Source organism: Halococcus salsus (assembly GCF_009900715.1).
GTDB classification, from domain to species: domain Archaea; phylum Halobacteriota; class Halobacteria; order Halobacteriales; family Halococcaceae; genus Halococcus; species Halococcus salsus.
Genome location: NZ_JAAAJC010000002.1, coordinates 110,821 through 164,382 on the forward strand (window position 1 = coordinate 110,821; position 53,562 = coordinate 164,382).

At 67.6% G+C, this 53,562-nt stretch carries 66 protein-coding genes and 1 tRNA gene (1 of these 67 only partly in view); 30 read left to right on the plus strand and 37 right to left on the minus strand.

The window, feature by feature from the left end:
• Positions 1–57 precede the first annotated feature (57 nt).
• From GT355_RS07675 to GT355_RS07690, 4 genes are read left to right on the plus strand one after another with little or no spacing between them, the layout of a single operon-like run.
• Positions 58–1,005 (plus strand): glycine betaine ABC transporter substrate-binding protein, encoded by a 948-nt coding sequence (locus tag GT355_RS07675; protein WP_160134121.1) that lies wholly within the window; start codon positions 58–60, stop codon positions 1,003–1,005.
• On the plus strand, positions 1,002–1,745 hold the full coding sequence (locus GT355_RS07680) for an ABC transporter permease (RefSeq protein ID WP_160134122.1): 744 nt from the start codon (positions 1,002–1,004) through the stop codon (positions 1,743–1,745). The genes GT355_RS07675 and GT355_RS07680 overlap by 4 nt, the downstream gene beginning before the upstream one ends.
• A complete protein-coding gene (locus GT355_RS07685; RefSeq protein WP_160134123.1) occupies positions 1,742–2,740 on the plus strand; it encodes an ABC transporter ATP-binding protein in 999 nt (332 codons plus the stop codon). The genes GT355_RS07680 and GT355_RS07685 overlap by 4 nt, the downstream gene beginning before the upstream one ends.
• Positions 2,740–3,417 carry an ABC transporter permease gene (locus GT355_RS07690; RefSeq protein ID WP_160134124.1) on the plus strand — a complete coding sequence of 226 codons (678 nt, stop codon included), beginning with the start codon at positions 2,740–2,742 and terminating at the stop codon, positions 3,415–3,417. The genes GT355_RS07685 and GT355_RS07690 overlap by 1 nt, the downstream gene beginning before the upstream one ends.
• A gap of 2 nt (positions 3,418–3,419) precedes the next feature.
• Here the strand turns inward: GT355_RS07690 and GT355_RS18460 are convergent, their stop codons facing one another.
• From GT355_RS18460 to GT355_RS07700, 3 genes are read right to left on the minus strand one after another with little or no spacing between them, the layout of a single operon-like run.
• Positions 3,420–3,542 carry a hypothetical protein gene (locus GT355_RS18460; protein WP_255409221.1) on the minus strand — a complete coding sequence of 41 codons (123 nt, stop codon included), beginning with the start codon at positions 3,540–3,542 and terminating at the stop codon, positions 3,420–3,422.
• Positions 3,539–5,410: a 2-succinyl-5-enolpyruvyl-6-hydroxy-3-cyclohexene-1-carboxylic-acid synthase gene (gene menD, locus GT355_RS07695; RefSeq protein WP_240145756.1), complete on the minus strand. Its 1,872-nt coding sequence runs from the start codon at positions 5,408–5,410 to the stop codon at positions 3,539–3,541. The genes GT355_RS18460 and menD overlap by 4 nt, the downstream gene beginning before the upstream one ends.
• Entirely contained in the window at positions 5,407–6,747 is a 1,341-nt protein-coding gene (locus tag GT355_RS07700) for an isochorismate synthase (RefSeq protein WP_160134125.1), read from the minus strand. The genes menD and GT355_RS07700 overlap by 4 nt, the downstream gene beginning before the upstream one ends.
• A 240-nt stretch (positions 6,748–6,987) precedes the next feature.
• Here GT355_RS07700 and GT355_RS07705 point away from each other — a divergent pair, with 240 nt between their 5' ends.
• Positions 6,988–7,203 carry a DUF7120 family protein gene (locus GT355_RS07705; RefSeq protein ID WP_007695659.1) on the plus strand — a complete coding sequence of 72 codons (216 nt, stop codon included), beginning with the start codon at positions 6,988–6,990 and terminating at the stop codon, positions 7,201–7,203.
• Between the two features lie 85 nt (positions 7,204–7,288).
• Positions 7,289–7,567 (plus strand): UPF0058 family protein, encoded by a 279-nt coding sequence (locus tag GT355_RS07710; RefSeq protein ID WP_160134126.1) that lies wholly within the window; start codon positions 7,289–7,291, stop codon positions 7,565–7,567.
• Positions 7,568–7,861: 294 nt separating this feature from the next.
• Here GT355_RS07710 and GT355_RS07715 read toward each other — a convergent pair whose 3' ends face one another.
• From GT355_RS07715 to GT355_RS07740, 6 genes are read right to left on the minus strand one after another with little or no spacing between them, the layout of a single operon-like run.
• Positions 7,862–9,337: an NADH-quinone oxidoreductase subunit N gene (locus GT355_RS07715; protein ID WP_160134127.1), complete on the minus strand. Its 1,476-nt coding sequence runs from the start codon at positions 9,335–9,337 to the stop codon at positions 7,862–7,864.
• On the minus strand, positions 9,338–10,858 hold the full coding sequence (locus GT355_RS07720) for a complex I subunit 4 family protein (protein ID WP_160134128.1): 1,521 nt from the start codon (positions 10,856–10,858) through the stop codon (positions 9,338–9,340).
• Entirely contained in the window at positions 10,859–12,856 is a 1,998-nt protein-coding gene (nuoL, locus tag GT355_RS07725) for an NADH-quinone oxidoreductase subunit L (protein WP_160134129.1), read from the minus strand. It abuts the gene before it with no gap.
• Between the two features lie 2 nt (positions 12,857–12,858).
• Positions 12,859–13,161, minus strand: a complete 303-nt coding sequence (nuoK, locus tag GT355_RS07730) for an NADH-quinone oxidoreductase subunit NuoK (protein ID WP_160134130.1) — start codon at positions 13,159–13,161, stop codon at positions 12,859–12,861.
• The gene (locus tag GT355_RS07735; protein ID WP_160134131.1) at positions 13,161–13,556 is read right to left on the minus strand and encodes an NADH-quinone oxidoreductase subunit J; all 396 of its coding nucleotides are present in this window, start codon (positions 13,554–13,556) and stop codon (positions 13,161–13,163) included. Before GT355_RS07735 ends, nuoK begins: the two co-directional genes overlap by 1 nt.
• Positions 13,553–13,816, minus strand: coding sequence for an NADH-quinone oxidoreductase subunit J (locus tag GT355_RS07740; protein WP_029601951.1), 264 nt, complete (start codon positions 13,814–13,816; stop codon positions 13,553–13,555). Before GT355_RS07740 ends, GT355_RS07735 begins: the two co-directional genes overlap by 4 nt.
• A gap of 141 nt (positions 13,817–13,957) precedes the next feature.
• Here GT355_RS07740 and GT355_RS07745 point away from each other — a divergent pair, with 141 nt between their 5' ends.
• Together GT355_RS07745 and GT355_RS07750 are read left to right on the plus strand one after the other, a co-directional pair.
• Complete coding sequence (locus GT355_RS07745; protein WP_160134132.1) at positions 13,958–14,755, plus strand: RIO1 family regulatory kinase/ATPase domain-containing protein; 798 nt, start codon at positions 13,958–13,960, stop codon at positions 14,753–14,755.
• An 894-nt stretch (positions 14,756–15,649) separates the two neighbouring features.
• Positions 15,650–17,182, plus strand: coding sequence for an aldehyde dehydrogenase family protein (locus GT355_RS07750; protein ID WP_160134133.1), 1,533 nt, complete (start codon positions 15,650–15,652; stop codon positions 17,180–17,182).
• A 190-nt stretch (positions 17,183–17,372) separates the two neighbouring features.
• On the opposite strand, the gene GT355_RS07755 is transcribed toward GT355_RS07750, so the two are convergent.
• The 3 genes from GT355_RS07755 to GT355_RS07765 form a co-directional block, all read right to left on the minus strand.
• The gene (locus tag GT355_RS07755; protein ID WP_120074587.1) at positions 17,373–17,801 is read right to left on the minus strand and encodes an SRPBCC family protein; all 429 of its coding nucleotides are present in this window, start codon (positions 17,799–17,801) and stop codon (positions 17,373–17,375) included.
• A gap of 72 nt (positions 17,802–17,873) precedes the next feature.
• Positions 17,874–18,098: a DUF7123 family protein gene (locus GT355_RS07760; RefSeq protein ID WP_160134134.1), complete on the minus strand. Its 225-nt coding sequence runs from the start codon at positions 18,096–18,098 to the stop codon at positions 17,874–17,876.
• Positions 18,099–18,142: 44 nt separating this feature from the next.
• Complete coding sequence (locus GT355_RS07765; protein WP_120074583.1) at positions 18,143–18,334, minus strand: DUF7525 family protein; 192 nt, start codon at positions 18,332–18,334, stop codon at positions 18,143–18,145.
• Between the two features lie 81 nt (positions 18,335–18,415).
• Here GT355_RS07765 and GT355_RS07770 point away from each other — a divergent pair, with 81 nt between their 5' ends.
• Together GT355_RS07770 and GT355_RS07775 are read left to right on the plus strand one after the other, a co-directional pair.
• Positions 18,416–19,429, plus strand: coding sequence for an LEA/WHy family protein (locus GT355_RS07770; protein ID WP_160134135.1), 1,014 nt, complete (start codon positions 18,416–18,418; stop codon positions 19,427–19,429).
• Positions 19,426–20,136, plus strand: a complete 711-nt coding sequence (locus GT355_RS07775; protein WP_160134136.1) for a lamin tail domain-containing protein — start codon at positions 19,426–19,428, stop codon at positions 20,134–20,136. The genes GT355_RS07770 and GT355_RS07775 overlap by 4 nt, the downstream gene beginning before the upstream one ends.
• Positions 20,137–20,187: 51 nt before the next feature.
• On the opposite strand, the gene GT355_RS07780 is transcribed toward GT355_RS07775, so the two are convergent.
• The 6 genes from GT355_RS07780 to GT355_RS07805 form a co-directional block, all read right to left on the minus strand.
• Positions 20,188–21,222 (minus strand): phosphate uptake regulator PhoU, encoded by a 1,035-nt coding sequence (locus GT355_RS07780; protein ID WP_120074577.1) that lies wholly within the window; start codon positions 21,220–21,222, stop codon positions 20,188–20,190.
• A gap of 164 nt (positions 21,223–21,386) precedes the next feature.
• Positions 21,387–21,809, minus strand: a complete 423-nt coding sequence (locus GT355_RS07785; RefSeq protein WP_160134137.1) for a universal stress protein — start codon at positions 21,807–21,809, stop codon at positions 21,387–21,389.
• Positions 21,810–21,857: 48 nt separating this feature from the next.
• A complete protein-coding gene (locus GT355_RS07790; RefSeq protein WP_160134138.1) occupies positions 21,858–22,298 on the minus strand; it encodes a MaoC/PaaZ C-terminal domain-containing protein in 441 nt (146 codons plus the stop codon).
• Positions 22,295–22,747 (minus strand): PaaI family thioesterase, encoded by a 453-nt coding sequence (locus GT355_RS07795; protein ID WP_160134139.1) that lies wholly within the window; start codon positions 22,745–22,747, stop codon positions 22,295–22,297. Before GT355_RS07795 ends, GT355_RS07790 begins: the two co-directional genes overlap by 4 nt.
• A complete protein-coding gene (locus GT355_RS07800; RefSeq protein ID WP_160134140.1) occupies positions 22,744–23,943 on the minus strand; it encodes a 3-hydroxyacyl-CoA dehydrogenase in 1,200 nt (399 codons plus the stop codon). The genes GT355_RS07795 and GT355_RS07800 overlap by 4 nt, the downstream gene beginning before the upstream one ends.
• 74 nt (positions 23,944–24,017) lie before the next feature.
• Positions 24,018–25,085: a phosphotransferase family protein gene (locus GT355_RS07805; protein ID WP_160134141.1), complete on the minus strand. Its 1,068-nt coding sequence runs from the start codon at positions 25,083–25,085 to the stop codon at positions 24,018–24,020.
• A 151-nt stretch (positions 25,086–25,236) separates the two neighbouring features.
• On the opposite strand from GT355_RS07805, the gene GT355_RS07810 reads away from it, so the two are divergent.
• The 3 genes from GT355_RS07810 to GT355_RS07820 all read left to right on the plus strand — a co-directional run bounded on the left by GT355_RS07810 (position 25,237) and on the right by GT355_RS07820 (position 27,764).
• Entirely contained in the window at positions 25,237–26,457 is a 1,221-nt protein-coding gene (locus GT355_RS07810) for an acyl-CoA dehydrogenase family protein (protein ID WP_160134142.1), read from the plus strand.
• A 130-nt stretch (positions 26,458–26,587) separates the two neighbouring features.
• On the plus strand, positions 26,588–26,902 hold the full coding sequence (locus tag GT355_RS07815; RefSeq protein WP_205250436.1) for a hypothetical protein: 315 nt from the start codon (positions 26,588–26,590) through the stop codon (positions 26,900–26,902).
• 76 nt (positions 26,903–26,978) lie between these two features.
• Entirely contained in the window at positions 26,979–27,764 is a 786-nt protein-coding gene (locus tag GT355_RS07820) for an SIR2 family NAD-dependent protein deacylase (RefSeq protein WP_160134144.1), read from the plus strand.
• A 19-nt stretch (positions 27,765–27,783) separates the two neighbouring features.
• Here GT355_RS07820 and GT355_RS07825 read toward each other — a convergent pair whose 3' ends face one another.
• The gene (locus GT355_RS07825; RefSeq protein ID WP_160134145.1) at positions 27,784–28,266 is read right to left on the minus strand and encodes an amphi-Trp domain-containing protein; all 483 of its coding nucleotides are present in this window, start codon (positions 28,264–28,266) and stop codon (positions 27,784–27,786) included.
• A gap of 58 nt (positions 28,267–28,324) precedes the next feature.
• Positions 28,325–28,570 carry a glutaredoxin family protein gene (locus tag GT355_RS07830; protein WP_160134146.1) on the minus strand — a complete coding sequence of 82 codons (246 nt, stop codon included), beginning with the start codon at positions 28,568–28,570 and terminating at the stop codon, positions 28,325–28,327.
• A 74-nt stretch (positions 28,571–28,644) separates the two neighbouring features.
• Between GT355_RS07830 and GT355_RS07835 the strand changes: the two genes are divergently transcribed.
• A complete protein-coding gene (locus GT355_RS07835) occupies positions 28,645–29,814 on the plus strand; it encodes a CaiB/BaiF CoA transferase family protein (protein WP_160134147.1) in 1,170 nt (389 codons plus the stop codon).
• A 9-nt stretch (positions 29,815–29,823) separates the two neighbouring features.
• On the opposite strand, the gene GT355_RS07840 is transcribed toward GT355_RS07835, so the two are convergent.
• Entirely contained in the window at positions 29,824–31,014 is a 1,191-nt protein-coding gene (locus GT355_RS07840) for an alpha-hydroxy-acid oxidizing protein (protein ID WP_160134148.1), read from the minus strand.
• A 40-nt stretch (positions 31,015–31,054) separates the two neighbouring features.
• Positions 31,055–31,753, minus strand: a complete 699-nt coding sequence (locus GT355_RS07845) for an HAD family hydrolase (protein ID WP_160134149.1) — start codon at positions 31,751–31,753, stop codon at positions 31,055–31,057.
• Between the two features lie 77 nt (positions 31,754–31,830).
• On the opposite strand from GT355_RS07845, the gene GT355_RS07850 reads away from it, so the two are divergent.
• Positions 31,831–32,283 (plus strand): DUF5804 family protein, encoded by a 453-nt coding sequence (locus GT355_RS07850; protein WP_160134150.1) that lies wholly within the window; start codon positions 31,831–31,833, stop codon positions 32,281–32,283.
• Positions 32,284–32,288: 5 nt separating this feature from the next.
• Here the strand turns inward: GT355_RS07850 and GT355_RS07855 are convergent, their stop codons facing one another.
• From GT355_RS07855 to GT355_RS07865, 3 genes are all read right to left on the minus strand, one after another.
• Entirely contained in the window at positions 32,289–32,921 is a 633-nt protein-coding gene (locus tag GT355_RS07855) for an SDR family oxidoreductase (RefSeq protein ID WP_160134151.1), read from the minus strand.
• A gap of 482 nt (positions 32,922–33,403) precedes the next feature.
• Positions 33,404–33,670, minus strand: coding sequence for an HAH_0734 family protein (locus tag GT355_RS07860; protein ID WP_160134152.1), 267 nt, complete (start codon positions 33,668–33,670; stop codon positions 33,404–33,406).
• A gap of 67 nt (positions 33,671–33,737) precedes the next feature.
• On the minus strand, positions 33,738–33,845 hold the full coding sequence (locus tag GT355_RS07865; protein ID WP_079255085.1) for a C2H2-type zinc finger protein: 108 nt from the start codon (positions 33,843–33,845) through the stop codon (positions 33,738–33,740).
• Between the two features lie 159 nt (positions 33,846–34,004).
• Between GT355_RS07865 and GT355_RS07870 the strand changes: the two genes are divergently transcribed.
• The 5 genes from GT355_RS07870 to GT355_RS07890 are packed head-to-tail and all read left to right on the plus strand — an operon-like array spanning position 34,005 to position 36,235.
• Positions 34,005–34,286, plus strand: a complete 282-nt coding sequence (locus tag GT355_RS07870; RefSeq protein WP_007695729.1) for a 50S ribosomal protein L44e — start codon at positions 34,005–34,007, stop codon at positions 34,284–34,286.
• A 3-nt stretch (positions 34,287–34,289) separates the two neighbouring features.
• Positions 34,290–34,493, plus strand: coding sequence for a 30S ribosomal protein S27e (locus GT355_RS07875; protein ID WP_120074548.1), 204 nt, complete (start codon positions 34,290–34,292; stop codon positions 34,491–34,493).
• Positions 34,493–35,293 (plus strand): translation initiation factor IF-2 subunit alpha, encoded by an 801-nt coding sequence (locus GT355_RS07880; protein WP_160134153.1) that lies wholly within the window; start codon positions 34,493–34,495, stop codon positions 35,291–35,293. Before GT355_RS07875 ends, GT355_RS07880 begins: the two co-directional genes overlap by 1 nt.
• 6 nt (positions 35,294–35,299) lie before the next feature.
• On the plus strand, positions 35,300–35,482 hold the full coding sequence (locus tag GT355_RS07885; RefSeq protein ID WP_160134154.1) for an RNA-protein complex protein Nop10: 183 nt from the start codon (positions 35,300–35,302) through the stop codon (positions 35,480–35,482).
• 3 nt (positions 35,483–35,485) lie between these two features.
• The gene (locus tag GT355_RS07890) at positions 35,486–36,235 is read left to right on the plus strand and encodes a proteasome assembly chaperone family protein (protein WP_160134155.1); all 750 of its coding nucleotides are present in this window, start codon (positions 35,486–35,488) and stop codon (positions 36,233–36,235) included.
• A gap of 330 nt (positions 36,236–36,565) precedes the next feature.
• Here the strand turns inward: GT355_RS07890 and GT355_RS07895 are convergent, their stop codons facing one another.
• Together GT355_RS07895 and GT355_RS07900 are read right to left on the minus strand one after the other, a co-directional pair.
• Positions 36,566–38,821 (minus strand): NADP-dependent malic enzyme, encoded by a 2,256-nt coding sequence (locus GT355_RS07895; protein WP_160134156.1) that lies wholly within the window; start codon positions 38,819–38,821, stop codon positions 36,566–36,568.
• 62 nt (positions 38,822–38,883) lie between these two features.
• Positions 38,884–39,960 (minus strand): M24 family metallopeptidase, encoded by a 1,077-nt coding sequence (locus tag GT355_RS07900; protein WP_160134157.1) that lies wholly within the window; start codon positions 39,958–39,960, stop codon positions 38,884–38,886.
• A 96-nt stretch (positions 39,961–40,056) separates the two neighbouring features.
• On the opposite strand from GT355_RS07900, the gene GT355_RS07905 reads away from it, so the two are divergent.
• On the plus strand, positions 40,057–40,536 hold the full coding sequence (locus GT355_RS07905; protein WP_160134158.1) for a COX15/CtaA family protein: 480 nt from the start codon (positions 40,057–40,059) through the stop codon (positions 40,534–40,536).
• A gap of 309 nt (positions 40,537–40,845) precedes the next feature.
• Here GT355_RS07905 and GT355_RS07910 read toward each other — a convergent pair whose 3' ends face one another.
• The 7 genes from GT355_RS07910 to GT355_RS07940 form a co-directional block, all read right to left on the minus strand.
• Complete coding sequence (locus tag GT355_RS07910; protein WP_160134159.1) at positions 40,846–42,087, minus strand: tripartite tricarboxylate transporter permease; 1,242 nt, start codon at positions 42,085–42,087, stop codon at positions 40,846–40,848.
• Between the two features lie 87 nt (positions 42,088–42,174).
• Positions 42,175–42,510: a 50S ribosomal protein P1 gene (gene rpl12p / locus GT355_RS07915; RefSeq protein WP_160134160.1), complete on the minus strand. Its 336-nt coding sequence runs from the start codon at positions 42,508–42,510 to the stop codon at positions 42,175–42,177.
• Positions 42,511–42,534: 24 nt separating this feature from the next.
• Complete coding sequence (locus GT355_RS07920; RefSeq protein WP_160134161.1) at positions 42,535–43,590, minus strand: 50S ribosomal protein L10; 1,056 nt, start codon at positions 43,588–43,590, stop codon at positions 42,535–42,537.
• A gap of 1 nt (position 43,591) precedes the next feature.
• Entirely contained in the window at positions 43,592–44,233 is a 642-nt protein-coding gene (locus GT355_RS07925) for a 50S ribosomal protein L1 (protein ID WP_120074529.1), read from the minus strand.
• A 124-nt stretch (positions 44,234–44,357) separates the two neighbouring features.
• Positions 44,358–44,789, minus strand: a complete 432-nt coding sequence (locus GT355_RS07930; RefSeq protein ID WP_160134162.1) for an HVO_A0114 family putative DNA-binding protein — start codon at positions 44,787–44,789, stop codon at positions 44,358–44,360.
• Entirely contained in the window at positions 44,770–45,090 is a 321-nt protein-coding gene (locus tag GT355_RS07935) for a toxin-antitoxin system TumE family protein (protein WP_160134163.1), read from the minus strand. Before GT355_RS07935 ends, GT355_RS07930 begins: the two co-directional genes overlap by 20 nt.
• A 135-nt stretch (positions 45,091–45,225) precedes the next feature.
• Positions 45,226–45,714, minus strand: coding sequence for a 50S ribosomal protein L11 (locus tag GT355_RS07940; RefSeq protein ID WP_160134164.1), 489 nt, complete (start codon positions 45,712–45,714; stop codon positions 45,226–45,228).
• 91 nt (positions 45,715–45,805) lie between these two features.
• On the opposite strand from GT355_RS07940, the gene GT355_RS07945 reads away from it, so the two are divergent.
• The 6 genes from GT355_RS07945 (at position 45,806) to GT355_RS07970 (ending at position 50,815) form a co-directional block, all read left to right on the plus strand.
• Positions 45,806–46,915 (plus strand): OBG GTPase family GTP-binding protein, encoded by a 1,110-nt coding sequence (locus tag GT355_RS07945; RefSeq protein ID WP_160134165.1) that lies wholly within the window; start codon positions 45,806–45,808, stop codon positions 46,913–46,915.
• On the plus strand, positions 46,912–47,376 hold the full coding sequence (locus tag GT355_RS07950; RefSeq protein WP_160134166.1) for a DUF8050 family protein: 465 nt from the start codon (positions 46,912–46,914) through the stop codon (positions 47,374–47,376). The genes GT355_RS07945 and GT355_RS07950 overlap by 4 nt, the downstream gene beginning before the upstream one ends.
• 72 nt (positions 47,377–47,448) lie before the next feature.
• Entirely contained in the window at positions 47,449–48,216 is a 768-nt protein-coding gene (locus GT355_RS07955) for a VOC family protein (RefSeq protein ID WP_160134167.1), read from the plus strand.
• 429 nt (positions 48,217–48,645) lie between these two features.
• Positions 48,646–49,758 carry a glutamate--cysteine ligase gene (locus tag GT355_RS07960; protein WP_160134168.1) on the plus strand — a complete coding sequence of 371 codons (1,113 nt, stop codon included), beginning with the start codon at positions 48,646–48,648 and terminating at the stop codon, positions 49,756–49,758.
• Positions 49,759–49,794: 36 nt separating this feature from the next.
• Entirely contained in the window at positions 49,795–50,286 is a 492-nt protein-coding gene (locus GT355_RS07965) for a winged helix-turn-helix domain-containing protein (protein WP_160134169.1), read from the plus strand.
• Between the two features lie 40 nt (positions 50,287–50,326).
• Positions 50,327–50,815 carry a phosphopantetheine adenylyltransferase gene (locus GT355_RS07970; RefSeq protein WP_160134170.1) on the plus strand — a complete coding sequence of 163 codons (489 nt, stop codon included), beginning with the start codon at positions 50,327–50,329 and terminating at the stop codon, positions 50,813–50,815.
• Positions 50,816–50,824: 9 nt separating this feature from the next.
• Here the strand turns inward: GT355_RS07970 and GT355_RS07975 are convergent, their stop codons facing one another.
• Positions 50,825–51,133, minus strand: a complete 309-nt coding sequence (locus tag GT355_RS07975) for a hypothetical protein (protein ID WP_007691748.1) — start codon at positions 51,131–51,133, stop codon at positions 50,825–50,827.
• 70 nt (positions 51,134–51,203) lie between these two features.
• Here GT355_RS07975 and GT355_RS07980 point away from each other — a divergent pair, with 70 nt between their 5' ends.
• Both GT355_RS07980 and GT355_RS07985 read left to right on the plus strand, forming a co-directional pair.
• A complete protein-coding gene (locus tag GT355_RS07980) occupies positions 51,204–51,719 on the plus strand; it encodes an MOSC domain-containing protein (RefSeq protein ID WP_160134171.1) in 516 nt (171 codons plus the stop codon).
• A gap of 41 nt (positions 51,720–51,760) precedes the next feature.
• Positions 51,761–51,844 (plus strand) — tRNA-Leu (locus tag GT355_RS07985).
• Between the two features lie 224 nt (positions 51,845–52,068).
• Here the strand turns inward: GT355_RS07985 and GT355_RS07990 are convergent.
• Together GT355_RS07990 and GT355_RS07995 are read right to left on the minus strand one after the other, a co-directional pair.
• On the minus strand, positions 52,069–53,166 hold the full coding sequence (locus GT355_RS07990; protein WP_160134172.1) for a Gfo/Idh/MocA family protein: 1,098 nt from the start codon (positions 53,164–53,166) through the stop codon (positions 52,069–52,071).
• Between the two features lie 38 nt (positions 53,167–53,204).
• A complete protein-coding gene (locus tag GT355_RS07995; RefSeq protein ID WP_160134173.1) occupies positions 53,205–53,375 on the minus strand; it encodes a twin-arginine translocation signal domain-containing protein in 171 nt (56 codons plus the stop codon).
• Between the two features lie 165 nt (positions 53,376–53,540).
• On the opposite strand from GT355_RS07995, the gene dacZ reads away from it, so the two are divergent.
• Positions 53,541–53,562: the 5' portion of a diadenylate cyclase DacZ gene (gene dacZ / locus GT355_RS08000; RefSeq protein WP_120074615.1), read on the plus strand. The gene runs 791 nt beyond the window's last position; 22 of the gene's 813 nt are visible here — the first part of the coding sequence; it begins with the start codon at positions 53,541–53,543; its stop codon lies off the right edge, out of view.

Genomic DNA, 53,562 nt, shown 5'->3' on the forward strand with positions numbered 1-53,562 from the left:
AGTCCATCCGACCGCCGTCCGTCGGACGTGACAGCCCCCGGACCGCAAGAATCACCCGTGAAAACCACCCGACGTAACCTCCTTCGATACGGGGGCGCGACCGCGGCGACGCTCGGGACGACCGGGCTCGCGGGCTGTGCCGGCGTGCTGGGTGCCACTCAGGCGGGCACCGTGAAGGTGAGCTCGGCGCGGTTTCCCGAGAGCATCCTGTTGAGCTACATGGCGATCGAGTCGTTGCGGGCGAACACCGACCTCACGGTACTCGACGAGACGGCGCTCGGCGGCACCCCGATGAACTTTCGAGCGGTCAACAGCGGCGAGGTGTCGATGTTCTGGCTCTACACCGGCGGCGGGTGGACTACGATCCCGCCGATCAAAGACCGGGTGATCGCCGACCCGGGGAAACTCTACACGGCGGTGAAACGCCAGATGAAGCGCGAACACGGGCTCGCGTTCCTCCGTCGGGCCCCCTTCAACAACACCTACATCCTGATCGCGAGCTCCGAGTGGGCCAAGAGAACTGGTGTGAAGACGATGAGCGACTTCGCGAAGTACGTCTCCAACGGCAACACCGGTTTCGGGGTCGTGATGGGACCGCAGTTCCAGTCCCGCCCCGACGGCTGGCCCGGCTTGGTCGAGCACTACGGCTTCGCGGACGCCGCCTCCTCGCTCAACGTCCGGAACGTCGGCAACTCCCTGACCTACCAGGTCATCGGCCGTGGCGGGGCCGACGTCGGCGTGGGCTTCAGCACGAACCCCAACATCCGGAAGTTCAACCTCGCGACGATCGACGACGACGAGGGGTTCTTCCCGGCGTACAACCCCGCGCCGCTGGTCAACGGCGAGGCGATCGAGGCCAACCCCGAGATGCGAAAGCCGTTGAACCAGATCGGTCCGACCCTCACCACCGACGAGATCATGCGCCTCAACGGGCGGGTCTCGCTCCAGAACGAGGACCCCCAGCGGGTCGCACGTGACTACCTCCAGTCGGAGGGACTGCTGTGATCCCCGACCCGACGGTTGCCGATCCGGTGTTCGCCGACCCGCTCTTTCTCGGTCCGTTCGTCGACTACGCGGTGGACAACGCGGGACGGCTGTTGCGGCTCACCTACGAGCACGTCGTGCTCACCCTGATCACGCTCGCGATCGCGTTGCCGATCGCGATCGGGTTCGGTGTCCTCAGCAGCTACTACGACCGGCTGGCGACGGTCGTGCTCTGGGCCGCGAGCATCCTGCTGACGCTCCCGGCGATCGCGCTGTTCGGCATGCTGGTTCCGGTGCTCGGGATCGGCAACCCGCCGACGATCGCCGCACTCGTGGTCTACGCCCAGCTCCCGATCATCCGGAACACCTACGTCGGGCTGACCGAGGTCGACGCCGCCGCGATCGAGTCCGGAACCGGGCTCGGGATGACGCGCTTCGAGCGCCTGCGGCGCATCCGGCTGCCGGTGGCGCTGCCCGTCGTGATGACGGGCATCAGGAACGCCGTCGTGATCCTCGTCGGGCTGCTCGCCATCGGGGCGTTCATCGGGGCGGGCGGGCTCGGTGGCCGGATCTTCTACGGCATCTCCCAGACCGACACCCCGATGATCGTGGTCGCCACGGTGCTCGTCTCGCTGCTCGCGCTGGCGTTCGACTACGCCTTCGGGGTCATCGAGGAGGGCCTCCGGCTCCGCAACGGCGAGGAGATAGAGCCGACGATCGTCACACGAACACTCACCGCGGTCCGCACACGACTCACATGATCCGATTCGACAACGTACACAAACAGTATCCCGACGGAACGCGCGCGGTGGACGGCCACGACTTCGAGGTCGAGGAGGGCACCACCACGGTGCTGGTCGGCCCCTCCGGCTGTGGGAAGACCACCACGATGCGGCTGGTCAACCGCCTCGAAGAACCCACCGAGGGCACGATATATTACGACGGCACCGACATCGAGGACCTCGAAGCCACCGACCTCCGGCGGGAGATCGGCTACGTGATCCAGGACATCGGGCTGTTCGACCACATGACCGTCGGCGAGAACGTCGCCACGGTGCCCGATCTCAAGGGCTGGGAAACCGACCGCACCGCCGACCGGGTCGACGAACTCCTCGAACTCATGGGGCTGCCCCCGGAGGAGTTCCGCGACAGCTATCCCGGCGAGCTCTCGGGCGGCCAGCAACAGCGCGTCGGCGTCGCCCGCGCGCTCGCGGCGGGTCCCGACGTCATGCTGATGGACGAACCCTTCGGCGCGCTCGACCCGATCACCCGCGAGGAGCTCCAGGACGAGTTCCTCGACATCCAAAAGGAGATCGACACCACGATCGTCTTCGTGACCCACGACATCAACGAGGCGCTGAAGATGGGCGACAAGATCGCGGTGATGAACGAGGGCAAGGTCGTCCAGTACGACACCCCGACGGCGCTGCTCGACAACCCGAAGACGAAGTTCGTCGAGGAGTTCATCGGCCCGGATCGAACCCTCAAGCGGCTCCGCGTGCTCCGGGTCGAGGAGGTCATGGCGGCCGAGATACCCGACGAACACGCGGCGGTGGTCGACGCCTTCCAGTCGGACGACGCCGTGATGGCCGACGGCGGTGAGATCATCCCGGTCTCGCCGAGCGACACCGCACAGGTCGCGCTCTCGCGCTGTATCCAGGCCGGCGTCGAGGCGCTGCCGGTCGTCGAGGACGCCGACGTCGTCGGTATCGTCACCGAGGCCGCCATCAGGGACCGCCAGACGGGGCCCGCCTGATGGGGGTGCTCGACGTTCTCGTGGCCACGTGGACGTTCTTCGTGACCAACTGGGACGCGTTCGTCGGTCTCTTCACCAGACACGTCGAACTCGTGTTCGTCTCGGAGGCCGTGGCGATCCTCATCGCCGTGCCGTTCGGGATCCTCGCGGCGCGCAACGACCGGGTCAAACGCGTGGTCGAACCGGTCGGCAACGTCGCCCAGACGGTCCCCACGCTCGCGATCATCGCCTTAATGTTGCCGATCCTCGGGATCGGCTTCGTGCCCGCGGTCGTGGGGCTATTCATCTACGCGCTGCTCCCGATCCTCACGAACACCATCGCGGGGATCGAGAACGTCGACGAGAACACCGTCGACGCCGCCCGCGGGATGGGGATGACCGACTGGGAGATCCTCCGCAAGGTCCAGCTCCCGCTCGCGCTGCCCGTGATCTTCGGCGGGATCCGGACGAGTACCGTTCTCAACGTGGGGACGGCCTACCTCGCGTACTTCATCAGCGGCGGCGGGCTCGGGGTCTGGGCCATCGGCGGTATCCAGCTCTTCGACACCCCGCGCATCCTCGCGGGGGCGTTCGCGGGCGCGGCGCTCGCCATCGCGCTCGACGGCGCGCTCGCGCTGGTCGAACGACGGCTCGGGAACGACTCGGGGGCCGGCCAGTCGGCCGCCGCGGCGGCCTGAGCTCAGTTCGCCCGCTCGAAGACGGTGTTGCCGCAGTTGCCACAGGACGAGGGGTTCCGGTAGTACTCCGTCCCACAGGCCTGACACCGCCAGTTCGCACCGAGGAGTTTCGAGAGCAGGCTCATGGACGCTCTACGGAGCCCGGACGCGAAGCCTTGTCGGTGTCGAGCGCCACACCCGACGGGTTCACTCCCCCGAAGGCGTCGCAGACCCGGTCGTGGACCGTCTCCCGGAAGCGGTGGCTGTCCTCGGCATCGAAGCGAACCTCGACGACCTGGGTTCCCGGACTTCCGAGCGAGGCGCGGTAGGCGTCCCGGAACGCCTCGCGGTCGTCGGTCCGGACGAACTCGACGCCGTAGAGGTCGGCCGTCGGCGCGAAGTCCAGTCCGTGTGGGGTTCGGAACTGGTCGGTGAACGGCGGTTCGAAGTCGGCGATCGGGAGCATCCGGAAGATCCCGCCACCGTCGTTGTTCACGAGCACGACGGTGGCGTCGACGCCACACCGCGAGAGCGCCAGCAGCCCGTTCATGTCGTGGTAGTAGGCCAGATCCCCCAGCACGCAGACCAGCGGGTCGTCGGTCGCACTCCCGGCCCCGAGCGCCGACGAGACGATGCCGTCGATGCCGCTCGCGCCGCGATTCCCGAGCACCGTGAGGTCGGCGTCGCGTGGTTCGGCGAAGCGGTCGGCGTCGCGAACCGTCATCGAGTTCGAGACGAACACCGTCGCGGGGGCCGGCGCGTCGGCGAGCGCGTCCCGGAGCACCGTGCCCTCGAAGAACCGCTCGTCGTGGGCCGTATCGACGAGTTCCCAGTACTCCCGTTCGGCCGCGGCGAAGCGCTCGCGCCACCGCTCGCTCCCCGTCGTCTCGACCAGCGACGCGAGGTCGCGCGCGAGCCGGTTCGGGTCGGTCACGAGGAGGTGGTCCGCGGTGAAGGTCGCCTCGCGCCACTCACCGGCGGGGTCGACGACGAACTGGCGGGTTCCCGACTCGCGGACCGCCTCCCGGAGGAACCCACGGAGCACCTTCGAGGTCGGCGACGCGCCCAACCGGACCACGACCTCGGGGGCCGGCCAGTTCGGTGCGTCGAGGTACGAGTCGTAGCCGCCACAGATGGGCACGTCGCGATCCGCGAGCTGTGCGTCGAATCGGAGCCCCGAGAGCGGGTCCGCGAGCACCGGGAACCCCGTTGCGGTGGCGAACTCCGTCACTGCATCGGCGTCGAGGGTCGTGCTCGGCCCCGCGACGACGAGCCCGCGCTCGACCGCAAGCGCGTCGGCTACCCGTTCGAGGGAGCCGTCGTCGAGCGCTGGCCGGCCCGCCTCGACCCCGACGAACGGTCCGTCGCGGCCGGTCGCGGCGAGCGGCTCGTCGCGCTCGAAGCCGTCGGGCACGTCGTCGGGAACGGAGACCGGTTCGAGTGGTTTCTCGAAGGGGACGTTGAGGTGGACCGGACCGGGTGGAGTCCCCCGGCTCGTCGCGAACGCGCGCGCGACCGCCACCCGAACCGAGCGGAGCTTTCGGCCGTCGGCCTCGGGTTCGGGGAGTTCATGGTACCACCGGACCGCCCCGCCGTAGAGTTTGACCTGGTCCACGGTCTGGTTCGCGCCGCTCTCGCGGAGTTCGGGCGGGCGGTCGGCGGTCAGCACGACCAGTGGGACTCGGGCCTGGTTCGCCTCGACGACGGCGGGGTGGAAGTTCGCGGTCGCGGTGCCCGAGGTCGAGAGCACGGGCGTGGGCTCGCCGGTGCGCTTCGCCCGGCCGAGCGCGAAGAAAGCCGCCGAGCGCTCGTCGAGGTGACTGAAGACCTCGATGCCGGGGTGGTCGGCGAACGCCACCGTCAGTGGTGTCGAGCGACTGCCGGGCGCGATACAGACCGCGGACACGCCCTCTTTCGCGAACTCGTCGGCGACAGCGTGGCCCCAGAGCGTGTTACGGTTCGGCCACGGCGGTCCACGGGGTGAGCCGTCCCCACCATCATCGTCGCGGCTCATCGTTCGAGTTCGTCGAGCACGGGCCGGAACTTCGGGCCGAGCTCGGCCCACTCCGCGTCGGGGTCCGAATCCGCGACGATGCCGTCGCCCGCGAAGAGGGTGGCGCGACGCCCGCCCGCGACCGCCGACCGAAGCCCGACCGCGAACTCGCCGTCGCCCGCGGCGTCGAACCAGCCGACCGGCGCTGCGTACCAACCGCGGTCGAAGGTCTCGGTCTCGTCGATCACCTCGCGCGCGCGCTCCAGCGGCAACCCACCGACGGCGGGGGTCGGGTGGAGCGCCTCGACCACGTCGAGGACGTGGGTCTCCTCGTGGAGCTCGGCGGTGATCGGCGTCCGGAGGTGCTGGATGTTCGCGAACGCCGCGACCCGGCGCTCGCCGACCGTGACGTCGCCCAGCGGCGCGAGCCGGTCGGCGATCGCCTCGGCGACCAGGGCCTGCTCGTGGACGGTCTTCGCGTCGGTTTCGAGCCCCGCCGCGAGGTCGGCGTCGTCTTCGGGGGTGTCGCCGCGCTCGGCGGACCCCGCGAGCGCCTCGGTCTCGACCCGGGAGCCGGTCATCCGGACGAGCCGCTCGGGTGGCGGACCGAAGAAACCGGCGTCGGCGGTCGGCTGAACGAGGAACCGATAACACTCGGGGTAGGTCCGCCGGAACCGTTCGAGCACCGCGGGGAGGTCGATCTCGGTTTCGAGGTCGGCCGCCAGCGCGGTGGCGAGCACCACCTTCCGGAGGTCGCCGGTTCGGATCCGCTCGACGGCGCGTTCGACGCCGGCGGTCCACTCGGCTTTCGTGGTCGTCCGGCGCGTGGCGGCGACGCCGGGCGGACCGCCGCTCGGCGACATCATCGGGAGGTCGGCGACCGATCCCGCCCGTTCGTCGAGGCGTTCCTCGACCGCCTCGGGGGTGGCGTCGGGCCCGTACTCGGTGACGCTCAACCACGTCCGGCCGTCGGCCCTCGTGAGTTGCACTTCGGGGAGAAAGAACTCCGCCGCGGGGAAGCCCTCCCACGGCGGGGCGGGAGCGTGGTCCGCGTCGAACGCGATGCCGCCGACGACGCGCGGGCGGGCCGCGGGCGGCCCCGTCGCGTCGACGGTCTCGAACAGCCGTGCCGCGTCCTCGCGGAGCGAGTCGAACCGGTCGTCCCCCTCGGCGCTGACGACCGCCGCCGCGCCGCCACCGGCGAGTTCGAGCCCGTCGGGGGTCGCCCACGCCACCCGTGGCACCGACGCGGTCTCCAGAAACGCACGGAACGAGCGGTCGGCCACCTCGCGGGTTCGGCTCACCAGCCGGCCGCCATCGACCCCTGATGGACGGGCCTCGTTTCCTGCCTGTGCCATTACGAACGGTTCGAGCGGCGGGTTCTTGAGCGTGTCCTTCGGGGATATCGAGCGCGAACGACCCCGGGTCGCGAACCCGGCGGGCGTCGAGCGGACCCGGGCGAACGCGACCCGACATCGAACCGGGATCGAACGATCCGAAAATAATTCTTCTCGAAAGCCGTTCCGAGAGTTCCCACAGCGGCAAGCGATCTTGCCGTCAGCGTTAAATACCCCTCTGCCGAAGCCCGACGTGTTCCGATGGCCAAGGTAGAGATAACCGTCCCCGAGCAGCTCGAAATGCAGATCGCACGAATGGTGGAGGAGGGTGAGTTCCTCAATCGGCAGGAAGCCGTCGAGGACCTCCTCTCGGCCGGAATGCGTGCCTACCAGACGAGCGGCCCGATGGACGACGAGGACGAACCGGGGCTCGAAGACGACGGCATGATGGGCCACGACGACGAGTACGTCTTCTGACCCGCCGCTCCGGGCCGGGACCGCTCGTCCGACGCCCGCACCGCGGGGAGAACTGTTAAACCGACCGCTCCCGTTTCCGCCGAACATGCACAAGGAAGAACTCCTCGAACTCCACGAGCAGATGGTGAACATCACGGAGTTCGTCAACAACCGCGACGACGTCGACCCCGAGCTGTTCGAGACCTACGAGAAGCTCGGCGTCACCCCCGACGACGTCCACAAGTCCAAAAGCGAGCACAAACACGCCGTCTTCATCCTCGGCAACGCGCTCGCCGAGGCCATGAGCGACGACGAGTTCTCCGACGCCGGTCGGATCGGCAAGCGGATGCGCGAACTCGCCTCCGACGCCGAACGCAAGCTGTAACGCCCCACTTTTTTCGACGGGGGCATCGCTCGCCGTCGGCTCGCTCAACCCCCGCCCAAAAACCTGGACTAAAAAGGCTGCTCGCTCACTCCGTTCGCTCGCAGTACAATCACTAACGGCTCCGCACAACACCGCCTCCGCCGAAGCCCTCGACCGCTTGCTTCGCTCGCGGTCTCGCCCTTCATCCACCAGGCTACGCAACCTTCTCCGCGACAGCGTCGCACCACGACCGCACCGCGGCCGCGGTGCTCGCGCAGCCTCTACCTCGGGAAACGAAAATCGAGAAAACAGTCGTTAGAACAGCGCCGAGGCGGCGTCCACGGCGGGTCCGGTGACGAAGCCGAAGGCGGGGATCAGGAGCACCGTGACGACGGCGGCGGCGACCACGGCGGTGTAGAGCCCCACCGGATAGCTCTCGATCCTGAGGCTCTCGTTCGCGTCGCCACCCCAGATGGCCCGGAGCACGCGGGTGTAGTAGTAGAGCGACAGCGCGCTGTTGACGACCCCGACGGCGGCGAGCCACCAGTAGCCCGCGTCGACCGCCGCGCCGAAGAGGAAGTACTTCGAGAAGAACCCGGCCCCGAGCGGGATCCCGGCGAGGCTCAGCATGAACACCGTCATCGCCGCACAGGCCACCGGGGCCTTCGACCCGAGGCCCGCGTAGTCCTCGAAGGTCCGCCCGACGCCCCAGCGTTCGGCCAGCGCGACGAACAGGAACGCACCGGTGTTCATGAAGCCGTAGACCAGCAGGTGGCTCATCCCCATCCCGAGCACGAGGGCGTCGCTGCCGCCACCGAGGGCCGCGAGCGCGATGAGGACGTAGCCCGCCTGGCCGACCGAGGAGTACGCCAGCATCCGCTTGACGTTCTCCTGGGTCGCGGCGGCGAAGTTCCCGACCGTCATCGTCACCACCGCGAGCACCTGGAAGGCGAGCACCCAGTCCACGTCGGTGAGGATGTCGAAGCCGAACGCGACCGTGAAGACCCGGAAGGCGACGACGAAGCCCGCGGCCTTCGACCCCGACGAGAGGAACGCCGAGATCGGCGTCGGCGCGCCCTCGTAAGCCTCGGGGGCCCAGAAGTGGAAGGGCACGCTCGCGGTCTTGAACGCGAACCCGCCGAGCACCATCAGCACGCCGACGCCGAGCAGCCCGGTGTGGGGCGTGTCGACGACGTTCTCGGCCACGGTGTCGAACAGGAGTCCGCCGGTGACGCCGTAGATCAGGCTGATGCCGTAGAGCAGTATCGCCGAGGAGACCGCCCCGACGAGGAAGTACTTCAGGCTCGCCTCGACGCTGCCCTCGTTGTCCTTTAAGAACGCAACGAGCGCGTACGAGGCGAGCGAGAGGAGTTCGAAGCTCACGAACGCCGTGGCGAGGCTGGCCGAGCTCGCGAGCAGACACATCCCGGCGGTCGCGAGCAGAACGAGCGCGTAGTACTCGGCCTGTTCGGACTGGCCGGCGAGGTAGTCGTAGCTCGCGAGCGTGACGAGCGCCGCGACGCTCGCGAAGATCACGCTGAAGAACAGGCTCATCCCGTCGACGACGAGCTGGCCGCCGAAGAGGGTCAATCCCTCACCGCTCGCCATCCCGGAGACGAGGACCGCGCCGGCGGCGGCGAGCGCGGCCACCGTCCCGAGGAGCGTCGTGCCCGCCAGCAGCGCCCGGTCGTTCGAGCGCGGCTTGACGGTGTCGATGACGAACACCACGAGCGCCGTGAACGTGAGCGCGAGTGCAGGCGCGAGGCCGACCCAGTCGGGGAGGGGAGCCATCTACAGCCCACCTCCCAGAAGCGGACCGACCGCATCCGCGATCATCGAGAAGACCAGCGAGGGCGCACTGCCGAGCACGATCACGCACGCGACGAGCACCACGAGCGGCGCGAGGTCGTGGACCGCCGCCCGTCGGACCGTCGAGTCCCCGTCGACCCGGAACTCGCCGAACAGCGCCCGCTGCATCGCGAAGAGCAGGTAGCCCGCCACGAGCACGATGCCGAACATCGCGACCGCGGTGAATATGGGGGATCCGGGGAACGAATCGAACGCACCCTGGAAGATGAAGTACTCGCCCATGAAGCCGGACATGAAGGGCAGACCCATGTAGCCGAAACAGCCCGCGACGAACGCCGCCGCGGTGACCGGCATCCGGTCCGCGAGCCCCGCCATGTCGCCGACCATCCGGGTGCCGGTCGCGCTGTAGATCACGCCGACGCAGGCGAACAGCAGCCCCGAGAGCAGGCCGTGCGAGACCATCTGGAAGGTCGCGCCCGAGAGGCCGTAGGGCGTGTAGGCGACGAGCCCCAAGAGGACGAAGCCCATCGAGGGGAGCGAGGAGTAGGCCACGATCCGCTTCAGGTCGTGCTGTGAGAGCGCCAACAGCGCCCCGTAGATCACGGTGACGACCGCGAACAGCGCGATCACCTGGGCGTACTGCTCGACGATGTCGGGCAGCATCGTGAAGTTGAACCGGAGCATGGCGTAGGTCCCCATCTTCGTGACGACGCCTGCGAGCACCACCGTCACCGGGGTCGGCGACTCGGTGTACGCGTCGGGGAGCCAAGTGTGGAAGGGCACCACCGCCATCTTCATCCCGAACCCGAAGAACATCGCAGCGAACGCCGCGAGCCGGAGGGGTCCCGCACCGACGCCGCCGAGCGCCCCGAGCTCACCCGCGCGGAGCGCCTGCGTGATCGCGGGGAGGTCGAGGCTCGTCACCGAGTCCCCGAGACCGAACACCAGCGCCGTGAACCCGATGAACATCACGAGGGTGGCGATATTGGTGTAGACGAAGAACTTGATCGCGGCGTACTCCCGCCGGGGGCCGCCCCAGACCGTGATGAGGAGGTAGACCGGGACGAGCACCGCCTCCCAGAACACGAGGAAGGCGAAGAAGTCCAGCGTGCTGAACACGCCGATCAGCCCTGCTTCGAGGAAGAGGAGAAGCGCGTAGAAGCCCGAGCGCTGGCGGTCGATCGGCGTCCAGCCGGTGACGATGGCGAGGCTGGTGAGGACCGTCGAGAGCACTACGAGCGGCATGCTGATGCCGTCGAGACCGACGTGCCAGTTCACGGCGTACTGGCCGAGTGAGATCCACTCGACGTTCGTCTCGTAGGCGAGCTGGCCACCCTGGAGGAAGGCGTTGCCCGAGCCGTCGAAGCCGTACCAGAGGACGAAGCTCGTCACCAGCGGGAAGAGGCTCGCGACGAACCCGCCGAACGGCGCGTACTCGTCCGGCAGGAGGAAGACGACCAGCGCGCCGAGGAGACAAAGCGCGATCAGGAGTTCGATCAGCACTCAGAACCACCCCCCGAGCAGGCCGAAGGCCACCAGTAGGACCACGAGCCCGAGCGAGAGCAGCGCGGCGTAGTTGGTGACGACCCCCGTCTGGAGGCGTTTGATGCGGTCCCCGGAGAGGAGGCTGATGCTCGATACGCCGTTGACGACGCCGTCGACGACGCCGTTGTCGAAGGTGCTGACCGCGCGGGCGACGCGGGCGGTGCCGTTCGCGAGCCAGACCTGGTACTCGTCCTGGTAGTAGTTGTGCATGAGGAGGGGTTTGAGCGCGCCGAGGCGGTCGGTGTGGGACCGCGGGGAACGACCGCTGTAGAGGGCGTAGGCGAGTCCCGCGCCGGCGAGCGCGACCACCAGCGAGACGACCGCGGCGAGCAGCGACGACACCGACGCACCGTAGCCGGCGAACTCCTCGACGAGTTCGTAGTAGTGCTCGCCGGTGGCGTTCCCGACACCGTGAGCGAGCCAGTGTTCGAGGTACGTGATGTCGAGGTTCAGGGCCTCGGCGACGGGCAGCATGTTGACGAAGCCGGCGACGACCGCGAGCACGCCGAGCACCACGAGCGGGGCCTTCACGCTCCAGCCGACGCCGTGGGCGTTCCGGGCGGCGTCGCTCCGCGGCTCGCCGTGGAACGTGAGCAGAACCATCCGGATCGTATAGAAGCCGGTGACGAACACTGCGATCAGCCCGAAGGCGTAGGCGACGAGGAGCACGGGCGAACTCAGCCCCGCCGAGAGCGCCTCGTAGAGCACCTCGTCCTTCGACCAGAAGCCCGCGAACGGGAAGATCCCCGCGAGCGCGAGCGAGGCTGCCACGAAGGTCCAGTAGGTCGTGGGTAGACGGTCCTTGAGCCCGCCGAGGTCCCACATGTCCTGGGTGTGGTGGGTCGCGATGATCACCGAGCCGGCCCCGAGGAACAGCAGCGCCTTGAAGAAGGCGTGGGTCATGAGGTGGAAGACCGCGGCGGTGTAGCCGCCCGCGCCGAGCGCGAGGGTCATGTAGCCGTACTGCGAGATGGTGGAGTAGGCGAGCACCTGCTTGATGTCGCGTTTGACGACGGCCATCGACGCCGCGAAGAGGGCGGTAAAACCGCCGACGAACGCGATGACCGCGAGCACCGTCGGCAGGAGCGCGTAGAAGCCGTACATCCGGGCGACGAGGTAGACCCCGGCGGCCACCATCGTCGCGGCGTGGATAAGCGCCGAGACCGGCGTGGGGCCCTCCATCGCGTCGGGGAGCCAGGTGTGGAGCGGGAACTGGGCGGACTTGCCGATGACCCCGCCGAGAACGAGCAGGCCGAGTATCGAGAACCAACCGGCGGGCGAGAGTCCGAAGGTGGTGAGCCCGACCAGGTTCCCCGACAGCGCGGCTTCGGCGAGCGCCGGGAAGCTCCCCTGCCCGGCGAACGAGGCCGTCCCGAAGGTGGCGAGGATCCCGACGAGGCCGACGAGGAGGAAGTAGTCCCCGAAGCGCGTGACGAGGAAGGCCTTCTTCGCGGCGCTCGCGGGCGCGTCGCGCTTGAACCAGTGGCCGATCAGGAGCCACGAGCAGAAGCCGACCATCTCGAAGAACATGAACGCCATGAACAGGTTGTCGGCCATCACGAAGCCGAGCATGCTCGCAGTGAAGAGACCGAGCCCGGCGTAGTAGCGCGGAATGCCGGTCTCGTTCTCGTCGTTCATGAAGCCGAGGCTGAAGACGTGGACGAGGAAGGAGACCAGCGAGACGATGAGGAGCATCAGTGCCGCGAGCGGGTCGATCAGGACCCCCAGATGGAGGTCGAACCCGCCGGTGGCGGCGAAGGTGTAGAGCCGGGTGTTGACCGTCGCGCCGCCGGCGACCGCGAGCGCGGTCCACGCCGAGAGGACCAGCGAGCCGGCGGTGGCGATGATGCCGGCGAGCGCGCCCTTCTTCGGGAGGACGCGGCCGGCGAACAGCGCGATCACGAACGAGACGAGCGGGAGGACCGCTATCGCGGGTGCGTAGTCGAGTGCCGCCATTGTTACCACCTCATGGTCGTTGCTTCGGTGACGTCGACGCCACGGAAGTTACGGTAGAGTACGAGCACGATGCCGATGCCGACGGCGACCTCCGCCGCCGCGAGCGCGATCACGAACAGGCTGAACACCTGGCCGGTGAGGTTGCCGTGTTGGAACGAGAAGGCGACGAGGTTGACGTTGCCCGCGGTGAGCATGAGCTCGACGCACATCAGGTACAGCAGGGCGTTCCGGCGGGTGAGGATACCGAAGAGCCCGATACAGAACAGCCCCGCAGAGAGCAGGAGGTAGTATTCGACGGGGACCATCAGTCCTCACCCCCGTCGGGGCGGACCGGCGAGCGCTGGGGGTCCCGTTCGTCGGCGTCGCCCGGCTCGTCGGGGTCTGTCCGGAACCGGAGCGCGCCGGCGATCCGGCCGTCGGCTTCGGTCTTCGCGAGCATCACCGCGGCGTCGAGGGCGACGTCGAGGACGAGCGCGATGATGATGAACGTCGCGAGGAAGCCCTCGGCAGGGTAGGCTCCCGCGTCGAAGTTGAACAGGGCGTAGCCGATCGAGGCGGTGATCGACCCACCCCCCGGAAAGCCCGCGGGGGCGGGGAACGACTCGGTGAGAACGGTCACGGCGAGCACGACGAACAGTGCGACCGCGACGAGGCCGGGCAAGAGATGCCGGCCGATCTTGAGGTGGGGACGGGTGGTCACGAGGTCGCCTCCGTCGCGTCGTCGGTGCGGGTGAGCATCACGGCGAACGAGATCAGGATCAACACGCCACCGACGTAGACCAGGATCTGCATCGCGGCGAGGAACTCCGCGCTCATCATGATGTAGTGGATGGCGACGCTCAACAGCGCCGCCCCGAGCATCAACGCGGAGTGCCAGACGTCCTCCATCAGGACGACGCCGAGGGCACTGAGAACCGTGACGAGCGCGAACAGCGCGAACGCGACCGTCTCGTACGGGATGGCCATTGTGCATCCTCGTATGGGATGATGTTTGAAGGTTTCGAGAAACGATCACGGAACTACCCGAGACGGACGACAGCCGACGGCGAGCGTCGACACGCGTGGGGACGGACTCAAATGGGGCGAGACCCTCGTGCCGGTGTGGCCTTTCGTCGATTCGTTCGCGGGCGGGTGGAGTGGTCGGCCCTCGAAGCCGTCTGTCGCGAGGTCGCGGCCCGGTACGACCAGCGGGTCGCGCGCGTCGTCTTCCTCGAGACCGACAACTGGCTCTCGACGCCCTGCGTGGTCAACGACCGCTGGTTCGTGAAGGTCCTCAGCCCGCGGAACGCGCTGGTCCACGGCCTCTTCACCACCGGCCGGAACCTGGGGATGTTCTCGAGCGGCACCGAGGGCTTCTTCGAGCGCTTCGCGAACCCCGTCGAGATGGCCGAACACGAACTCAGCGCCACCCGACGGATCCGCGAGATCGGGCTCAACGCACCCGAACCCCTCGAAGCGTTCGCCCACGGCGAGTTCGGCGTGCTCGTGCTCGAGTACCTCCCCGAGTTCCGGACCATCGGGGACCTCCCGCCGGCCGAAGTGCGGGAGGTCGCCCCGGAGTTCTTCGCGGCGCTGGCCCGGATGCACGATGCGGGTCTCGGCCACGGCGACCTCCGGGCGGAGAACGTCCTCGTGGCCGACGGGGAGCTCTACTTCATCGACGCGACCAGCCTCCGTGGATCCGGGGCCGCCGACGCCCGGGCGTACGACCTCGCGTGCGGCCTCGCGGCGCTCGAACCCACGATCGGCGCGCGCAGGGCGGTCGACGCCGCCGCGCACCACTACGCGACCGACGACCTCCTCGCGGCCCGCGACTTCGTGAGCTTCATCGACATGCGCCCGGACCACGACTTCGACGCCGCGCTCCTCCGGGGCGAGATCGAAAAACGCGCGGCGTAGCACACGTCTCGTTTCTCCCGAAGCACATCATATCCACGTTCAACGTCTTTCTGAGCAGGTCTCCGAGTACCATAACCAGCTCTCGCTACGACCTTCTCTGTTCTCAAACGCCCTCAACTAGACAATGCCTGTTTCTGTATCATACCAGACGGAGGACGAGTGTTGCAGTAACTACTGAAACATACAGTTGAAAGCCCACAAAGAGAAACATTAGGGCCGGTGGGATAGTAAATTAATATCTGAAATCATATTGCTGCCCAGTCTATCCACGGCTGAGGGCTGTCATGAGAAGCACAACAAGAAACAGACAGCCAGCAACAAAGAACAGTAATGGACCAGTATCTGTTAAATCAGCAGAGCCTGAAACTTCAGTTACGCTGAGATAAAAGAAGCCAACCGCTGCAATAGCAAACAGAACAGGTCCAATAACCCGCTGAGGCGAGTTACAGAGGCATTCAATGATTTCACGGGACTGGCACATCGTCCGCAATTTGTTTCTGCCTTGCTAGAGCAAAAAGTTTTGTACGATGTGTCAACTCAAACGTCATCATATCACGGCTGTCGACTACGGACGCTCGTATCGTTGCGCGACCCACATGCCCGAGCAGTTAGCGGCTCGCCGCGAGTGACTGGGGGGTCAACCGCTAGGACGAGCTACGTCTCCCCGTGAACGGCCGGGACGATCGAGCACGACCAAACGGGAGGCGTTCAGGGGCGGCTTCGGGGAAGCGTGGTTGCGGGAGTGGTCGAAGCGCTCGAATCGTATATCGAGGCCGAAGGGAGCGCGTGATGGGCCGGGCGGATCGCCGTCCGTTCACCGGCCGTGCGAGCGCCGAGGCCGCCTGACCCACACAGCGCGGTGTTTTTGTACCCCGGCCGCGCAATTCTTGCCGTATGAGTCAACAAGTCGCGGAGCCGTTCGAGCAGTACATCGACGGCGAGTGGACCGAGAGGACCGGCGAGGAGACCTTCGAGAGCACGAACCCGGCGACGGGCGAGACGCTCGGCGAGTTCCACCGGGGCACCGACGCGGACGTCGACCGCGCGCTCGCGGCCGCCGACGACGCCTTCGAGGAGTGGGCCGCGCTCTCGTACACCGACCGGGCCGAGTACCTCTGGGAGATCTACAACGAACTCAAGGAGCGCCACGAGGAGCTCGGCGAGGTCGTCACCAAGGAGTGCGGCAAGGAGATCTCGGAGGGGAAGGCCGACGTCAACGAGGCCTGGGACATGGTCGAGTGGGCCGCCGCCGACGCCCGCCGTCCCCACGGCGACGTCGTCCCCTCGGAGATCGCGGGTAAGGACGCCTACATGCGCCGGAAACCGAGGGGCGTGGTCGGCTGCATCACGCCGTGGAACTTCCCGGTCGCGATCCCCTTCTGGCACATGGCGGTCTCGCTGGTCGAGGGCAACACCGTGGTGTGGAAACCCGCCGAGCAGACCCCGTGGTGCGGCCAGATCATCGCCGAGATGTTCGAGAGCACGGGGATCCCGGACGGCGTCTTCAACATGGTCCAAGGCTACGGCGACGCCGGCGAGGCCATCGTCGAGGACGAGCGCGTGGCGACGGTGCTGTTCACCGGATCGGCCGAGGTCGGCCACGAGATCGCCGGCAAGGTCGGTGGCGAGCCCGGCAAGCTCGCGGCGTGTGAGATGGGCGGCAAGAACGGGATCGTCGTGACGAGCGAGGCCGACCTCGACGTCGCGGTCCACTCGGCGGTGATGAGTTCGTTCAAGACGACGGGCCAGCGGTGTGTCTCCGCCGAGCGGATCATCGTCCACGAGGACCTCTACGACGAGTTCAAGGACCGCTTCGTCGAGACCGCGAAGAACGTCTCGGTCGGCGACCCCCTGAACGAGGAGACGTTCATGGGGCCGCTGATCGAGGACGAACACAAGGAGAAGGTCACGGGCTACAACGACCTCGCACACGAGGAAGACGTCGAGGTGCTGGTCGACCGGACCGAACTCGATAGTAGCGAGATCCCCGACGGCCACGAGGACGGCCACTGGGTCGGACCGTTCGTCTACGAGGCCGACCACGAGGCGGACCTGCGGGTCACGAAGGAGGAGGTCTTCGGTCCCCACGTCGCGCTCATGCCCTACGCGGGCGACATCGAGAAAGCCGTCGAGATCCACAACGACACCGAGTACGGGCTGGCGGGGGCGATCATCTCGGAGGACTACCGCGAGATCAACTACTTCCGCGACAACGCCGAGATCGGGCTGGCCTACGGCAACCTCCCGTGTATCGGCGCGGAGATCCAGCTCCCGTTCGGCGGCGTGAAGAAGTCCGGCAACGGCTATCCCAGCGCGCGGGAGGTCATCGAGGCCGTCACCGAGCGCACCGCGTGGACGCTCAACAACGCCGACGGGATCGAGATGGCCCAGGGACTCTCGGCGGACATCCTGACCGACGACGACTGAGTCACACGGGGCTGGAGAGCAGTTCTCGAAAACGGAGCACGAAAGGGGGGGGACGAGGAGCGAGTGGACGAGGGTGGGGTGCGGTGGGCGCTTTGTGCCGGCATGTGACGAGAAAAGCGTCACGTTCCGGCGGTTTTCCCTACCGTCGTCCGCGGGATAAATGGTTCGCTTCGGAACCGGCGGCCCGGTCTCAGACCTCGATCTCGCTCTCGCGCCGGATCGCGGCTTCGAGGTTGTCGAGTTCGCCGTCGAGGTTGCGCTCGAAGAACCGCTCGACGCCGGGGAGCTTCCCCTCAACGGTGAAACGGTTCGTGAGCCGGGTGCCCTCGCCGACGGCTTCGAGGTCGTGTTCGCCGACGACACGCATCACCCGTGACCGCCCGACGAACTCGACGTGGCTCGGCGGGTCGCGCTCGGTGTCCTCGGTTTCGACGGTGATGGTCCGGTTGACGAGCGGCAGCGGCAGCGAGAGGTGCCAAGTGGCGCGGGTGTCGTCGTGCACCTCGAAGGAGTCCACGACGCTGATCGGGCGGGCGCGTTTCCCTGGATCGGCGATGAACTCCCAGACGCGTTCCGGCGGGGCGGCTATCTCGAAGGTGCGTTCGACACGAACAGTCATAGCACGGATAGTGGGTCGCGGGGTAAAAGTCCGCCGAAGACGGCGATGAGAACCGAAGCGGTAGAATCCGGACTACCCGAGGGTGACACGCCAGGTGGTCGACTTCGCCCGGCTCCACTTCTCGATGTCGATGTCCTCGGATTCCTCGGCGAGCCGGGGGAGGCGGACCCCGACCTGCTTGGCGGTGAGGCCGAGCTGGTCGGCGATCTGCTTCGAGCGGAAGTACCGGTCGCCCCGCGAGACGCTGTCGTAGAGATAGGCGAGGATCCGCCGGTCCTCGTCGGTGTAGGTGGTCATTACCCTCGATACGGGCGTGATCGTCTTAACGCTTTTCGACGGGCTTATCGCGCGAGATGGACCGCGCCGACCGCGAGCGAGCCGGCGATCATCGCCGCGGCGAACCCCCAGCTGGCGAGGATCTGGTTCTCGGTGAGCCCGGCGACGAACGCGACGACCGCGCCCGCGATCCCGACCACGACGAACAGCACCGTCAGTCCGACCCCGCGGTCGGTCGTGACGCTTTCGGTAGCCATGGCGGCGCTATCACCGGCGGGGACTTAGGTCGTTCCATCGCAAGGGGTATTCGCGTCCCATCCCGAGGGCAAACCATCTAGATGGGTCGTTTCACCCGGTTGCTGGTCGGCCTCCTCGTGCTCGCAGCCCTCCTCGCGGTCGCCCTCGGTGTGGTCGCGGTCGCCTTCGACCGGCCGTCGATAGTCGACAGCGAGAGCCGTATCGTCGGCGTCAACGCCACGACAACGGTGGTCGAGACCGACCTCACGGTCTCGAACCCCAACCCGGTCGCGGTCCGACTCGGCGACGCCACGGTCGCCACGAACGTCGCCATGAACGGTATCGAGGTGGGAACCGGCACCAAACACGGGATCCGGCTCGACCGGGGAACCACGGACGTCAGCCTCACGACGGTCGTCGACAACCGGAGGATCCCCGACTGGTGGGTCACTCACGTCCGGAACGGCGAACGCACGCGCGTCACCACCACGGCGAACGTCACGCTACCCGTGATCGGGCGAACCGCGACGCTCACGGAGACGACGACGACGCGGACCTCCATCACCGACCGACTGAACTCGAGCGCGCCGCGTCCGATAAACGCGAGCCTGCCCCTGGTCTCGGACCCGATCCTCGTCGTCGAGCGGACCCGCGCGTCGTGGGGCGACGTCACCGCCGAGACCACGCCGCTCGAACTTCGGACTCGACTTCGCAACCCGACGTCGGTCCCGCTCTCGATCACCCGGCTGGACTACACGGTCACGATGAACGGCATCACGGTCGGCAACGGCACGACGGGCACGGCGACCACCGTCCCCGCCGGCGGACAGGGCAGTCTCCGGGCCGAGACCGACATCCGGAACGAGCGGCTCGACGACTGGTGGGTCACGCACGTCCAGCGCGGCCAGCACACCGACCTCCGGATCTCGTTCACCGCGGTGCTCTCGCTGCCGGGTGGCGAGACCGTCCGGGTCCCGCTCGACGGCCTCGAGTACACGACGGCGGTCGACACCGACGTGCTGGCGAACGACAGCACCGCCCGAACGCGACTCGGGGGCCTCCCGAGCCACGAGGATAAACACGCATCTGCGGTGAGCCCCAACCCCGGTCGATGAAGCCGCTCGCCGCCGTCCTCCTCGGACTGCTCGTCGTGCTCGCGGGCTGTTCACAGCTCGCCGGGCCGGTCGACGAGACCGCGACGCCCGCGGGCCCCATCGAGGGCACCGCCGCACCGCCGAACGGCAGCCAGCCCGCGGCCGCCACCGAGACCCGAGTGCCGACCACGGAAGCGCCGACCGCAACGCGAACCGCGACGGCAACAGCGACGGCGACGGCGACCGCGACGCGAACCGCAACAGCGACACGAACGCCGACGGTGACGGCGACACAGACCCCGATGCCGACGGTAACGCGAACCGTCACGGCTACCACGAGACCGACGACGGATCTTCCGTCGGCGACACGGACCCCGTCGCGACCCCCGACGGCGACCGCAGCGGGGAACGGGTCGGGATCGAGGGCGCTGGCGCTCGTCTCGGTCGACGCCGCGAACGAGACCGCCGTGCTCCGCAACACGGGCCAGCGGCGGCTGAACCTCGACGGCTACGCCGTGGACTTCGACGACGGCCAGCGCTACGCCCTGCCGCCGTACTCCCTCGGGTCGGGAGCGACCGTCATGGTCCACACCGGCCGGGGCGACGACACCCGCGGCGACCTCTACGCCGGCTTTCTCTATCCGGTGATCAACGACGGCGGCGACACGGTGCTGGTCGAGGCTCCGAACGGACGGATCGTCGCCGCCGAACGGGTGGGCGGAAACTGACGGATATCGGAGGTCGGCGGGCTTCGAAAATCGTCTGGCTCGTCCGACCCGTTACGTGATCGTCGTGTGGGCCGACTCCTCGTTGAGCGCGAGGTTCGTCGCGATCTCGGCGTTGCGGACGGCGTACTGGGCCGTTTGAGCGAGGCTGACGAGCACGTCGCGCACCCGCAGGAGCGCCTCGTTGTCCATCTCGGGGAGGTCGGTGAGGATCTCGCCCTCGACGTCGTTGATCTCGGCGAAGCGTTCACGCACCGTGAGCGTGAGCTCGAAGTCCCGTTCGACCGCCGCCCGGACCGCGAGTTCGGAGATCTCGTCGACCTGGCCGGTGAACTCCCGGATCCGTCGCATCGTCGGGTCGTCGACTTCGAGGGTGTGGTCGGGAGCTTCGAGCGCGATCTCGGCGATGTCCTCGGCGTTGTCGGCGGTGAGTTCGAGGTTCTTCGCGATCGAACGGTAGCCGATGAGCGGGAAGCCGTCGTCGAGCCCGACCGAGCGGGCGAGGTTCGGGTTCTGGTAGGCGGTGAAGATCAGCCGGAGGAGGAGGACGAATATCTTGTTGGCCTGGCGCTCGCGGTTGAGCGCGCGCTCGGCGAAGTCGGGGTTGCCGAGCGCCAGCGCCTGGATCGCCTCGTCGCGCATCGTCGCGCCCGTGGATTCGAGTCGCTCCAGAAGGTTGTCGAGCGTGAAGTCCTCGGCGTCGACCGAACACCGGATCGCGATCCGTTCCGGGGTCTCCTCGATCACGCCGAGACCCATCAGTTGGGTTTCGGCGTTGTAGACCGCGTTGATGTGCTCGGAATCGAGGCTCCCCTCGGCGACCTCGACGTGGATCACCCGTCGGCCGAGGACGTACTGGGCGACGATAGCGCGCTCGACCGCGGTCGCGTCCATGTTCTCGGCGTGGATCGTCGCCTGGGACTCCTCGGCCTCGGCCGATTCGGGCAGTACCGTCAGGGTGCCTTTCCCCCCGGTGCGGAGCGACACCTCGTCGCCCTTCTCGACGCTGTGAGCGCGGGCCCACTCCGCTGGGAGGGTCATCGCCAGCGTCGACGGCCCCAACCGCTGAACCTTTCGTGTCTCTACCATGCCTCCCCTACCGTTCCCATACACCTTAATCCTCACTGTACTTCTTTAGAGATCGTAGAGTTCGTACTAGCGATACCGACGGACCGCCGAGGGGACCTATCGGTTCGTCCGAAGCCGAACCGGGGAACTCGAGGTCGAAGGGGACGGGGCGATCCCGTCGTTCGTCAACCGACGATCGTCACGGGGATCGAGGCACTTCGGGCGATCGCCTCGGCGACGCTCCCGAGCAGGAGGCGTGTCGCGCCCGACCGGCCGTGGCTGCCGACCACGATGTGGTCGATGTCGTGTTCGTCCGCGTAGCCGACGACGGTCTCGCTCGGGACGCCGTCCTCGACGACGGTGGTGACGTCGACCCCCCGCTCGTCGGCCATCTCGGTCGCCGCCGCCTCGACCGACTCGCTCTTCTCGATCGCCTCGTCGTGCCAGCGCTTGCCGAGACCCCCCTCGGCCGAATCGTAGCCCCACTCGGCGGGGTCGAGAACGTGGATCACGGTGATCTCGTCGTTCGGGTACTCGGCGAGCGCGTGGTCGAGCGCACTGCGTGCCTGCCTCGAATCGTCGAACGGTACGAGAACACGTTTCGTCATGTGGGGTGTTTCACAGCCGCATGGAAGAACCTGCCGCCCGGCTGTGATCTACCGAACCAGCGAGAGGAGTTCGCACGCGAGCACGGTCTCGCCGTCGGCTTTCTCGACGGTGATCCCGTAGCGGATCGTGCCGTTCGCGCGCGGGTGCTCGCGCTTGGCTTTTTCGAGCACCTCGACCGTGACGTGGATCGTATCGCCGATGTAGGTGGGGGCGGTGAAGCGCAGCGAATCGACCCCGTAGAAGGCGATGACGTCGTCGCGTTCGTCCGGGCTCCGGGACTGCCAGAGCAGCCCCGTCATCGCCGAGAAGACGAACGCGCCGTGGACGATCCGCTCGCCGTACTCGGTCCCCGCCATCCGCTCGGCGTCGGTGTGGTGGTGGTTGAAGTCGCCGCTCACGCCCGCGAAGTTCGTCACGTCGGCTTCCGTGACCGTCCGCCGGGCCGTCTCGTAGGTGTCGCCGACCGAGAGCGACTCGAAGGTCGTCACTCGGACCCCCGGAACAGCCGATAGCTCGTCCGGCCGACAGCGACGTCCTTTCGCTCGCCGTTCGGCGCGGTGCTGGAGACCGTGGCGTCGGTGACGCCCATCGACCCGCCGGCACGGAGCACCTCAGCCTCGACGGTGAGGTCGTCCGTGGCCGGCCGGAGATACGAGACGTCGAGGTCGGTGGTCGTGAGCTGCGCCGCCGCGGGGTCCTCGAAGGTCGAACGGAGCGCGAAGCCGCTCGCGGTGTCGACGAGGGTGGCGGTGACGCCGCCGTGGACGTTGCCCTCACCACCGGCCACGAGGTTCGCGAACTTCTCGTCGTAGGGCACGCGGAGCACCACCCGGCCGTCCTCGACCGCGTCGAGTTCGATCCCGAGCCACGAGAAGAGGCCGTGTTCGTCGACGACCGACTCGAACCCGGCCCGCTGGTCCGCCGAGAGCTCGGTCATCGTCCCTCGACCGGTTCGCCGCCCTCGTCGTACTCGTAGAAGCCCGCACCCGCCTCGACGCCGGTGTGGCCGTCCTCGACGAGTTCCCGGAGGGAGTCGGCGGGTTTGAAGCGCTCCTCGCCGGTCTCCTCGTGGAGGGCTTCGAGTTTGTCGAGTATCGCGTCGAGTCCTTCGCGGTCGGCCCGGCGACACGGGCCCTCGGAGAAGCCCGCGCCGAGGCGCATCCCGGTGTCGACCGCGTCGGGCGTCGCCACGTCGTTCCCGACGAGCTTCGCGGCCTCGTTCACCATCCGGGCCTCCACTCGAAGCGTGTCGAACCCCTCGCCGTCGCCTTCCTCGTAGTCCGGGCCGTCGCCGTCCTCGTAGTCGTAGTAACCTTTCCCCGTCTTGCGACCGAGGTCGCCGGCTTCGACCTTCGCCTCGATGAACGGCGGGTTGGTGATACCCGCCTCCTCACGGACCGAGTAGCCGATGTCGATCCCGGTGAGGTCGGCGAGCTCGAACGGCCCCATCGGATACCCACGTCGATGGACCATCGCCGCGTCGGCCTCCCGCACCGTGGCCTCGTCGTTCGAGACCATCCACGCGGGTTCGGTCATGAACGGGCCGAGCACGCTGTTGACCACGAAGCCCTGGACGTCCTTCCGGACGTAGATCGGGGTCTTGCCGAGCGACTCCGCGAATCCGTAGGCGGTCTCGGCGGTCTCGTCCGAGGTTCGCTCGCCGTAGATGACTTCGACCAGTCCCATCTTCACCGGGGGGTTGAAGAAGTGGGTCCCGACGACCTGCTCCTCCCGATCCGTGGCGCTCGCGATCTCGGTGATCGAGAGCGAGGAGGTGTTCGAGGCGAGGACCGCGTGCTCGGGCGCGAGCTCGTCGAGTTCGCTGTAGATCTCCTTTTTGAGCGCCATCCGTTCCGGCGCGACCTCGATCACGAGGTCCGCGTCGCCGACCGCGGTTTCGAGGTCGGTGGTGGTCTCGATCCGCGAGAGGATCCCCTCAGGATCGTCGATTTTCCCCCCGTCGGCGAGTTTCCCGAGGCTCCACTCGATGTTCTCGTAGCCCGACTCGACGAACTCGTCTTCGATGTCGCGCATCACCACGTCGTAGCCGCCCATCGCGACTACCTCGGTGATGCCGTGACCCATGTTGCCCGCGCCGAGCACCGCCACTCGGTCGATGTCGCCGGTTTCCATACGTAACCGTCTCCCCCGATGTAGTTAACGACGGTGATCGTTTCGTCCGGCCCGTCCCACGACGGCGGACGGGACTACAGCGGCTCGTCGCCCTCGATGATCCGGACCGCGCGCTCGGCGAGCTCCGGCACCCCGGTCTCCATCCGAGGGTAGAGCGGGTCGTCGGCGTTGCCCTCCAGGTAGCGCCGGAAGAACATCTCGCCGAGCCCCGCGAGCTTGTAGACCGCGAGCGCGCGGTAGAAGCGGTCGTGCTCGTACTCGATCCCGGTCTTCGCCTCGTAGCGTTCGACGAGTTCCTGCCGGGTGGGGTACCCCTCGCGGGTCATGAACGTCGCGTTGAGCGACTCGGTCGCCTGGGGTGGTGCGGGGTCCTTCTCGTCCCACCAGTACGACAGCATCCAGCCCAGGTCCACGAGCGGGTTCCCCAGCGTGCTCAACTCCCAGTCGAACACCGCGACGACCGCCGGTGGCGTGTCCGGCCCGAACATCACGTTGTCGAGTTTGTAGTCACCCTGTACGAGCGTGTGTTCGGGCGCTTCGGGTGTGTTCTCCGTGAGCCACTCCATCACGTCGTAGAGTTCGGGCACCTCGCGCTCCTCGCTCGTGACGTCGAACGCCCACGTCAGCTGTTCGGACCACCGCTTCACCTGGCGCTCGGTGAACCCGTCGGGATAGCCGAACTCGCCGAGCCCCACTGCCTCGTAGTCGACGGCGTGGATCTCGGCGAGGCCGTCGACGAGCTCCTCGCCCACTCGCTTTCGATGGTCGGGCGCGGCGAAGCGCTCGGGTTCGTCGTCCCGAAGCACGTCGCCCGCGACGCGCTCCATGACGTAGAAATCACAGCCGAGGACGGAGTGGTCCTCGCAGGCGAGCACCGTCGGTGGGACCCGAACCTGGGAGTCCTGCAGTGCATCCATCACGCGATACTCCCGGAGGACGTCGTGGGCGGTGTCGGCGACCTCGCCCGGCGGCGGCCGACGAACCACGAGGTCGCGGTCGCCCCACTCGACGAACAAGGTCTCGTTCGAGTGGCCCTCCTGGTGGTGGCTGATGTCGTACTCGTCGACCGGTCCGAGTTCGGATTCGAAGTAATCCGTGAGCGCGTCCTCATCCACGATCCGCGAGAAGTACTCGTCACTCATGGTCGGTGTGGCTGGAGTCGAGGTGGATCGGCGATCTCGTTACCATTGGTAGGGAGGTTGTGACTCGGGGTACGAATAACTGCGGGTCACACCTCCACTGGTCGACGACCGGGGCCTATCGTTTTACAATGTTGTGCGGGCAAGGGTGGGCATGGAGTACAACGACTCCGCGACGGCGGCCGACCTCAGGCAACGCGCCCACGAGTTCATGGAGGAGGTCGTCCTCCCCGCCGAACGCGCCCACGACGAGGGCGAGGTCGTCCCGCACGAGACCATCGCCGACCTCCGGGAGTCCGCCCGGGAGTACGACGTCTACGCGCCTCAGATCCCGGAGGAGTATGGAGGCATGGGTCTCGACCTCCGGGACGTGCTGCCGCTGTTCGAGGAGGCGGGTCGGAGCCTGCTCGGCGCGCCCGCAATGCGGGTCGACGCACCCGACGAGGGCAACATGCACACCCTCGAACTCGTCGGGACGGAATTGCAGAAAGAGGAGTGGCTCCGGCCGCTCGTCGCAGGTGAGATCAACTCGGCCTTCGGGATGACCGAGCCGGCTCCCGGCGGCGGGTCGGATCCCAAGATGCTCCGGACGACCGCCGAAAAAGTGGATGACGAGTGGGTCATCGACGGCCACAAGTGGTGGACCACCCAGGGGAGCGCCGCCGACGTCATCCTCCTGATGGCGCGAACGGACCAGGATGCCCACCCTTATGCGGGGTGTTCGATCATCCTCGTGCCCACCGACACCGAGGGCGTCGAGGTCGTTCGCGACATCCCCCACCTCGGGCCGGCAAGCTCGTCGGAAGGTCACGCCGAGGTCTGCTTCGACGACGTTCGCGTGCCCGCCGAGAACCTGCTGGGTGAGGAGAACGAGGGGTTCACGATCGCTCAACAGCGCCTCGGGCCTGCACGGTTGACCCACTGTATGCGCTTTTCGGGGATGGCCAGTCGAGCACTCACGGTGGCGAAGACCTACATGAGCGACCGCGAGGCGTTCGGGTCCTCCATCGCGGACAAGCAGGCCCAGCGCTTCGCCGTCGCGGAGGCCGAGACCCAGCTTCACGCCGCCCGGACGATGGTCCGGGACGCTGCCGAGAAGATTGCACAGGGCGAAGAGGCCCGCGTCGAGGTCTCGATGAGCAAGGTGTTCGCCGCCCGCGTCGCCCAGGAGACCATCGATCTCGCCGTGCAATGCTGTGGCGGGGCCGGTATTAGTAGAGATCTGCCGCTCGCGGACTTCTACGAGGCGGTGCGCGCGTTCCGGATCATCGACGGTACCGACGAAGTCCATAAGCGGACCATCGCGCGCGACGCCTTCGACGAGGACGCGATCCGCCCCGAAGAACTCGGGTCACTGCCGCGATTCGGGGAATAAACACATGGCTCGGGCGGGCGACGGACGACGAATGGGGTGGATTCGAGGAACCTGGACTTCGACTGGGGTCTCGGTAGCTGTCGGAGCCGCGTTCGGAACGCTGAGTTTTCTTTGCCTGCTCGTGGTCATCTTGGCCACCGACGCGGAGACGATCCCGCAGACGAAACAAGGGTGGTGGATGTTTCTCGCCTTCTTCGTAGTCGGAAACCTCGTCACGGTCGGCGCTCCGGTCGCGTTCTTCCGCCGATTCGGGTTCGTTTCGCCGTTGTTCGTACTTGGAGCCGACCTACTCTTCTGGCTGTTTCTCGCCGGCGAAGGTGACGCACCTGGATATTTCTTCGCGGTCGCGCTCTGGCCGGTCTATCTGACCATCTACGTGCTTGCCGTCGTCATCGAAGGGTTCGTTCGCACTGGCGGCTTCCCGTCAACTTCGTCGGCTCTGTAGCCCACTACGGGTGAAAGGACCGTTTCGCTGCGCCGGCAGGCCGAGGAGTTTTGCCCGTGCATCGTCACCGACTCACATGGACGACGAGGACCTCCGGTTCGCGGCCCAGGCCATCCGCGAGGCCGACCACGTGGTCGCGATGACCGGGGCGGGGGTGAGCACCAACTCGGGAATTCCCGACTTCCGGGGCGAGGAGGGGCTCTGGAAGACCCACGACCCCGCCGACTTCCACCTCTCGCGGTTCGAGGCGAGTCCGGGAGAATTCTGGCGCGACCGGCTCGAGATCGACGCCGCGCGCCACGGCGAACAGGTCGTGCCGAACCCGGCCCACGAGGCGCTCGCCGACCTCGAATCGGCGGGGAACCTCGACGCGCTGATCACCCAGAACATCGACGGCCTCCACCCGAAGGCGGGCTCCCAGCACGTCGTCGAACTCCATGGCTCGGGCGAGCGCGTCGTCTGTCGCGACTGCGGGCGGCGGTTCCCGGCGGCCCCGGTTCGCGAGCGGGTCCGAGGTGGGGAGACGCCACCCCGCTGTGCGGACTGCGGCGGGGTGCTCAAACCCGACGTGGTGCTGTTCGGCGAACAGCTCCCACAGGCCGCGCTGCTCGAAGCCCACGCGCTCGCCGAGAGCGCCGACGTCTTCCTCGTGGTCGGGTCGTCGCTCTCGGTCGAGCCCGCGGCGTCGCTACCCGGAACGGCCGCCGACCACGGCGCGACGATGGTCGTGGTGAACCTCGACCGAACCCCGCTCTCCGGGCGCGTCGAGTACGACTTCCGGGCCGACGCCGCCGACCTGCTCCCGCGACTGGCGGCGGCGGTCGACGACGGGGCGGCCGCTCGGGATTCCGCTCCGTCGTAGCGCTTCCCGTCTCCTCGCCCTACTTCGAGACGAACTCCGCACCCGGCGCGTTCCGCATCACGCTTCGTGCGCCCTTCAACGCGTTCGCTTTCGTCGTGTAGCCCTCGCCGCTGGTGGCGATGATGTTGCCGTTGCGATGGACCAGCCGCCAGCGGTGCTCGTCGGCCCGGTCACGGAAGACTTCGAATCGCGCGAGGCTGTCCGGGGGGCGCGGCGTGACGTCGACGACGTCTTCGGCGTCCGCTTCGGGTTGGGTCCCGTCATCCGCCTCCTCCCACTCGATCTCGAACTCGATGCTGGTCTCGGTGGTATCGTCCTCGACCTCGCGCTCGACTTCGACCTCGAAGGTCGGCCGCTCCGGCGGCTGGACGGTGACGGACTGGCCGTCGGACTTCAGCGTCACCGGGCCGTCGCCGGCGAGTTCAGCCGCCGCCGCACCGAGGACACGCGCGATCTCGGCGCGGCTTCGGGGCTCCTCGGTCTCGAAAAGGGTTTCCTCCATAAGGGAAACTACGCTCGCCCCGGGCATAAACCGAGTGGCGACGCCGGTTCGGGTCGCCTCAGGCCGCGGCGTAGGAGGTGTCGAGGTACTCCACGATCCGATCCGATTCGCCCATCGTGATGCCGCGCTCGTCGTCCACGAGCACGGGGACGTCGCGCTGGCCCGAGACGCGTTTGACCTCGTCGCGCTTCGAGTGGAGCGCCTCGACCCACTCGCTCTCGAACTCGATGTCGAGCTCGTCGAGTCGATCGACGACCTGTTCGCAGTGCGGGCAGCCTTCGAGGCGGTAGAGCGTGACCGTCATACCCGAATTCGGTGCGCCATCGACAAAAGCGTCCCGCCGACGAAGGGTTATGCGGACGGCGCGAACCGGACCGCATGCGACTCGACGGCGTTCGCGTTCTCGACCTCACGCGCTACCTCCCCGGTCCCTACGCGACTCAACTCCTCGCCGACGCCGGAGCCGACGTCATCAAGATCGAAGACCCCGCGGGCGACCCGGCCCGCCACCTCGACTTCGCGCCCGACTCGGCCGACGGAACGCTGTTCGACGCGGTGAACCGGGGCAAGCGAAGCGTCGCGCTCGACCTGAAGACCGAGGCCGGGACGGCGGCGTTTCTCGCCCTCGCACGCGATGCCGACGTGGTCATCGAGGGCTTCCGACCGGGTGTCGCCGACCGGCTCGGGGTTGGCGACGAGGCGGTCCGCGAGCAGGTCCCCGATATCGTCTACTGCTCGCTGTCGGGTTACGGCGCGACCGGACCCTACGAGACCCGTGCCGGTCACGACCTCAACTACGTCGCGTTCGCGGGGCTGCTCGATACGAACCGCGCGAACGAGTCCGAAGCCCCGCGGGTCCCCGGTATCCAGGTCGGCGATATGACCGGCGGGCTGTTCGCCGCCTTCTCGGTCGCCGGCGCGCTCTGTTCGCGCGCGCTCGGCAACACCGACGGCGAACACCTCGACATCGCCATCACCGACGTCCTGCTCTCGGTCTCGCAGTCGCTCGCGCCGGCCGCGTTCGGGGACGACCCACCGCGACCGGGTGAGACGGCACTCGCGGGAGCACTCCCGTGGTACGGGGTGTACGAGACCGCCGACGGGCGGTACGTCAGCCTCGGGGCGCTCGAACCCGTCTTCTGGGAGCGCTTCTGCGAGACCGTCGACCGACCCGACCTCGTCGAGGCTCACGGGACCGAGGACGGGGCCACCCGAGCCGCGCTCCGCGAGGAACTCGACGCCATCTTCGCCGGCCGAACCCACGAGGAGTGGGAAGAGCTGTTCGCCGACACGGACGCGACCGTCGAGCCGGTCCGGAGCCTCGGCGAGGCGCTCTCCCATCCCCAGACCGAATCGCGCGAGCTCGTCGAACGCGGCCCGGGACCGGCACGGGTCGGGTTTCCGGCGCGGTCGTCCGCTCCCGCCGAGCCAGGAGGAGGCGTACCGGGGCACGGCGAGCACACGGCGTCAGTGCTTCGGGAGGCTGGCTACAGGGACGGCGACCTCGACCGGCTTCGTGCGGTGGACGCGGCGGTGTTCGGCGGTTGACCGGCCGGTTCAATCGTGTCCGTTGGGGCGGCGGTCGACGAGCACGGACCGGTCGAGGTCGTCGAAGCTCGTGTGTCCCGCGAGCGCGAGTGTCAGGTCGAGGTCGGCACGGAGGTTCTCGACCACGTTCTCGACCCCTGCCTCGCCGTCGAGCGCCAGCCCGTAGGCGTAGGGCCGGCCGAGCAGGGTGCAGTCGGCCCCGAGCGCGAGCGCCGTAGCGACGTCCGAACCCCCGCGTATGCCGCTGTCGAACAGTACGGGCACGTCGACCGCGTCGACTATCCCGGGCAGCGCCGCGAGCGCGCCGACCGCGCCGTCTACCTGGCGGCCGCCGTGGTTCGAGACGATCACCCCGTCCGCGCCGCACTCGACCGCCCGTTTCGCGTCGTCGGGATGGAGCACGCCCTTGACGATGAGTGGAAGGTCCGTCTCGTCGCGGAGGTCGGCCAGGTCGTCCCACGTCAGCGACGGATCGCCGAAGACGTCGACGAACTCCATCACGGCCGCGGCCTCGTTTTCCTCCGGTGGTTGGTCGAGCCGGTCGCGGAACGCGGGGTCCGAAAAGTAGTTCGCCACGCCCTCGCCGTCGAGGAAGGGGAGATAGCCCTGCTCGATGTCGCGCTCGCGCCAGCCCAAGAGGGGCGTGTCGAGCGTGACCACGATGCCGTCGTAGCCCGCGTTCTCGGCGCGCTCGACGAAGCTCGACGCGATGGCGGGGTCGGCCGACCAGTAGAGCTGGAACCACTTCGGAACCTCACCGAGCTCGTCGGCAACGGCTTCGAGGGTGTACGAGGACGCCGAACTCAGACACATGGGGACGTCGAGGTCGGCGGCCGCGCGCGCCACTGCGAGTTCGCCCTCGTCGTGGACGATCGAGAGCACGCCGAGCGGGGCCAACATCACGGGGATATCGAACTCACGGTCGAAGGGGCTCACGCGGAGGTCGCGTTCGGAGACGTCCCGGAGCATTCGGGGGACGATCCGCCAGTCGGCGAACGCGCGACGGTTCTCCGAAACGGTGTCCTCGGTGCCGGCCCCGCCCGCGACGTAGGCCGCCACCTCGTCGCTCATCGCCTCCAGGGCTCGCCGTTCGAGGTCCGCGTACCGCACCGGCCCGTCCGGGGGCTGGTCGGCGAGCATCCCCGAGGCGTAGACGTTCTGCTGGCGATGTTCGCCGTAGGGCTCCGAGGGGTCGTCCATGACCGCCCTTCGACGGTGGACTGGAAATAGGTTGAGCCGGTTATTCGCGTTCCACACCGACGACGTCGAGGAGTTCGAGCGGGTTCTCGATCCGGTAGTCGACGACGGGGTCGTCGGGGGCGGCGTCGGCCGCACTTCCACCCAACGCCACGGTGTGGATCCCGACCCCCGACGCGCCCTCCATGTCGTTTCGGTAGCGGTCGCCGACCATCACCGCCCGTTCGGGTTCGACGTCGGCCTTTTCGAGCGCCGTCTCGAACATCGCGGGGTCGGGCTTGGTCCGTCCGACCGCCTCTGAGGTCGTCGTCGCGTCGAGATGGGGCACGACCCCGAACTGGTCGAGGAGGCGTTCGGCCTCCCAGGTGTCGATGTCGCTGACGACGCCCTGGTGGAGGCGGCCGTCGAGCCGCCGGATGGTCTCGACGGTCTCCGGAACCGGTTCGAGGACCTCGGCGGTCGCGCGCTCGAACGCCGGCAGCCACTCGTCTTCGGGGACCTCGCGGCCGACCATCGCCGCGACCGCTCGCGCGTAGCCCTCGCGGGCGCTCGCGAACTCCGTGCCGTCGCGGTCGCGGAAGTGTGCCCCGAGTTCGTCGCGCCAGGTTTCGAGCGCGTCGTCACCGAGGTCGAACCGCTCGGCGAGGGTCTCGACGAACGCGCGGTGGCCCCGTCGAACGGAGTCGAGGTCGAGGACGACCCCGCCGATGTCCCAGAAGACGGCGTCGTATCGGGTGGCCATGTGGCCGTCGATGGTTCATCGGGCCAAGAAGCTTCCCTGTCGAAACGACTTTAGCCGGGTGGACTGTTCGGTTTCGCGTGACGGAGGTCTGCATCGTCGGCGCGCCGGAGGTCGAACTCCGCTACGAACTCCTCTCGCGCGAGACCGCCCGCGACGCGCTCGCGACCTACGACCTCACCGCGCCCTACGGGAACACCCTCGCGCTCCGTACCGTGAGCCTCGGCGCGGCGGTGGCGCTCCTCAACGACCTCAACTGGTATCTCGTCAGGTTCGCCTCGGCGGCGTTCGTTCGCGAACCCGCGATCCATCCCGACGAGTGGTTCTCGCGCGACCTCGCGACCGCGGTGCGCGACGAGCGCGTCGACCCCGCGGAGACGGGCCGCCACCTCGCGCTCTACGGTGTGCTCGACGGCGAACTCACCGACCCCGAGTACGTCGTCCGGACCCACGAGACCCCCAACCGCGACGACCGGAACGAACTCGACGAGACGATGGTCGTCAGGGTGACCGAAGCCGAGTTCGAGGCGTAGCCGAGTTACGAGTCGTCGGTCGGGTTCGCGAGCGCGTCCTCGATCGACTCGTCGCCTTCGAGGAGTTCGAAGGTTTTGCCATACGTCGATTCGGTGTCGAGCGCCGCCACCAGCACGCGCGCGACGTCGGCCCGGGTGATCTCGCCACGGTCGAGCTTCCGGGCGGTTTTCACCTGGCCGGTCGCGGAGTCGTCCGTGAGCGCTCCCGGCCTGACGATGGTGTAGGTGAGGTCGCTGTCGGCGAGGTACTCGTCGGCGGCTTGCTTCGCGACGAGGTAGTCGTAGAGCCCGTCGGGGCTGTTCTCGGGTTCGTCGGCGTTCATCGCGCTCAGCATCACGAACCGGTCGACACCTTCCTCCTCTGCGGCGTCGACGAGCTTGTTCGCGCCATCGCGGTCGACGCCCTCGACGTCTTCGCCGCTCGACCCCGCCGCGAAGATTATCGCGTCGTGACTCGGGACGGCGTGACTCACGTCTTCCGTGAGGTCCGCGACCACGGTTTCGACACCGAATTCGGCCATCTCGTCGACTTGGGATTCCGTCCGGACCATCGCCGTCGCGTCGTGGTCGCTCTCGGCGAGGATCTCGGTGATGTGCTGGCCGACGCCGCCGTGCGCGCCCGCGATGAGTACGTTCATGCCGGGAGAAGTAGGGGTTGGAGACTTCTAAACCATGTGCTCAATAGAGGGTGCGGCGGCGCGGTCGCGGTGCGGGTGCGGTGCAGTTGCGGTGCGGCCGCGACCGCGGCGGTTGCGGTCTGCGGTTTGCGGTTTGCGGTCCACGGTTCCTGGTGGATGAAGGGCGAGCCGCGCGAACGAGCGCCGAAGGCGCGAGTGAGTAGCGACCGGAGGGAGCGCGTGGCGAGGGCTTCCGCGGTGCTGTGCGGAGCGGTTGCGGTTGCGGAGTAGTTAGTGGTCCCACCGCGAACGAGCCGGAGGCGAGTGAGCGGGCGCAAGCGCGACCAACGGGAGCGCGCAGCGCTTTTGATCCACATTTTGCCAGCGTCATCAGAACTGCGGAGCAGTTCTGATTGGTACACAAAATCGCGGAGCGATTTTGGGACGGAGCGAGCGCTAGCGAGCGGAGCGCAGCAAAAGGTGGGCGTTCGAGAGGTGGGGCTCTATGCCGTGAGCTCGCCCTTCCGTTCGAGGACGGTGACGGCCTCGGCGTCGACCGACTCGACGTCGAGATGCATCGGGATGTAGTCGCGGCGCTCGAAGGTCTCGATCTCGTCGGGCGTCCCCACCGTACACCAGAGCTGTGGCCGGTCGGGACCGTGCCAGTCGCCGAACTTGCTGACGCCGAAACAGACCACCTCGTCGCCGTTGTACTCGATCCGCCCGCCCTTGCGGACCCCCGGATTGCCGTGGATGATCAGCCGCTTCATGCCGGAGACTCGACCGACGCGGACCTAAGCGCTTCGGACCTCGTGTCGGTTCGTCGAGAACTCGTGCTCAGGCCATCCCCTGTTCGGGGTGCTCCTCCTCCATGTGGTCGTTGAGCGATTCCTCGGTTCCGAAGGACTTGTTGCAGATGCGGCACTCGAAGTCGGGTGCGCTCATTGGAGGGGGAGGTCGGGGGCGAACCGACTAAACGATTTTACCGGCAAACGAAAGCCGACCGGCGGTCGGCGATCCCGAATGCCGCGGTGTGTGGAGAACGCTCGTCCCGGCAGACCAAACGGGTTTTACCCTCGCGTCCGTTATCGGGCCTCAGCAACCATGGAGATGCCTCGTCGGTTCAACACGTACTGTCCCCACTGCAACGAACACCACCAGCACGAGATCGAGAAGGTCCGCCACGGTCGCGAGACCGGCATGAAGTGGATCGACCGACAGACCGAGCGCGGGACGTCGGTCATCGGCAACGCCGGCAAGTTCTCGAAGGTGCCGGGTGGCGACAAGCCGACCAAGAAGACCAACCTCAAGTACCGGTGTGGCGACTGCGGCAAGGCCCACCTTCGCCCCGGATGGCGCGCTGGCCGACTCACCCTCCAGGAGTAATTCATGGCAGGCAACTTCTACACCGTCGAATGTCCGGACTGTGAGAACGAACAGGTCGTCTTCGGGAAGGCCGCGACGCAGGTCGCGTGTGCGGTCTGTGGCTCGACGCTCGCACACGCGACCGGCGGCAAGGCGGTCTTCGAGGGCGAGGTGCTCGACACCGTCGAGCGCCGGAACGCGCCCGACGAGCTCACGGGATCGAGCTGATGAACTACAGTGGCTGGCCGGACCCGAGCGAGCTCGTGATCGGGAAGGTCGACGAGATCGCCGACTTCGGCGTCTTCGTCGACCTCTCGGAGTACGAGGGCAAACGCGGTCTCGTCCACATCTCCGAGGTCGCCTCGGGCTGGATCAAGAACGTCCGCGACCACGTCAGCGTCGGTCAAACGGTGGTGGCCAAAGTCCTCTCGGTCGACGAGGGCTCCCAGCAGATCGACCTCTCGCTCAAGGACGTCAACGACCACCAGCGCTCCGAGAAGGTCCAGGAGTGGAAGGCCGCCCAGCGCGCCGACAACTGGATGACGATCGCCTTCGGCGAGGACATCGACGACGAGCAGTACACCGCGGTCGCGAACGAGTTCCTCGCCGAGTTCGGTACGCTCTACGCGGGCTTCGAGGAGGCCGCCATCCGCGGCGCGGACGCGCTCGACGGGACCGACCTCTCGGATGACGAGGTCGAGGCCATCGTCGAGACCGCCCGCGAGAACGTCTCGGTACCCTACGTCGCGGTCTCGGGCTACGTCGACCTCCGGAGTCCCGAAGCGGCCGGCGTCGACGCCATCCGCGAGGCGCTCCACGCCGCCGAGGGCAACGGCGACCTCCCCGACGGGGTCGACCTCGACGTGACCTACGTCGGCTCGCCGGAGTACCGCATCCGCGTCGAGGCACCCGACTACAAGACCGCCGAGGCCGAGCTCGAAGCCAGCGCCGACCGCGCGGCCGCCGCCGTCGGCGAACACGGCGGGAGCGCGGAGTTCCACCGCGAGCGCCGCAGCGACGACGAGTAATTTTCGATGAAATCCGCGATTCGAGTCTGTGCCGACCGGGAGTCGACCCACGACCGGCCGGTCTATACCCTCTCCGAGACGTGCCCCGAGTGCGGCGGGCAGGCGATCAACAGCGCGCCCGCGCCGTACAACCCCGAGGACCCGCATGGGGAGTACCGACGCGCTCTTAAGCGGCGCGAGTCCGGGTAGGGCATGGACGAATTCGATATCGAGACGCTCGCGGAGCCGGCGCTCTCCGACCCCGTGCTCGTCGAGGGCCTCCCCGGCGTGGGCCACGTCGGCAAGCTCGTCGCCGAGCATCTCCTCGAAGAGCTCGATGGCGAGCCGGTTCGTCGCGTCTACTCCGAGCACTTCCCGCCGCAGGTCGACATCGACGAGGGCCGCGCGACGCTCGCCTCGGCCGAACTCCACGCCGTCGAAGCCGACGGTCAGGACCTCCTCGTACTCACCGGCGACCACCAAGCCCAGGACGCCGCCGGCCACTACCGACTCACCGACCGTTTCCTCGACATCGCCGAGGAGTTCGGCGTCGAGCGGGTGTTCGCGCTCGGCGGCGTCCCGACCGGCGAACTCATCGACGAGTACGACGTCATCGGCGCGGCGACGGCCGACGAGTCGATCGAAAACCTCGAAGACGCGGGCGTCGAGTTCCGCGAGGGCGAACCCGCCGGCGGCATCGTCGGCGTCAGCGGCCTCCTCCTCGGCCTCGCCGAACGTCGCGACCTCCCCGCGGCCTGTCTGATGGGCGAGACGAGTGGATATCTCGTCGACCCCAAGAGCGCCCGCGCGGTGCTCGAGATCCTCGAGGACATCGTCGGCTTCGAGGTGAGCTTCGACTCCCTCGAAGAGCGCGCCGACGAGATGGAGGAAGTGGTCCAGAAGATCCAGCAGATGGAGGGCGGCCAGGCCGCCACCGACGACGACCTCCGGTATATCGGTTAAGTCAGCCTCCCGACCACCCCCACCTCTCGAACGCCCACCTTTTGCTGCGCTCGCCTTCGGCTCGCTGGCAAAATGTGGATCAAAAGCGCGTCGGGTTCCTTGCAGTCACCCTCGCGCCCGCTCGCTCGTTCCACTCGCTCGCGGTGCGATTCCTACACACGACCGCAACCGCACAGCACCGCTGCCGCCGAAGCCCTCAGCACGCTTCGCGTGCTTCGCCCTTCATCCACCAGGAACCGCAAACCGCTCCCCAAAACCGCACCGGAACCGCCGGGTCGCGGCCGCACCGCAACCACACCGCGACCGCAAACCGTGCCCGGCGGGCGCGGCTTACTCGCCGTTCTCCTGCGCGTCGACGACTGCGACACCCGCGAGGTTCACGATGTCCTTGACCTCGTCGCCTCGCTGGAGGACGTGCACCGGTTTGTCCATTCCCACCAGCATCGGGCCGATGGCGTCCGCACCGCCGAGACGCTGGAGGAGCTTGTAGCCGATGTTCCCGGCTTCGAGGTTCGGGAAGACCAGCACGTTCGCCGACCCGTCGAGGTTCGAGAAGTCGTAGGTTCCCTCCAGGATGTCCTCGACGACGGCGGTGTCGGCCTGCATCTCGCCGTCGACCGGGAAGTCCACACCCGACTCGTTGAGCATCTGAGCGGCGCGGCGGGGCTTCCGGGTGCCCTCGTTGTCGACGCTCCCGAAGTTCGAGTACGAGAGGAGCGCCGCACGTGGTTCGACGTTGAAGCGTCGCGCGAGCTCCGCGGTGTGTTCGGTGACCTCCGCGAGCACCTCGGCGCTCGGGTTCTGGTTCACCGTCGCGTCGGCCACGAATATCACCTGGTTCTTGAAGGTGAGCATGTAGACCCCGGCGGCGTAGTCGGCCTCCTCGTGGGTCCCGATGACCTGGAGCGGCGGTTTGAGTGCCGAGGGGTAGTCGTGCATGAGTCCCGTGAGCATCGCGTCGGCGTCACCCATCTCGACCATCACGCTTCCGAGGTAGTTCGCGTCGCGCAGGAGTTCGGTGGCCTCGTTGCGCGTCACGCCCTTGCGCTGGCGGAGTTCGTAGAGCCGGTCGGTGTAGCGGTCGAGGTCGGTCTCGTCCGGGTCGACGATGTCGGGTTCGAACGCCAGACCGAGGCCTTCCATCGTGCCCTCGATCCGGCTCCGGTCGCCGATCAGAACGGGCTCGGCGAGCCCCTGTTCTTGGATCTGGTGGGCCGCGCGGATGATCTTCTCGTCGCCACCCTCGGCGAGCACCACGCGTTTCGGCTCGGATTTCGCCTTGTTCAACACCACGCGCATCATCTCGCGGGACTTACCGAGTCTGGCTTCGAGCTCCTCGGTGTACGCCTCGACGTCGATATCCGAACGCGCCGCGCCGCTCTCGACCGCCGCCTCGGCCACCGCGGGCGTGACCTCGAACAACACCCGGGGATCGACGGGTTTCGGGATGATGTACTCGGGTCCGTACTGAAGCGGCTGGTCGCCGTAGGCCTTCACCACGGCGTCCGGCACGTCCTCACGGGCGAGTTCGGCGAGCGCCCGCGCGGCGGCGACCTTCATCTCCTCGTTGATCTCGCTCGCGCGAACGTCGAGCGCGCCACGGAAGATGAACGGGAACCCCAGAACGTTGTTGACCTGGTTCGGGTAGTCGGAGCGCCCGGTGGCCATGATCACGGTGTCGTCGCGGGCGCTTTTGGCTTCCTCGTAGCCGATCTCGGGGTCGGGGTTCGCCATCGCGAACACGATCGGGTTCTCGTTCATCCCTCGGATCATGTCTTGGTCGGCGACGTCGGCCACCGAGAGCCCGACGAACACGTCGGCATCCTCGAGGGCGTCCGCGAGGCTGCCCTCGTCGATGTCGCGGGCGAACTCGCGGTTGTACTCGTTGAGTTCGCCGTTCTCGGCGCGCTGTTGGGTGAGGATGCCCGAGGAGTCACACATCGTGATGTGGTCGGGGTCGACACCCAACGAGATGTAGAAGTTCGCGGTGGCGATGGCGCTCGCGCCGGCCCCCGAGAACGTAACCCGAATGTCGCTCATCTCCTTGCCCGCGAGGTCGACGGCGTTCACCAGCGCGGCCCCGGAGATGATCGCGGTCCCGTGCTGGTCGTCGTGGAACACAGGAATGGACATTGACTCGCGGAGCCCCTCCTCGATCGCGAAGCACTCCGGTGCGCTGATGTCCTCGAGGTTGATCCCGCCGAAGGTCGGCTCCATCGCCGTGACGGTTCGAATGATGTCCTCGGGGTCCTCCTGGTCGAGTTCGATGTCGAAGACGTCGATGTCCGCGAAGCGCTTGAAGAGGACGCCCTTGCCCTCCATCACGGGTTTCGAGGCCTGTGCACCGATGTCACCAAGGCCCAGTACCGCGGAGCCGTTCGAGACCACACCGACCATGTTGCCCTTCGCGGTGTAGGTGTAGGCGTCGTCCGGGTTGTCGTAGATCTCCATGCACGGCGCGGCCACGCCCGGCGAGTAGGCCAGGCTCAGGTCGCGCTGGGTGTTCGTCGGCTTGGTGGTCGAGATCTCTATCTTGCCGTGCGGCTCCTGGCTGTGATAATCGAGTGAATCCTCGTCGAGTCCCATGCCGTCCCTCTCTCACCGTGGTACAAAAAACTATCCGAAACCAATATTCGACGATCGACGAATTACGGCCCGAGCGCGTGGCGGACGATCCGCTCGCCGTCCACCTCGAACTCGCGGGTCGGCCACTCACCGGTCGCCGTGAGGACCTCGACCCCGTCGTCGACGAGCACCGTGTCCTCGCTCTTCGCGCCCTGGACGGTCGGGTTCCAGGCGTATCCCGCCGGGGTGGCGACCGGTTCGCTCGCCGTCGGTGTCGCCTTCCACTCCCGCCCCGCGAAGCCCGTCAGGCCGCCCTGGTGGTGTTCCTCCCACTCACCGGGATAGCCAGCGTCGGCGTAGGCGTCCTGTATCACCTCGAACAGGTCGGCCGCGGTGCCCTCGCCCGCGAGCCGGTTCGTCGCCGCGATGACCGCCGCCTCCACCGACATCGCCGCCTCGTGGCGCTCGACCAGCCACTCGGGTGGGTCGAAGGTCACGGTCCGCGTGACGCTCGCGTGGAGGCCGTCGCGGACCCCGGTGACCGTCAAGATGCCGTAGTCGCCGAGCTCGACGTCCTTCGGCGGGAAGTGGCGGTAGGCCTGCGCGCGCTCCGCGCTCGCGACGAGCGCGACCGGCGAGTCGACCCCGCGCTCGAACAGCGCCTCCCGGAGCCGGGCGGCGGCCTCGCGTTCGGTGGTCCCGGAATCGACCTCGTGACCGACCGCCTCGACCGCCGCCGCGGTGTCGGCACCGAGCGCCCGATACCGCTCGACGTCGATGTCGGTCAGCGGAACCCTGAGCCGCGCGGGATCGAGCGCTTCCATTCCGGGAACCTCGAAGTCCGCCGCCGCCGGCGTCGGCGAGCGCTCCGCGACCGCGTCGGGAAGCGTGGATTCGTACCACGGGAACGATTCGATCGGGGTGCCGTCGGGGAGTTCCTCCTCGGCGAGCCGCGGGGCTTCGATGGTGTCGGTGACGACCCGGACCTCGTCGCCGTCGTAGCCCGCCGCCGCCACGCCGGTCCCCGCCTCCCGGTCGACGACGTTGTCGCCGCCGGTGAGCCACGCGAAATTCGCCGGCCGGGCGAACCAGACCGCATCGAGGTCTTCGGCCGCGAGATACGTATCGAGTCGGTCGGTTTTCTCGCTCTCCGGATACACGTTCTCCCCCTCGCACGACGGCCCTAAATAGGTGTGCTCGGGACGGTCCGAGCCGGATCGAAAAGCCGTAAGTACGCTGCCCATCGAGTACGACTCATGGTCCGCTTTCGCCATCTGGCCGCCGTCACCACCGGGATGACGTTCGTCCTCATCCTTCTCGGGGTGTACACCGCCGCCGCGGGCGCGGGGCTGTCGTGCGGCGCGCGATGGCCGCTGTGCAACGGTGCGGTGTTCGGGCTGTTCCCCGCCGACTGGCCGAGCTTCATCGAGTGGTTCCACCGACTCGTCGCGATGATCACCGGCTTCGCCATCCTCGGGACGACCTACCTCGCGTGGCGACAGGACGAGGCCCGCCGCACGAAGTACGCGACGGTACTCGCGCTCGTCGCGCTCCCGATCCAGGTTATCCTCGGCGGGGCCACCGTCACCGTCTACACCCCGCTGGTCCAGGTCGCTCATCATGGCGCTGCACTCGTGATCTTCGGCGCGCTCATCGCCGCCACCGTCTGGGCTTACGAGGCGACGCCCGACGACCCCGCGACCGCCGACACCGCTGCCGCCGCCAGCGCGGACTAACTTCCACTTTTTTGCACCTCGGGATGGCCTCCCTGCGGTCGGCCACCACTCAGTGCAAAAACCTGGACTAAAAAGGCTGCTCGCTCACTTCGTTCGCTCGCAGTACAACCACTCACCAACCGCACCACTACCATACAGCAACTGCACCACTACCGTACGACAGCCGCACCGCCTCCGCCGAAGCCCTCGGTCGCTCGCTACGCTCACTCCCTCGCCCTTCATCCACCAGGAGAGCGTGGCGGCTGCCACGACACGTTCGATTTCCGCGTGAGAGGAGACGAGAACGAACTGGAATCCGCTGAACCGAATTCATATACCGAGGATCAACGGTCCCATCAACACCCCCATCAGGTGGACCCGACGCGCGCCGACCGTCGCGGGCACCAGTCCGACGAGCGCGGCCGCACAGAACGTACCGACCCCGACGAATCCCGCGAACAGAAAGGAGAGAACGACCAACAGACCGAGGACGACGACCGAGAGCCAGGTGTAATCGAGCCGTCCCACCGTCCGGAGGTAGCGATCGCCGAGGAGCGGCACGAGCACGAACCCGAAACCGGCAGCGAGCACGACCGCCGAGAGGAGGAGCGGCAGGTCGAGCGGCACCCCCGTGGAATCGAGGGCGACGAGCACTCCCGTCCGGGGCGACCCGAGCGCGACGAGCGCGAAGAGGGCGAAGATCGTGTTCGAGGTGTTGACCCCGCTCGTCGCCACGAGGAAGCCCCGCGCGCCGTCGTCGTTCGGGACGAGCGGCAGCGCGACCGTCGCCGCGACGGCCGCCGAAACGCCGGGGAGATAGCCCACGACCGCCCCCGAGACCGTCCCGGCGAACGCCGTCGACCCGACGACGCGTCGCGGCGTGGTGACCGCGGCGTCGGCCTGCTCGGGAACCCCCGCCCCGTCGAGCGCCTCGATCAGCACCGGCGCGCCGAACGCACCGGCGAACAGCGGCATCAACATCCCACCCGTCGCGAGCGGGGCGGTGGGCTCGATATCGAGCGTGAGGACCCCGAGGCCCGCGCTCAACACGAAGGCGAGCGCCCCACCGATGCACGCCCGGATCGAGCCTTCGGTGAGCACCAGGAACGCGACGACCAGCGCCAGCACCAGCGGGAGATGGGCGCTGACCGTGGGGTAGACCGACACCATCAGCCGGGTCATCGGGAGCGCGAGCGGAACGGCGAGCACGACCGCGAGACCACTTCCGAGCGCCGACAGCCGGAGTGCCTCGCGACCGCGACCCGCGACGACGAGCCGATGGCCGGGGAGCACGGAGGCCGCCATCGCGGGGTCGGGAACCCCGAGCGCGAGCGCCGGCACGACGTCGAGGAAGGTGTGCGTGACGCCGGCGGCGAGCATCGCCCCACCGACGTACAGCGGCGGGCCCGGGATCGAGGGTGCGGCCGCCGCGAGCAGGAGCGCGAAGTTGTTGGCGTGCAATCCAGGGACCAGCCCGCTCACCGTGCCGAGTGCGATACCCCCGAAGACGAAGCCGAGCGCGAGCGCCGCCGACTCCGGGGCGAACACGACGCTCCCGTCGACCACCCCCATTCGCCGGGGATGGTCGCGTTCTCCGCGTTAAACCCTCGCAGCGCTACGGGGCCGTGAAAACAAGTGAAGTGGGTTGGCCGAGCGCGCTCAGCCGAAGAGCTCGCCGAGGCCCTCGCCGCCCGCGTCGTCGTCATCGTCGTCCTCTTCTTCGGCTTCGGCTTCCTCCTCTTCGGCCTCGTCGGCCTCCGCCTCGGCCTCGTCGCCGCCGGCCGGTGCGGCTGCGCCGCCCGCGCCACCAGCGGGGACCGCGGCGGCCTGGTCGACGGCGTCCTCGATGTCGACGTCCTCGAGGGCGGCCACGAGCGCCTTGACGCGCGAGTCCTCGACGTCAGCGCCGGCGGACTCGAGCACGCTCGTCAGGTTGTCTTCGTTGATCTCTTCGCCGGTCTCGTTCAGGATGAGTGCTGCGTAAACGTATTCCATTGTTGTAGTGGTGTGTTTGATTCGTTAGCCGAACATCGCGCCGAGGCCCTCGCCGCCCGCGTCGTCGTCATCGTCATCGTCATCGTCGTCGGGGGCCTCGTCCTCGGTCTCCGTTTCGGCCGGTTGGTCGTCGCCCTGTTCGTCCGTGGTGGTGGTGTCGGCAGCCACTTCCGCGCCCTGGAGCGCCTCCGGGAGCGCCTCGTCGTCGTGGATGTGCGCGGCGAGCGCACGGAGCTGGGCGTCGGCCCGGCCCACGAGGTCCTCGACGAGGTCGGGGCTCTCGACGGCGGCCTCGATCCCGAGGCCACGCGCCTCGGTCGCGCCCTTGCCGAGCAGCGCGCCCGCGGTCTGGGCGGTCGGGTAGGCCGCGTTGATCGAGAGGTTCCGCCCGGCGGCGGCGGCGGACTCGATGTCCGCACGGTACTCGTCGATGTCGATGGCCAGCTCGTCGGCCTCGAACAGCGTCCCGTCGGCGTACACCGTTCTCAGGTCGAGCCCGACCTCTTTGGGCTCGATTCCGAGCTCCGAGAGCACGTTCGCGAGGGCCTGTGAGACCTCCTCGCCCTCCTCCAGAACCGTCGAGTCGGCGGTGACCTGGATCGAACCGTCCATGATCCGGGCCTCGGCACCGACCTGCTGGAGTTCGCCCACGAAGGGCCCCGGGTCGATCCCGGTGTCGCCTTCGGGGATGGTGATGTCATTCGGCGAGACCTCGCCCGCGTTGATCGGGGCGGGGGTCTTCGAGGCTTCGAGCTGACGGTAGAGCCCGAACGGGTTCTCGTTCGTCCCGATCAGCCCGACCTGCCCTTCGACCTCGTCGACGAGCTCGTCGACACCCTCGTCGGCGTCGTCGAGTGCGCGCGTCAGCAGGGTGTTGCGTGCGACGCGGAGCCGGGCCGATCCCTGGAGGTCGCGACGCATCGCCTGGAGCTGTCGGCTCGGGATGCCCGCGACCGAGACGATCCCGATGCTCTCGTAGCTCGCGATGAGGTCGGCCAGATCCGCGACCTCCTCGCGCTTCCACTCGGGGATCTGTTCGGTCCGGTGGTCCGTGGCCTCCGATTCGGCGTCGGCGGCCATCTCAGGCCACCTCCACCGAGGGGCCCATCGTGGTCTTGACGTACATCGTGTCGATGTTCAGGGGCCCGCGTTCGAGGCTCGCCTCCAGACGCCGGTTGACGACGTCGATGTTGTCGGCGATCTCGTCGGCGGTCATGTCGGCCGCACCGACGCGCGTGTGGAACGTGCGGCGGTCGCGGCTCCGGACCTGCACCGTGTTCTTCATCCGCTCGATGGTCTCGACGACGTCGTCGTCGGGCTGGAGCGGGGTCGGCATCTTCCCGCGTGGCCCGAGCACCGTCCCGAGGTATCGGCCGATGTCCTGCATCATGCCGGCCTCGGCGATGAAGAAGTCGGTGTCGCCAGCTAGGTCCTTCGCGGCACCGTCGTCGTCGCCGAGCTCTTCGAGGTCGTCCCCGTCGAGCACTTGGTCGGCGACCTCCTCGGCACGCAGGGCGGTCTCGCCCTCGGCGAACACGATGATCCGGGTGTCCTGACCGGTGCCGGCGGGGAGCACGATGCTCTCGTCGACTCTGTTCTGTGGGTCGTTGAGGTCGAGATCGCGCAGGTTCACGGCGAGGTCGACCGTCTCGGTGAAGTTCCGAGCCGGGGCCTCGTCGAGCGCGCGCGTCACGGCCTCTTCTATGTCCTGTGCTGCTGCCATATGTCACCTCCGTAGTACGCCTTCGTGGCTGCTACGGCGTGAAACAGGCGACGCCTGTCTCACCGGAAAGCCATCGTTGTGCGGGTTTAAAACCGTCGAAGCGCGCTGGAAACGGGAACGCGACTCAAGCTTCGACGGTTTCACTCGTCTCCGCATCGTCGTCGGTCGTCAACTCCAACTCGACGGCGATCTCGTCGTACCAGACGCGCGGACGCTTCGATCGCCCATTTGTCTCGAACTCCACGAGACCGAGGTCCGCCAGTTCCGTCAGGTTGCGATGAACGTGGCGAACGTCGCGCTCGACAAGCCGGGCAGTCTCGCGGATGCTTTCCGGACGCGCGCTCGCGAGGGTTCGGAGCAGTTCGAGGTTCTTCGGACGTGTCACGCGATGCAGGTCGTCCTCGTCGCGATAGACCCGCTCGAAGTAGGGTTCGGGTGTCTCGTCACGGTCGAGTGCCGCCAACGTCTCTTCGACGCGGTCCGTGTTTCCGCGTCCAAAGCGGATGTGCATCGTACGCGCGGAGTCGTTTCCGTCGTTAGGGCCAGTGTTCACCATGATTGCGTACCTCCTGTTTGAAACGCTGGAAGAGTGGGCGCAGGCCGGGAAACTCGATATCCTCGACCGATCCCGTCTCGGTGTGTTTGTGATGACGCGACGCGCCGGGGTGATCCGGGAAGGTATCGTAGCGAACGATGGTTCCGCCGTCGATCCGCCCGTACTGCATGGAGTATCGAACCCCTTCCGGATAGCGGTCGGATTGGGGCACGCGCCACGCCGTGATATCGACGAGTGTCCCATTCTCCGGGAAGCGTTCCGTGATATCGAGGGCTTTCGTCGCACCACCGCTCCCTCCCATCGACTGTTGGAACGAGTTCCAACATCATAACACCGTTGCTCCTCACACCAACAGTACGCCGAGAAACGATCGGGAGCCGAACGGAACGTATTCGCTACTGAACGATCCGATACCCGTCGAAGCGCGTCGAGAAGCTCAGGCTGCGGCTTCTTCCGCGAGTACGTCGTCGTACTGCCCGTCGTCGACGCGCTCGCCGAAGGTCCGGGCGTCCTCGCCGTCGATGGTCACTCCGAGCGTGACGCAGGTGCCCGCGACCTCCTTCGCGGCGTTCTTCGTGTCGTAGGCCAGCAGGTCCGGCCCCTTCTGTTCGGCGATCTGACGGACGTCCTCGACCGAGATGTCGGCGACGAAGTCCTTCTGGGGTTCGCCGCTGCCCGTCTCGAACCCGGCGGTGTCCTTGATCAGCGCCGCGGTCGGCGGGACACCGACGGAGATGGTGAAGTCACCCTCGTCGTCGTACTCGACGGTGACGGGGACCTCCATGCCGTCGAAGGCCTCGGTCTGGTCGTTGATCTCCGCGACGACCTCCTGGACGTTCACCGGGGTCGGGCCGAGCTCGGGTCCGAGCGGCGGGCCGGGGTCGGCCTCCCCGCCGGGAACGAGTGCTTCGATAGTTCCAGCCATGGTCGGAGAACCGTCGCCGCGTGGTTAAGGATTACTTTTCGTCCGGAACGGATGTGAAGCCCTTTTCGACTCCCGTCCCTCAGGGTGGGTGATGGGCGTCGAAGACGAGATCGAGGAGATCCGTGAGGAGATATCGGAGACGCCGTACAACAAGTCCACGGAGGCGCATATCGGTCGCTTGAAGTCCAAACTCGCCGACCTGAAGGAGAAGCTCGAGAACCAGTCCTCCGCGGGCGGCGGGCAGGGCTACTCGGTCGAGCAGACCGGCGACGCGACCGTGGCGCTCGTCGGGATGCCGAGCGCGGGGAAATCCACCCTCCTCAACGCACTCACCAACGCCGAGAGCGAGGTCGGGGCCTACGAGTTCACCACGCTCGACGTGAACCCAGGGATGCTGAAGCACAAGGGTGCGAACATCCAGGTGCTCGACGTCCCCGGGCTGATCGAGGGCGCGGCAGGCGGGCGCGGGGGCGGGCGCGAGGTGCTCTCGGTGATCCGAACCGCAGACCTCGTTGTCTTCGTGCTCTCGGTGTTCGAGATCGACCGGTACGAACCCCTCCGACGCGACCTCTACGAGAACAAGATCCGTCTGGATACCCGGCCGCCGCGGGTTCGGATCACCCCGAAAGGGAAGGGTGGGATCGACGTCACGCTGGGACCCGAGGTCGACCTGGAACCCGACACGGTTCGGGAGGTCCTCCGCGAGCGCGGCTACGTCAACGCCGACGTCGCCATCACCGAATCCGTAGATCTGGACCTCCTGCTCGACGGGATCCTCGAAAACCGGGTCTACCTCCCGTCGCTCGTGGCGGTCAACAAGGCCGACCTGATCGACCAGGACTACCTCGACACCGTGAACGCGGAGCTTCGCGAGCACGACATCGACCCCGAGGAGGCGGTGTTCATCAGCGCCGAGGAGGAGAAGGGCCTCGACGCGCTCCGCGAGGAGATCTGGCAGGGGCTCGACCTGATCCGGGTCTACATGGACAAACCGGGGCGCGGACCCGACTACGAGGAGCCGCTGGTGCTCAAGGCTGGGCAAACGGTCGGCGATGCGGCGAAGAAGCTCGGCGGGGACCTCGACGACCGGTTCCGGTTCGCGCGGGTGAGCGGCCCGAGCGCGAAACACGACGACCAGCAAGTAGGGAGGGAACACGAACTCGCCGACGAGGACGTGCTCCGGATCGTCGCGCGGCGATGAGCCGCGACCGGCGACGCGTGCTCGCGGTCGTCGTCGTTGGACTCGTGCCCTGGGTCGTCCTGTTCTACCCCGGCGGTCAGGAGGCCTACTTCGCCGCCGGACTCCTCAGCTACACCGGGAACTTCGTGACGCTCCCGGCGTATCTCTCGCGGGCGGTCCCCGACTTCCTCCCGTTCGCGAGCGTCTTCTCCATCCTCCCCCAGCGCCTACTGGCGTGGCCGACCAGCGTGGGGCTGTGGCTGCTGGCGCTCGCGAGTAGCCTGCTCGGTTCATACGAGGACCGACGGGTGACCGACGGGTTGCTCGTGGTCGCGGGGCTGAGCCAGCTCACGTTCGCGCTCGGGTTCTGGACGGCGGAAGGCTACGTCGCGATACCGATCGGAGCGGTGCTGTTGGTCGGACTGGGGGTTCTCGACTGGCGCTCGTCGGGGCGACGCTGGCTGTCGGCGTCGCGTGAGTGAGGGCACGGGTCGGGGGTTTGTGCGGTACGATGTCACAGTAGGTTTTTCGAGGGGCGGACCCCAAGCGAGGGTATGGACGGAACACTCGACCACACCATGATGCGCGTCGAGGACCTGGACGAGAGTATCGACTGGTACACGACACATCTCGACTACGAGGAGAAGAGCCGCTGGGAGGCCGACAGCTTCACCAACGTCTTTCTTGGACCAACGGACGTCCACGAGGACGGCGCGCTGCTCGAACTCACCTACAACCACGACGGGCGCTCCTACGAGATGGGTGACGCGTGGGGCCACATCGCGGTGCGAGTCCCGGAGGACGAACTCCAGTCCTCGTACGACGAGCTCATGGACGAGGGTGTCGAGGACTACCGGGATCCCGAGAGCTGCGACAACAAGTACGCCTTCGTGAAAGACCCCGACGGCCACGAGATCGAGATCGTCAAACGGGACTACGGTGCGAAGTGGAGCCTCGACCACACCATGATGCGCGTCGAGGACGCCGACCAGCAGATCGGCTTCTGGGCCCGGAAGTTCGAGTACGAGACCCAGCCCGAGGGCAAGTGGGAGGCCGACTCCTTCGCGAACTACTTCGTCGCGCCGCGCGATAGCCCACAGGAAGCGATGAGCGTCGAGCTCACCTACAACTACGATGGACGGTCCTACGAGATGGGCGACGCGTGGGGCCACGTCGCGGTTCGGACGGACGACCTCGACGACGCCTGGGAGACCCTGATGACCCGCGAGGCCGAGGACTACCGGGATCCCGAATCCTGCGACCACAACTACGCGTTCACGAAGGGGCCGGACGGCCACGAGATCGAGATCGTCACGTCGTAGCGCGACTGCGGGATTTCGGCGACTATTTTCGCCGCTCGCCGCGGCGGGCGACGGCGGCTTGCGGTGCGGGCCTGGTGTCTCGGCGAGCGTAAGCGAGCCGAGGCTCAGGAGAGCACCGCTCTCCTGGTGGATGAAGGGCGAACGAGCGGAGCGAGGCGCGAGCAACGCGAGCGTCTTGATGCGAACGGCGAACGGCGAACGGAGTGAGCCGTGAGCGGAGCGAGTGAGGGCTTCGGCGGTGCCTGTGCTGGTGCGGGAGAGGGGATTGTACCGCGAGCGAACGAAGTGAGCGAGCGGGCGCAAGGGCGACCAGCGGGAGCGCGGAGCGCTTTTGATCCACATTTTGCCAGCGAGCGAGTGAGCCGAAGGCGAACGAGCGAGTGCAGCAAAAGGTGGGGTTTTAATCCGGTGAGCAGGTATCTCGGCGCAATGGACGTGGGTTCGGCCGAGAACTTCACTCGGATGGGGACGGTCGGGATCGAAGAGGAGTTCTACGTCGTCGACGACCGTGGTCGACCCACGTCGGGTACCGACGAACTCGTCTACGAGACCGACCCACCCGAGATCCTCGACGACCGACTCGACCACGAACTCTTCAAGTGCGTCATCGAGACCCAGACTCCGACGTGTGCGGACCTCGACGAGGCCCACGAGAAGCTCCACGAGGTGCGGGCGGCGCTGGTCGAGCACGCCGAATCACATGGGTATGGTATCGCGGCGGCGGGCCTCCACCCGGCGGCGAAGTGGCGCGAGCTCGAACACGCCGAGAAGCCACGGTATCGCGCCCAACTGGACAGGATTCAGTACCCACAGCATCGCAATACGACGGCGGGGATCCACGTCCACGTGGGGGTGGACGACGCCGAGAAGGCCACCTGGATCGCGAACGAGATCCGCTGGTTCTTGCCCGTGATGCTCGCGCTCTCGGCGAACTCGCCCTACTGGAACGGCTTCGACACCGGGCTCGCCTCCGCGCGCGCGAAGATCTTCGAGAACCTGCCGAACACTGGGGTCCCGACGGCGTTCCGCGACTTCGCGGCGTATCGGGACTTCGAGCGGCTCATGGTCGAACGCGGGTCGATCAACGACCGCGGCGAGCTCTGGTACGACGTTCGCCCACACACCGAGAACGGCACCGTGGAGGTCCGCGCCCCCGACGGCCAGGCCGACCCCGAGGTCGTCTTCGCGTTCGTGGAGTACGTCCACGCGCTCGTGCTGGACCTCGCGGAGCGATACGAACGCACGACGGCCCCGTGGACGACCTACCGCTCGGGCGGGGACGGTTCGGGCGCGCCGCCGCTCCGGCGCGAACTCCTCGACGAGAACAAGTGGCGTGCGCTTCGCTACGGCCACGACGGGACGTTCATCGACCGCGACGGGACCGGCACCATAGGGCTCACGGAAGCGGTCGAGCGCGAAGCCGACCGGCTCGGCGTCGACGGAATCGCGCGCGTCGCGGCCGCCGAAAGCGGCGCGGCGAGACAGCGCCGGCTTCTCGAATCCGAGGGGCTCGACGGTGTCTGTGCCGCGCTCATGCTGTGAACAAGGCTTTTACTCGACGAGCGGCTCTCGGTAGCCATGTCCACCGACGACCCGGATCCACCCGAGGACGAACCGTCGGACGTCGAACCCGCCGACCTGCGGGCGGAGCTCGACCGTCAGCGGGGCACCGCCCGTCCCGAACCGGACGCCGAAGGGCTCGTCGACCTGCTCTCGGCCGCGTTCGACACCGACAAGCGCACCCGGGTGTACGTCGGCCTCCGGCAGCGTCCGGACTCGACGGCGGAAGCCCTCGCCGAGGAGACGGGACTCTATCCGACCACCGTCGAGCGAGTGCTCGACGACCTCGAAGCCGAGGGAGTCGTCGAGCGCCGCGTGGGAACGGGCAACGGCGAGCGCTACACCGCGATCGCCCCGGAGGAAGCGCTCGACGTGGCGCTCGGCCGGATCCAGAACGCGATCGACGAGCGGTTCCGGTTCGGCGGGCTGGGCGGCCGGTCGTTCCCGGAGCGCGAACGCAGCGAGCCGGTGACGATCCCGGTCGAGCGGGACGACGGCGACGAGCGGTGAGGAGCGAAGCCACTAAGCCGCCCGCGGCTGACTGGCGGGCATGAAGGTCGCGCTCGGCGGCACGTTCGACCCGATCCACGACGGCCATCGACGGCTGTTCGACCACGCGTTCGAGCGCGGCGACGTCACCGTGGGGCTGACGAGCGACGACCTCGCCCGGGAGACGAGACACGAGGAGCGCTACGTCCGGCCGTTCGAGGAGCGCCGGGCGGATCTGGACGCCGAACTCGCGGCGCTCGCCGAGGAGCACGACCGGGAGTACGAGATCCGGCGGCTCGACGAGCCGACCGGGATCGCCGCCGAGGAGGACTTCGACGTGCTCGTGGTCTCGCCCGAGACCGAGAACGGGGGCGTGGAGGTCAATCGACGCCGCGAGGAGGCGGGGCTCGACCCGCTCGACATCGAGGTGGTCGACCACCTCGCGGCCGAGGACGGCGACATCGTTTCGAGCACCCGGATCGTCCGCGGCGAGATCGACGCCCACGGCAACCTCACGCCCGAACGCGAGGGCCGCCCTCGACCGGAGTAGTTCCCCGAACTACCACGCCGGCGGGTCGAGCCCCGCCTCGCGGAGGAGGTCGCGCCACCGGTTCTGGATCGTGAGCCGCGCGACGCCGACCGTCTCGGCGACCGCGGTCTGTGAACGGCGATCGCCCGCGATCAGCCCGGCGGCGTAGACGCTCGCGGCCAGCGCGGCGGGTTTCGAGCGGTCGTTCTCGGGCGCGGTCGAGAGGAACAGGTCGGCGGCGCGGTCGCGGGTCGCGGGGTCGAGGTCGAGCGCGTCGGCCGCCGAATCGAGTTCGGCGAGCCACTCGCGATTGTCGCGTTCGTCGCGCGCCCGGTACATATCCGCACTACGGCTCCGAGACGTAAATCTCGTGGGGAAGGGCTATGTGAACCGCGACCCGAGTCGGCACATGGCCACCGTCGAGACGATCTTCACTACGGACGAGGGCTCCGCGCCGATGAACGAGGTCGAGGGGATCGAGGCCGTCGAGCGCCAGGGACTCCGCGGCGACCGCTACATGACGGGGACGGGCTACTACTCCGGGATGGACGAGTGTGAGGTCACCTTCATCGAGAGCGAGGCCATCGAGGAGATCAAGGAGGAGTACGACATCGACCTCTCGGACGGCCGCCACCGGCGGAACATCGTCACCAGCGGCGTCTCGGTCCACGACCTGCTCGACAAACAGTTCAGAGTCGGCGAGACGGTCTTCGAGGGGACCCGCCCGCGCCCGCCCTGCGCCCACGTCGAGCAGGTCGCCGACGAGGAGGGCGTGGCGAAGGCGCTCAAGAACCGACGCGGCGGCATCTGTGCGAGCGTCGTCGAGGGCGGGGAGATCGGCGTCGGCGACGAACTCGAAGCCCTCGAGGAGATCGACGAGGATTCGAGCCTCGGTGACGCGATCAAGAGTCGGCTGGTCGACTGAGCCGATAAGTTCTTTTCCGCCTCGCGGGAAGGCGGGAGTGCGCGCGGGTAGCCAAGCCAGGAAACGGCGCAGCGCTTAGGACGCTGTCCTGTAGAGGTCCGCCGGTTCAAATCCGGTCCCGCGCACTCCCACCTTTTGCTGCGGTCGCTCGTTCGCCTTCGGCTCACTCGCTCCCTGGCAAAATGTGGATCAAAAGCCCGCGTCACCCCACTCGCTCCGCTCGGGGGTTCCTTGGCCCGCTCACTCGCTCCGCTCGTTCGCGGTAGAATTACTCCCCGCTCACGCACAGCGACCAAGCGAAGCGAGCACGTCTCGCTCTGATTCAAATCCGGTCCCCATCTCCGACTGCCTACCAAGAAGTGATCTCCACATCGCGGAGCGGCCGGTCCAACGGCACACTGACCTGCCCGCCGGTGTAGTGCGAGAGGTAGAACCCGACGATGATTTCGAGCGAGCGCGTGGCCTCCACACCGGTCGAGCGGTTTTCGGCGTCGCCGGTCGCGAGCGCCAGGACGTGTTCGGCCGCGTTCGGGAACGCCCGCCGGTAGTCCTCGTCCCACGTCCAGGCGTCCTCGATACCCGGCAGCGGGGCTTCGACGTGCTCGCCGTCGTCGAGCCGCCAGTAGCGCCACTCGCCGTCGTCGTTGTTGAGGTAGAGCTTCCCCTCGGTCCCGGTGATCTGGAACGACATCGAGGAGATGTCGCGGGGGACGGTACAGTCGACGGTCGTGAACGTTCCGTCGTCCAGCACCACGAACCCGCCGCCGCCGGAGTCGTCGACGTCCTGCCCGGCGTCGAGGGAGTCGACGGCTTCGTTGACCCCGGTGATGTGGCCCGCGACGGTCTCGGCGCGTGCATCGAGGAGGTAGACGAGCGTGTCGAGGAGGTGAGTCGCGTTCCGGAGGAGCTCCATCCGGAACTGTGCGTTCACGGCCTGGACCTCGCCGACGAGGTTCTCCTCGCGGAGGAGCGCCCGGAGTCGCTGGAGCTTCTCGGTGAACCGGAAGGAGTGGTTCACGAGGAGTTCGGTGTCGGTCTCCGCACACACCTCGACCATCTCGTTCGCGTCGGAAACCGAGGACGCGACGGGTTTCTCACACCAGATCACGTCGGGATCCGCGGCCGACCGCGCGGCGTCGAGGACGTGGCGATGGTGGAGGAACGACGGGGTACAGACCGAGACCACGTCGAGGGCTTCCTCGGCCAGCATGGCCTCGTGGCTCGCGTACCGTCGGTTCTCGGGGATCTCCCACGTCTCCCCGAACCGTGCGAGAGTTTCGTCGTCGACGTCGGCGACCGCCACGAGCTCGATCCCGTCGGTGGCCGCGTAGCCACCGGCGTGGCTGGCGGTGCTCTTCTCGCGCCCGATCGTCTTCTCGTCGTCCATCCCGAGGATACCCATCCCTGCGATGCCACCCGCCCCGATGATTCCCGCGCGAACAGTCATAGTGCTCTACGGTCACCTCGACGTGGAGCCATTCAGTCCTACCGGCTCGCCCGGTGGAAACGGGGAGCGAGCGCCACCCCGTCGAACGTATACGTGGCGTTGACCGTCACACGTCGGGCGTCGACGCCCTCGCCCGCCCCCATACAGCCGGCCAGCACTCCCATGGCTCCGCCGCTCGCCACGCCGGCGAGGAATCGGCGTCGTTGCATACACCCGCATCATCCCTCGCAACCGGAAGGATATGGAAGATGGTGTGTGCCTCGATGCGGTGGTGGGCGGGATCACGGAGAACGGGCGTGAAGAGCCTGTGGAACGGAGATCGGCGGACCGCGGTGTCACAACCTTTTTGCGCGGCGAGGGACCCGTATCGACCAATGGCGACCCTGCGCGCCCTCC

Coding starts and splice junctions, on each gene's coding strand:
- GT355_RS07750 (WP_160134133.1), top strand. CDS start 15,650: ATGAGTCAACAAGTCGCGGAGCCGTTCGAGCAGTACATCGACGGCGAG.
- GT355_RS07935 (WP_160134163.1), bottom strand. CDS start 45,090: ATGGGAGGGAGCGGTGGTGCGACGAAAGCCCTCGATATCACGGAACGC.
- GT355_RS07995 (WP_160134173.1), bottom strand. CDS start 53,375: ATGCAACGACGCCGATTCCTCGCCGGCGTGGCGAGCGGCGGAGCCATG.
- GT355_RS07715 (WP_160134127.1), bottom strand. CDS start 9,337: ATGGCTCCCCTCCCCGACTGGGTCGGCCTCGCGCCTGCACTCGCGCTC.
- GT355_RS07970 (WP_160134170.1), top strand. CDS start 50,327: ATGAAGGTCGCGCTCGGCGGCACGTTCGACCCGATCCACGACGGCCAT.
- GT355_RS07770 (WP_160134135.1), top strand. CDS start 18,416: ATGGGTCGTTTCACCCGGTTGCTGGTCGGCCTCCTCGTGCTCGCAGCC.
- GT355_RS07920 (WP_160134161.1), bottom strand. CDS start 43,590: ATGGCCGCCGACGCCGAATCGGAGGCCACGGACCACCGGACCGAACAG.
- GT355_RS07910 (WP_160134159.1), bottom strand. CDS start 42,087: ATGGGGGTGGTCGACGGGAGCGTCGTGTTCGCCCCGGAGTCGGCGGCG.
- GT355_RS07805 (WP_160134141.1), bottom strand. CDS start 25,085: ATGAGTGACGAGTACTTCTCGCGGATCGTGGATGAGGACGCGCTCACG.
- rpl12p (WP_160134160.1), bottom strand. CDS start 42,510: ATGGAATACGTTTACGCAGCACTCATCCTGAACGAGACCGGCGAAGAG.
- GT355_RS07890 (WP_160134155.1), top strand. CDS start 35,486: ATGGACGAATTCGATATCGAGACGCTCGCGGAGCCGGCGCTCTCCGAC.
- GT355_RS07885 (WP_160134154.1), top strand. CDS start 35,300: ATGAAATCCGCGATTCGAGTCTGTGCCGACCGGGAGTCGACCCACGAC.
- GT355_RS07795 (WP_160134139.1), bottom strand. CDS start 22,747: ATGACCGAGCTCTCGGCGGACCAGCGGGCCGGGTTCGAGTCGGTCGTC.
- GT355_RS07840 (WP_160134148.1), bottom strand. CDS start 31,014: ATGGACGACCCCTCGGAGCCCTACGGCGAACATCGCCAGCAGAACGTC.
- GT355_RS07895 (WP_160134156.1), bottom strand. CDS start 38,821: ATGGGACTCGACGAGGATTCACTCGATTATCACAGCCAGGAGCCGCAC.
- GT355_RS07975 (WP_007691748.1), bottom strand. CDS start 51,133: ATGTACCGGGCGCGCGACGAACGCGACAATCGCGAGTGGCTCGCCGAA.
- GT355_RS07865 (WP_079255085.1), bottom strand. CDS start 33,845: ATGAGCGCACCCGACTTCGAGTGCCGCATCTGCAACAAGTCCTTCGGA.
- GT355_RS07710 (WP_160134126.1), top strand. CDS start 7,289: ATGCACAAGGAAGAACTCCTCGAACTCCACGAGCAGATGGTGAACATC.
- menD (WP_240145756.1), bottom strand. CDS start 5,410: ATGAGCCGCGACGATGATGGTGGGGACGGCTCACCCCGTGGACCGCCG.
- GT355_RS07820 (WP_160134144.1), top strand. CDS start 26,979: ATGGACGACGAGGACCTCCGGTTCGCGGCCCAGGCCATCCGCGAGGCC.
- GT355_RS07800 (WP_160134140.1), bottom strand. CDS start 23,943: ATGGAAACCGGCGACATCGACCGAGTGGCGGTGCTCGGCGCGGGCAAC.
- GT355_RS07760 (WP_160134134.1), bottom strand. CDS start 18,098: ATGACCACCTACACCGACGAGGACCGGCGGATCCTCGCCTATCTCTAC.
- GT355_RS07690 (WP_160134124.1), top strand. CDS start 2,740: ATGGGGGTGCTCGACGTTCTCGTGGCCACGTGGACGTTCTTCGTGACC.
- GT355_RS07765 (WP_120074583.1), bottom strand. CDS start 18,334: ATGGCTACCGAAAGCGTCACGACCGACCGCGGGGTCGGACTGACGGTG.
- GT355_RS07825 (WP_160134145.1), bottom strand. CDS start 28,266: ATGGAGGAAACCCTTTTCGAGACCGAGGAGCCCCGAAGCCGCGCCGAG.
- GT355_RS07845 (WP_160134149.1), bottom strand. CDS start 31,753: ATGGCCACCCGATACGACGCCGTCTTCTGGGACATCGGCGGGGTCGTC.
- GT355_RS07755 (WP_120074587.1), bottom strand. CDS start 17,801: ATGACTGTTCGTGTCGAACGCACCTTCGAGATAGCCGCCCCGCCGGAA.
- GT355_RS07980 (WP_160134171.1), top strand. CDS start 51,204: ATGGCCACCGTCGAGACGATCTTCACTACGGACGAGGGCTCCGCGCCG.
- GT355_RS07705 (WP_007695659.1), top strand. CDS start 6,988: ATGGCCAAGGTAGAGATAACCGTCCCCGAGCAGCTCGAAATGCAGATC.
- GT355_RS07925 (WP_120074529.1), bottom strand. CDS start 44,233: ATGGCAGCAGCACAGGACATAGAAGAGGCCGTGACGCGCGCGCTCGAC.
- GT355_RS07780 (WP_120074577.1), bottom strand. CDS start 21,222: ATGGTAGAGACACGAAAGGTTCAGCGGTTGGGGCCGTCGACGCTGGCG.
- GT355_RS07835 (WP_160134147.1), top strand. CDS start 28,645: ATGCGACTCGACGGCGTTCGCGTTCTCGACCTCACGCGCTACCTCCCC.
- GT355_RS07700 (WP_160134125.1), bottom strand. CDS start 6,747: ATGGCACAGGCAGGAAACGAGGCCCGTCCATCAGGGGTCGATGGCGGC.
- GT355_RS07940 (WP_160134164.1), bottom strand. CDS start 45,714: ATGGCTGGAACTATCGAAGCACTCGTTCCCGGCGGGGAGGCCGACCCC.
- GT355_RS07785 (WP_160134137.1), bottom strand. CDS start 21,809: ATGACGAAACGTGTTCTCGTACCGTTCGACGATTCGAGGCAGGCACGC.
- GT355_RS07775 (WP_160134136.1), top strand. CDS start 19,426: ATGAAGCCGCTCGCCGCCGTCCTCCTCGGACTGCTCGTCGTGCTCGCG.
- GT355_RS07880 (WP_160134153.1), top strand. CDS start 34,493: ATGAACTACAGTGGCTGGCCGGACCCGAGCGAGCTCGTGATCGGGAAG.
- nuoK (WP_160134130.1), bottom strand. CDS start 13,161: ATGGTCCCCGTCGAATACTACCTCCTGCTCTCTGCGGGGCTGTTCTGT.
- GT355_RS07905 (WP_160134158.1), top strand. CDS start 40,057: ATGGTCCGCTTTCGCCATCTGGCCGCCGTCACCACCGGGATGACGTTC.
- GT355_RS07860 (WP_160134152.1), bottom strand. CDS start 33,670: ATGAAGCGGCTGATCATCCACGGCAATCCGGGGGTCCGCAAGGGCGGG.
- nuoL (WP_160134129.1), bottom strand. CDS start 12,856: ATGGCGGCACTCGACTACGCACCCGCGATAGCGGTCCTCCCGCTCGTC.
- GT355_RS07955 (WP_160134167.1), top strand. CDS start 47,449: ATGGACGGAACACTCGACCACACCATGATGCGCGTCGAGGACCTGGAC.
- GT355_RS07930 (WP_160134162.1), bottom strand. CDS start 44,789: ATGGTGAACACTGGCCCTAACGACGGAAACGACTCCGCGCGTACGATG.
- GT355_RS18460 (WP_255409221.1), bottom strand. CDS start 3,542: ATGAGCCTGCTCTCGAAACTCCTCGGTGCGAACTGGCGGTGTCAGGCC.
- GT355_RS07950 (WP_160134166.1), top strand. CDS start 46,912: ATGAGCCGCGACCGGCGACGCGTGCTCGCGGTCGTCGTCGTTGGACTC.
- GT355_RS07685 (WP_160134123.1), top strand. CDS start 1,742: ATGATCCGATTCGACAACGTACACAAACAGTATCCCGACGGAACGCGC.
- GT355_RS07990 (WP_160134172.1), bottom strand. CDS start 53,166: ATGACTGTTCGCGCGGGAATCATCGGGGCGGGTGGCATCGCAGGGATG.
- GT355_RS07875 (WP_120074548.1), top strand. CDS start 34,290: ATGGCAGGCAACTTCTACACCGTCGAATGTCCGGACTGTGAGAACGAA.
- GT355_RS07830 (WP_160134146.1), bottom strand. CDS start 28,570: ATGACGGTCACGCTCTACCGCCTCGAAGGCTGCCCGCACTGCGAACAG.
- GT355_RS07810 (WP_160134142.1), top strand. CDS start 25,237: ATGGAGTACAACGACTCCGCGACGGCGGCCGACCTCAGGCAACGCGCC.
- GT355_RS07960 (WP_160134168.1), top strand. CDS start 48,646: ATGGACGTGGGTTCGGCCGAGAACTTCACTCGGATGGGGACGGTCGGG.
- GT355_RS07945 (WP_160134165.1), top strand. CDS start 45,806: ATGGGCGTCGAAGACGAGATCGAGGAGATCCGTGAGGAGATATCGGAG.
- GT355_RS07855 (WP_160134151.1), bottom strand. CDS start 32,921: ATGAACGTACTCATCGCGGGCGCGCACGGCGGCGTCGGCCAGCACATC.
- GT355_RS07965 (WP_160134169.1), top strand. CDS start 49,795: ATGTCCACCGACGACCCGGATCCACCCGAGGACGAACCGTCGGACGTC.
- GT355_RS07870 (WP_007695729.1), top strand. CDS start 34,005: ATGGAGATGCCTCGTCGGTTCAACACGTACTGTCCCCACTGCAACGAA.